The organism is Pseudarthrobacter sulfonivorans (assembly GCF_031454915.1).
Taxonomy (GTDB): domain Bacteria; phylum Actinomycetota; class Actinomycetes; order Actinomycetales; family Micrococcaceae; genus Arthrobacter; species Arthrobacter sulfonivorans_C.
This window is the reverse complement of sequence record NZ_JAVDRS010000007.1, coordinates 223,788-279,616: the sequence shown is the minus strand read 5'-3', so window position 1 is coordinate 279,616 and position 55,829 is coordinate 223,788. Positions and strand designations below refer to the sequence as shown.

General features: G+C 65.0%; 44 protein-coding genes, 1 rRNA gene and 1 pseudogene (1 of these 46 only partly in view). 24 read left to right on the top strand and 22 right to left on the bottom strand.

Features of this window, described 5'->3' with window-relative positions; translation table 11 throughout:
- Nucleotides 1-312: 312 nt before the first annotated feature.
- The 5 genes from rrf to J2808_RS16585 all read left to right on the top strand — a co-directional run bounded on the left by rrf (nucleotide 313) and on the right by J2808_RS16585 (nucleotide 6,498).
- Nucleotides 313-429, top strand: a 5S ribosomal RNA gene (rrf, locus tag J2808_RS16605).
- Between the two features lie 446 nt (nucleotides 430-875).
- On the top strand, nucleotides 876-1,163 hold the full coding sequence (locus J2808_RS16600) for an HU family DNA-binding protein (protein ID WP_056341443.1): 288 nt from the start codon (nucleotides 876-878) through the stop codon (nucleotides 1,161-1,163).
- Nucleotides 1,164-1,272: 109 nt separating this feature from the next.
- A complete protein-coding gene (locus J2808_RS16595) occupies nucleotides 1,273-3,423 on the top strand; it encodes a bifunctional copper resistance protein CopD/cytochrome c oxidase assembly protein (RefSeq protein WP_309818780.1) in 2,151 nt (716 codons plus the stop codon).
- Nucleotides 3,423-5,441 carry an NHL domain-containing thioredoxin family protein gene (locus J2808_RS16590; protein ID WP_309818779.1) on the top strand — a complete coding sequence of 673 codons (2,019 nt, stop codon included), beginning with the start codon at nucleotides 3,423-3,425 and terminating at the stop codon, nucleotides 5,439-5,441. The genes J2808_RS16595 and J2808_RS16590 overlap by 1 nt, the downstream gene beginning before the upstream one ends.
- A gap of 817 nt (nucleotides 5,442-6,258) precedes the next feature.
- Nucleotides 6,259-6,498 (top strand): DUF559 domain-containing protein, encoded by a 240-nt coding sequence (locus tag J2808_RS16585; RefSeq protein WP_309818778.1) that lies wholly within the window; start codon nucleotides 6,259-6,261, stop codon nucleotides 6,496-6,498.
- A gap of 61 nt (nucleotides 6,499-6,559) precedes the next feature.
- On the opposite strand, the gene J2808_RS16580 is transcribed toward J2808_RS16585, so the two are convergent.
- The 4 genes from J2808_RS16580 to J2808_RS16565 form a co-directional block, all read right to left on the bottom strand.
- Nucleotides 6,560-7,552: a hypothetical protein gene (locus J2808_RS16580; RefSeq protein WP_309818777.1), complete on the bottom strand. Its 993-nt coding sequence runs from the start codon at nucleotides 7,550-7,552 to the stop codon at nucleotides 6,560-6,562.
- A gap of 129 nt (nucleotides 7,553-7,681) precedes the next feature.
- Nucleotides 7,682-9,412, bottom strand: a complete 1,731-nt coding sequence (locus J2808_RS16575; protein ID WP_309818776.1) for a helicase HerA-like domain-containing protein — start codon at nucleotides 9,410-9,412, stop codon at nucleotides 7,682-7,684.
- Nucleotides 9,413-9,416: 4 nt separating this feature from the next.
- Nucleotides 9,417-9,887 (bottom strand): GNAT family N-acetyltransferase, encoded by a 471-nt coding sequence (locus J2808_RS16570; RefSeq protein WP_309818796.1) that lies wholly within the window; start codon nucleotides 9,885-9,887, stop codon nucleotides 9,417-9,419.
- Between the two features lie 108 nt (nucleotides 9,888-9,995).
- Nucleotides 9,996-12,026: an FAD/NAD(P)-binding protein gene (locus J2808_RS16565; RefSeq protein WP_309818775.1), complete on the bottom strand. Its 2,031-nt coding sequence runs from the start codon at nucleotides 12,024-12,026 to the stop codon at nucleotides 9,996-9,998.
- Between the two features lie 293 nt (nucleotides 12,027-12,319).
- Between J2808_RS16565 and J2808_RS16560 the strand changes: the two genes are divergently transcribed.
- Genes J2808_RS16560 through J2808_RS16525 form a run of 8 tightly spaced genes read left to right on the top strand, consistent with a single transcriptional unit; the run spans nucleotide 12,320 to nucleotide 19,904 of the window.
- The gene (locus tag J2808_RS16560) at nucleotides 12,320-13,417 is read left to right on the top strand and encodes an amino acid ABC transporter permease (protein WP_309818774.1); all 1,098 of its coding nucleotides are present in this window, start codon (nucleotides 12,320-12,322) and stop codon (nucleotides 13,415-13,417) included.
- The gene (locus J2808_RS16555) at nucleotides 13,414-14,268 is read left to right on the top strand and encodes an amino acid ABC transporter ATP-binding protein (protein WP_309818773.1); all 855 of its coding nucleotides are present in this window, start codon (nucleotides 13,414-13,416) and stop codon (nucleotides 14,266-14,268) included. Before J2808_RS16560 ends, J2808_RS16555 begins: the two co-directional genes overlap by 4 nt.
- 11 nt (nucleotides 14,269-14,279) lie before the next feature.
- Nucleotides 14,280-15,314 carry a transporter substrate-binding domain-containing protein gene (locus J2808_RS16550; RefSeq protein WP_309818772.1) on the top strand — a complete coding sequence of 345 codons (1,035 nt, stop codon included), beginning with the start codon at nucleotides 14,280-14,282 and terminating at the stop codon, nucleotides 15,312-15,314.
- On the top strand, nucleotides 15,311-16,444 hold the full coding sequence (locus J2808_RS16545; protein ID WP_309818770.1) for an LLM class flavin-dependent oxidoreductase: 1,134 nt from the start codon (nucleotides 15,311-15,313) through the stop codon (nucleotides 16,442-16,444). Before J2808_RS16550 ends, J2808_RS16545 begins: the two co-directional genes overlap by 4 nt.
- Complete coding sequence (locus J2808_RS16540) at nucleotides 16,428-17,261, top strand: DUF1684 domain-containing protein (protein WP_309818769.1); 834 nt, start codon at nucleotides 16,428-16,430, stop codon at nucleotides 17,259-17,261. The genes J2808_RS16545 and J2808_RS16540 overlap by 17 nt, the downstream gene beginning before the upstream one ends.
- On the top strand, nucleotides 17,258-18,349 hold the full coding sequence (locus tag J2808_RS16535) for an LLM class flavin-dependent oxidoreductase (protein WP_309818768.1): 1,092 nt from the start codon (nucleotides 17,258-17,260) through the stop codon (nucleotides 18,347-18,349). Before J2808_RS16540 ends, J2808_RS16535 begins: the two co-directional genes overlap by 4 nt.
- 11 nt (nucleotides 18,350-18,360) lie before the next feature.
- On the top strand, nucleotides 18,361-19,737 hold the full coding sequence (locus J2808_RS16530; RefSeq protein WP_309818767.1) for an NtaA/DmoA family FMN-dependent monooxygenase: 1,377 nt from the start codon (nucleotides 18,361-18,363) through the stop codon (nucleotides 19,735-19,737).
- Complete coding sequence (locus tag J2808_RS16525) at nucleotides 19,734-19,904, top strand: hypothetical protein (RefSeq protein WP_309818765.1); 171 nt, start codon at nucleotides 19,734-19,736, stop codon at nucleotides 19,902-19,904. Before J2808_RS16530 ends, J2808_RS16525 begins: the two co-directional genes overlap by 4 nt.
- Nucleotides 19,905-20,173: 269 nt before the next feature.
- Here the strand turns inward: J2808_RS16525 and J2808_RS16520 are convergent, their stop codons facing one another.
- The 3 genes from J2808_RS16520 to J2808_RS16510 form a co-directional block, all read right to left on the bottom strand.
- On the bottom strand, nucleotides 20,174-22,792 hold the full coding sequence (locus J2808_RS16520; protein ID WP_309818763.1) for a GH32 C-terminal domain-containing protein: 2,619 nt from the start codon (nucleotides 22,790-22,792) through the stop codon (nucleotides 20,174-20,176).
- 257 nt (nucleotides 22,793-23,049) lie between these two features.
- A complete protein-coding gene (locus J2808_RS16515) occupies nucleotides 23,050-23,343 on the bottom strand; it encodes a putative quinol monooxygenase (RefSeq protein WP_309818761.1) in 294 nt (97 codons plus the stop codon).
- A 42-nt stretch (nucleotides 23,344-23,385) separates the two neighbouring features.
- Nucleotides 23,386-24,384: a LacI family DNA-binding transcriptional regulator gene (locus tag J2808_RS16510; RefSeq protein ID WP_309818794.1), complete on the bottom strand. Its 999-nt coding sequence runs from the start codon at nucleotides 24,382-24,384 to the stop codon at nucleotides 23,386-23,388.
- Nucleotides 24,385-24,548: 164 nt separating this feature from the next.
- Between J2808_RS16510 and J2808_RS16505 the strand changes: the two genes are divergently transcribed.
- From J2808_RS16505 to J2808_RS16490, 4 genes are all read left to right on the top strand, one after another.
- A complete protein-coding gene (locus J2808_RS16505; protein ID WP_309818759.1) occupies nucleotides 24,549-25,667 on the top strand; it encodes a substrate-binding domain-containing protein in 1,119 nt (372 codons plus the stop codon).
- Between the two features lie 105 nt (nucleotides 25,668-25,772).
- Complete coding sequence (locus J2808_RS16500) at nucleotides 25,773-26,819, top strand: ABC transporter permease (protein ID WP_306916361.1); 1,047 nt, start codon at nucleotides 25,773-25,775, stop codon at nucleotides 26,817-26,819.
- Nucleotides 26,816-27,610: an ATP-binding cassette domain-containing protein gene (locus J2808_RS16495; RefSeq protein ID WP_309818755.1), complete on the top strand. Its 795-nt coding sequence runs from the start codon at nucleotides 26,816-26,818 to the stop codon at nucleotides 27,608-27,610. The genes J2808_RS16500 and J2808_RS16495 overlap by 4 nt, the downstream gene beginning before the upstream one ends.
- A 108-nt stretch (nucleotides 27,611-27,718) precedes the next feature.
- Complete coding sequence (locus J2808_RS16490; protein WP_309818754.1) at nucleotides 27,719-28,678, top strand: carbohydrate kinase family protein; 960 nt, start codon at nucleotides 27,719-27,721, stop codon at nucleotides 28,676-28,678.
- Nucleotides 28,679-28,757: 79 nt separating this feature from the next.
- Here the strand turns inward: J2808_RS16490 and J2808_RS16485 are convergent.
- The 4 genes and pseudogenes from J2808_RS16485 to J2808_RS16470 all read right to left on the bottom strand — a co-directional run.
- Nucleotides 28,758-29,037 (bottom strand): annotated as a pseudogene (locus J2808_RS16485) (recombinase family protein); the annotation flags it as partial.
- A gap of 114 nt (nucleotides 29,038-29,151) precedes the next feature.
- Nucleotides 29,152-30,252: a threonine aldolase family protein gene (locus tag J2808_RS16480; protein ID WP_309818752.1), complete on the bottom strand. Its 1,101-nt coding sequence runs from the start codon at nucleotides 30,250-30,252 to the stop codon at nucleotides 29,152-29,154.
- On the bottom strand, nucleotides 30,249-31,007 hold the full coding sequence (locus J2808_RS16475; protein WP_309818750.1) for an SDR family NAD(P)-dependent oxidoreductase: 759 nt from the start codon (nucleotides 31,005-31,007) through the stop codon (nucleotides 30,249-30,251). Before J2808_RS16475 ends, J2808_RS16480 begins: the two co-directional genes overlap by 4 nt.
- Complete coding sequence (locus J2808_RS16470; protein WP_309818748.1) at nucleotides 31,004-32,407, bottom strand: DUF6421 family protein; 1,404 nt, start codon at nucleotides 32,405-32,407, stop codon at nucleotides 31,004-31,006. Before J2808_RS16470 ends, J2808_RS16475 begins: the two co-directional genes overlap by 4 nt.
- A gap of 658 nt (nucleotides 32,408-33,065) precedes the next feature.
- Between J2808_RS16470 and J2808_RS16465 the strand changes: the two genes are divergently transcribed.
- The gene (locus J2808_RS16465; RefSeq protein ID WP_309818745.1) at nucleotides 33,066-34,628 is read left to right on the top strand and encodes an amino acid permease; all 1,563 of its coding nucleotides are present in this window, start codon (nucleotides 33,066-33,068) and stop codon (nucleotides 34,626-34,628) included.
- Between the two features lie 351 nt (nucleotides 34,629-34,979).
- Nucleotides 34,980-35,282 (top strand): DUF4193 domain-containing protein, encoded by a 303-nt coding sequence (locus J2808_RS16460; protein ID WP_123255587.1) that lies wholly within the window; start codon nucleotides 34,980-34,982, stop codon nucleotides 35,280-35,282.
- A gap of 179 nt (nucleotides 35,283-35,461) precedes the next feature.
- On the opposite strand, the gene J2808_RS16455 is transcribed toward J2808_RS16460, so the two are convergent.
- The gene (locus J2808_RS16455) at nucleotides 35,462-35,632 is read right to left on the bottom strand and encodes a hypothetical protein (RefSeq protein WP_309818739.1); all 171 of its coding nucleotides are present in this window, start codon (nucleotides 35,630-35,632) and stop codon (nucleotides 35,462-35,464) included.
- A 177-nt stretch (nucleotides 35,633-35,809) separates the two neighbouring features.
- On the opposite strand from J2808_RS16455, the gene J2808_RS16450 reads away from it, so the two are divergent.
- A complete protein-coding gene (locus tag J2808_RS16450; protein ID WP_309818792.1) occupies nucleotides 35,810-36,643 on the top strand; it encodes a YsnF/AvaK domain-containing protein in 834 nt (277 codons plus the stop codon).
- 250 nt (nucleotides 36,644-36,893) lie between these two features.
- On the opposite strand, the gene J2808_RS16445 is transcribed toward J2808_RS16450, so the two are convergent.
- The 5 genes from J2808_RS16445 to J2808_RS16425 all read right to left on the bottom strand — a co-directional run bounded on the left by J2808_RS16445 (nucleotide 36,894) and on the right by J2808_RS16425 (nucleotide 43,648).
- Nucleotides 36,894-38,489: an APC family permease gene (locus tag J2808_RS16445; RefSeq protein WP_309818736.1), complete on the bottom strand. Its 1,596-nt coding sequence runs from the start codon at nucleotides 38,487-38,489 to the stop codon at nucleotides 36,894-36,896.
- A gap of 122 nt (nucleotides 38,490-38,611) precedes the next feature.
- Complete coding sequence (locus J2808_RS16440; RefSeq protein WP_309818735.1) at nucleotides 38,612-40,252, bottom strand: GMC family oxidoreductase; 1,641 nt, start codon at nucleotides 40,250-40,252, stop codon at nucleotides 38,612-38,614.
- Nucleotides 40,253-41,767 (bottom strand): aldehyde dehydrogenase family protein, encoded by a 1,515-nt coding sequence (locus tag J2808_RS16435; protein ID WP_309818733.1) that lies wholly within the window; start codon nucleotides 41,765-41,767, stop codon nucleotides 40,253-40,255.
- Nucleotides 41,768-41,890: 123 nt separating this feature from the next.
- Nucleotides 41,891-42,502 (bottom strand): TetR/AcrR family transcriptional regulator, encoded by a 612-nt coding sequence (locus tag J2808_RS16430; protein WP_309818731.1) that lies wholly within the window; start codon nucleotides 42,500-42,502, stop codon nucleotides 41,891-41,893.
- Between the two features lie 162 nt (nucleotides 42,503-42,664).
- Entirely contained in the window at nucleotides 42,665-43,648 is a 984-nt protein-coding gene (locus J2808_RS16425) for an ABC transporter substrate-binding protein (protein WP_309818730.1), read from the bottom strand.
- Between the two features lie 364 nt (nucleotides 43,649-44,012).
- Here J2808_RS16425 and J2808_RS16420 point away from each other — a divergent pair, with 364 nt between their 5' ends.
- Both J2808_RS16420 and J2808_RS16415 read left to right on the top strand, forming a co-directional pair.
- Nucleotides 44,013-46,352, top strand: a complete 2,340-nt coding sequence (locus tag J2808_RS16420; RefSeq protein ID WP_309818728.1) for a coiled-coil domain-containing protein — start codon at nucleotides 44,013-44,015, stop codon at nucleotides 46,350-46,352.
- Between the two features lie 237 nt (nucleotides 46,353-46,589).
- The gene (locus tag J2808_RS16415) at nucleotides 46,590-47,579 is read left to right on the top strand and encodes an LLM class flavin-dependent oxidoreductase (RefSeq protein ID WP_309818727.1); all 990 of its coding nucleotides are present in this window, start codon (nucleotides 46,590-46,592) and stop codon (nucleotides 47,577-47,579) included.
- 149 nt (nucleotides 47,580-47,728) lie between these two features.
- Here J2808_RS16415 and J2808_RS16410 read toward each other — a convergent pair whose 3' ends face one another.
- Nucleotides 47,729-48,754 (bottom strand): DUF808 domain-containing protein, encoded by a 1,026-nt coding sequence (locus tag J2808_RS16410; protein ID WP_309818725.1) that lies wholly within the window; start codon nucleotides 48,752-48,754, stop codon nucleotides 47,729-47,731.
- A gap of 328 nt (nucleotides 48,755-49,082) precedes the next feature.
- On the opposite strand from J2808_RS16410, the gene J2808_RS16405 reads away from it, so the two are divergent.
- Complete coding sequence (locus J2808_RS16405; RefSeq protein ID WP_309818723.1) at nucleotides 49,083-51,722, top strand: trehalase-like domain-containing protein; 2,640 nt, start codon at nucleotides 49,083-49,085, stop codon at nucleotides 51,720-51,722.
- A gap of 44 nt (nucleotides 51,723-51,766) precedes the next feature.
- Here J2808_RS16405 and J2808_RS16400 read toward each other — a convergent pair whose 3' ends face one another.
- From J2808_RS16400 to J2808_RS16385, 4 genes are read right to left on the bottom strand one after another with little or no spacing between them, the layout of a single operon-like run.
- Nucleotides 51,767-52,930, bottom strand: coding sequence for an FAD-dependent oxidoreductase (locus tag J2808_RS16400; RefSeq protein WP_309818721.1), 1,164 nt, complete (start codon nucleotides 52,928-52,930; stop codon nucleotides 51,767-51,769).
- Between the two features lie 19 nt (nucleotides 52,931-52,949).
- Nucleotides 52,950-53,876, bottom strand: coding sequence for an AEC family transporter (locus tag J2808_RS16395; RefSeq protein WP_309818719.1), 927 nt, complete (start codon nucleotides 53,874-53,876; stop codon nucleotides 52,950-52,952).
- Nucleotides 53,877-53,927: 51 nt separating this feature from the next.
- Nucleotides 53,928-54,353, bottom strand: a complete 426-nt coding sequence (gene panD, locus J2808_RS16390) for an aspartate 1-decarboxylase (RefSeq protein ID WP_309818717.1) — start codon at nucleotides 54,351-54,353, stop codon at nucleotides 53,928-53,930.
- Between the two features lie 52 nt (nucleotides 54,354-54,405).
- Nucleotides 54,406-55,347: a LysR substrate-binding domain-containing protein gene (locus J2808_RS16385; protein WP_309818715.1), complete on the bottom strand. Its 942-nt coding sequence runs from the start codon at nucleotides 55,345-55,347 to the stop codon at nucleotides 54,406-54,408.
- A gap of 156 nt (nucleotides 55,348-55,503) precedes the next feature.
- Here J2808_RS16385 and J2808_RS16380 point away from each other — a divergent pair, with 156 nt between their 5' ends.
- A protein-coding gene (locus J2808_RS16380) for an amino acid permease (protein WP_309818713.1) crosses the window boundary here: on the top strand, nucleotides 55,504-55,829 show its 5' end (the start). It continues 1,138 nt past the right edge of the window; only the first 326 of its 1,464 coding nucleotides appear in the window; the start codon lies at nucleotides 55,504-55,506; its stop codon lies beyond the right edge, outside the window.

Genomic DNA, 55,829 nt, shown 5'->3' with positions numbered 1-55,829 from the left:
AGACCACTGGGTTGATAGGCCGGATGTGGAAGCGAGGACTAACGACTCGTGAAGCTGACCGGTACTAATAGGCCGATAACTTACACCACACACCACTGCGTGAACGGATTTCAAAAGACGTTCACACCAAGCACTGGTAAAAAGAAAACAAGACTGCTTGCGTCCACTATGTGGTTCCCAAACAACAAACCAATTGTTGCAGGGAACAAAAAACACAACAACATAACAACACCACACCTGCCCTAACCGGCAGGAGCATGTTGTAACCACAAGATTTCCCACACACCCCCCGGGTGTGACGGGTAACAGGGTTACGGCGGTCATAGCGTGGGGGAAACGCCCGGTCCCATTCCGAACCCGGAAGCTAAGACCCACAGCGCCGATGGTACTGCACCCGGGAGGGTGTGGGAGAGTAGGTCACCGCCGGAACATCATTAAGGTCGAGACCCCCCAACACACACGTGTTGGGGGGTCTCCCACTTTAACCACCCAACCCCCAAGACCCCGCCAGGACCCACCCGCAGACCCGGCACCCACGGACCCGGCACCCGCGGACCCGGCACCCCACGGCCCGCGACCGCGGACCCGGAACCCACAGCCCGCACCGCCGCCGAACCCGGCACACCGCGGCGGGCCCCCGAACCCCACAGCAACTGCGAGAGGGTTTCCCGAAATCCCGCATCAACTGCGAGAGCGTCCGCTGTGGGCGCAATTCCCCCGCAAATGCCCGGAAATCCGGTGATTTTAGTCAAAAAGTCGCGGAAACACGCGGAATTTGCGGACCTCGGCGGCCCAAGCTGGTAAGTTTTCGAACAGTGGCTTGCACGCATGCCGCGTTCAGGCTCCAGAAATCGTGACCGTCCAGGAGGACATCAATGGCTAAGAACCGTAGTGAACTTGTTTCAGAGGTAGCAGGCAAGGCCGGCACCAGCCAGGCAGCCGTCAACTCCGTCCTCGATGCACTGTTCGAGGTTTTCGAGACGTCTGTCGCCGCCGGCGAGAAGATCACCATCCCGGGCTGGCTTGCAGTCGAGCGCACCGACCGTGCAGCTCGCACCGGCCGTAACCCGCAGACCGGCGAGACCATCCAGATCGCAGCAGGCCACAGCGTCAAGCTGACCGCCGGCTCCAAGCTGAAGGCTGCCGTCGCCAAGAAGAAGTAGTCTTCTTCAGCACCAGCCAAGGAGCGGCAACCTCAGGGTTGCCGCTCCTTTGCGTTCGGCGGCGCGGACCCGATTCGCCGCCTCGGCACGCTTAGCGGACAATGGATAGGTGCCTTCTGCAGCAAAGTCCCGTCCCACAGCACCCCAACCGGCCTCCGGCGGGGGCGCTGCAGCGCGGGATGCCGGCGCCGTGGGGATTTCGCGGGCCTTGCAGCTTCTGGGTCTCGCAGCCCTGTTCCTGGGGCTGGCCGCAGCACTGCTGTTCTCCGGTGCCGCCGCAGCCCGGGACGTCTCCGACCCCGGAGCCCTCGTCCGGTGGGGACTCCCCATCAGCAAAGCAATCCACAATGTGTCCCTGGCAACGGTCATCGGCGGCCTGATCTTTGCGGTCGGCATTCTGCCCAGGAGTTCCGGTCCGCGGTCCCGGACCCATGATGGCGACGCCCCCGAGCATCCGGCCTTTGCCCGCGCACTGGCCATAGCGGGCGCTGCCGGTGCCGCCTGGACACTGTCAGCCATTGCCGTGCTGGTGCTCACCTACTCGGACGTCGCGGGCCAGGGCCTCGCCGGGGACGCGGAGTACACCCGTGCCCTGGTGTACTTCATGACCGACATCGACACCGGCCGCGCCTGGCTGGCCGTAACGATCATCGGGGCCGTGGTGACCACTGCCCTGTTCGGCGTCAGGTCCCTTGGCGGTCTCGCGCTCACCCTGGTCCTGGCCCTTGGCGGGCTGGTGCCGGCCGCCCTGATCGGCCACTCGTCGAGCTCGTCGGACCACTCCGGGGCCGTCAACTCCCTGGGCCTGCACCTGGTTGGCGTCAGCGTCTGGGTGGGCGGCATCATCCTGCTGGCGCTGCTGTCCGGCATCCTGACGGGCTCGAAGCCCGGTGCCGTTGCCGACATCACTGATCAGACGCTGCGGCGTTTCTCATCCCTGGCCGGCTTTGCCTTTGTGCTGGTATTTGCCTCCGGTGTCATCAACGCCAGCATCCGCGTCACCAACTGGGCGGACCTTTTTGGATCCCCTTACGGCCAGCTGATCCTCGCGAAGTCCGCGGCCACCCTGGTCCTGGGCGGAATCGGCTTGATGCACCGGCAGTGGGTCATCCCGCAGCTGAACCGGAAGGGCCGGGCTTTGTCCTCCCGCCGCGTGCTGTGGCAGCTGGTACTCGCAGAACTCCTGATCATGGGCGCCACGTCGGGTCTCGCGGTCGCCCTGAGCCGTTCCGCACCGCCAGAGCCCACGACGTTTGCGCCGGACGCAACCCCGGCCTTCATCCTCTCCGGCTACGAGCTGCCGCCCGAACTGACTTCGGAGCGATGGCTGACCGAGTGGCGCATTGACTGGCTCTGGGTAGCGGCGGTGATCTTCTTACTGGTGGCCTACTTCCTCGGAGTGGCCAAGGTCCGCCGGCGCGGTGACAAATGGCAGTGGTTCCGCTCGGTGAACTGGGTGATCGGCCTCTTGGTGCTGACGTACATCACGTCAGGGCCGCCAACGGTTTACGGTATGGTGCTGTTCTCCGCCCACATGGTTGGCCACATGGCGCTGACCATGGTGGCGCCGATCTTCCTGGTGCTGGGCGCTCCGGTGACGCTGGCGTTGAGGGCCCTGCCTGCCCGTGCGGACGGTTCCCGGGGACTGCGTGAGTGGATTTTGGTTTTTGTGCACTCCAAGTTCTCCCAGGTAGTGACCCACCCGCTGTTCGCCGCCGCCAACTTCGCCGGCTCCATTGTCCTGTTCTACTTCTCGGACGCCTTCGGCTTCGCCATGCGGGAGCATGTGGGACACGAGCTGATGAACCTGCATTTCCTGCTCACGGGGTACATCTTCGTGCTGAGCATGATCGGCACGGACCCGTTGCCGCGCCGTGCACCGTATCCCTTGCGGTTGCTCCTCCTGCTGGCCACCATGGCTTTCCACGCCTTCTTCGGCGTCACGATCATGGGCGGGACCAGCTTGTTGGCCGCGGATTACTTCGGCAACCTCGGCCGGACGTGGGGACCGTCAGCTCTCCTGGACCAGCAAGTGGGCGGCGCGGTGACCTGGGGCATCGGCGAAGTACCCACCCTGCTGGTGGCTATCGGCGTCGCAATCATGTGGTCCCGTTCCGATCAACGGGAGACCAAGCGCGTGGACCGCGCGGCGGACAGGAATAACGACGCCGATCTCACTGCTTACAACGATATGTTTGCCAAATTGGCCGAACGCGATGCCAGATTGGCTGAACGCAACTCAAAGCTGGAAGGACGCTGATGAGCGAAACCGTACGCACCAAACTCCGGGTCCGCGCCTCCGAACTGGTGGGCCGCAACTGGCTCAACACCGGTGGGAAGTCGCTTGACCTCGAAGCGCTGCGCGGCAAGATCGTGCTGCTCGACTTCTGGACGTTCTGCTGCATCAACTGCCTGCACGTCCTCGATGAGTTGCGCCCGCTCGAGGAGAAATTCTCCGATGTCCTGGTCACCGTGGGTGTGCACTCGCCCAAGTTCGAGCACGAGGCAGATCCCGTAGCGCTGGCCGCTGCCGTGGAGCGCTACGAAATCCACCACCCGGTCCTGGATGATCCCGAGCTGGATACCTGGAAGGCCTACACGGCGCGCGCCTGGCCCACCCTGGTGGTCATCGACCCCGAGGGTTACATCGTTGCCCACCTCTCCGGTGAAGGCCACGCCGACGGCCTGGCCGTACTTATCCCCGAGCTGATCGCCGAGCATGAGGCCAAGGGCACGCTGCACCGCGGCTCCGGCCCCTACGTGGCACCGGAACCCACCTCGGGCACGCTGCGCTTCCCGGGCAAGGCACTCTTCCTCCCTGCCGGACGCGGCTCTTCCGCCGAAAGCACTTCCGACGCCGGAACGCCCGACGCCGGAACGCCCGACGCCGGCACCTGGCTCGTCACGGATACCGGCCACCACCGTCTCGTGGAGCTGGGCACGGACTTCCAGACGGTGCTTCGTACCTACGGTTCAGGCACCAGGGGCTTCGCCGACGGTCCCGCAGCGGACGTCGACTCAGTCTCGCCGACTGCCCAGTTCAACGAGCCGCAAGGCCTCGTGCTGCTTCCGGAGGACGTGGCAGCGAAGGCAGGCTACGACGTCGTCATTGCCGACTCCGTCAACCACCGCCTGCGCGGAGTGTCGCTGACGGACGGGACAGCCACGACGATTGTGGGCAACGGCGTTCAACGGCTCCTGGAAACGGGCCCCGCGCGTGTGGACGAGGATGCCGCCGGGTTTACCGGCCAGCTCAGTGAACACCCGCTGGAGGTTTCGCTCAGCTCCCCCTGGGACGTTGTCTGGTCCACCAAGCTCAACGCCGTGATCATCGCCATGGCCGGCACGCACCAGATCTTCAGCTTCGACCCGCTCACCGGTTCCGTGGCAATCATTGCCGGCAACGGACTGGAAGGCCTCCTGAACGGCCCCGCCCACGAGGCCTGGTTCGCGCAGCCCTCCGGCCTGGCCGAGGACGCCGATGGCAACATCTGGGTGGCGGACTCCGAAACGTCCGCCCTCCGCAAGCTGGCAATTGACGACGCCGGCACGGTCACCGTGGAAACCGCCGCGGGCAAGGGGCTCTTCGACTTCGGCTTCCGTGACGGGGACGCGGCCGATGCCCGTCTGCAGCACCCGCTGGGCGTCACCGTCCTGCCTGACGGCTCGGTGGCCATCGCCGACACCTACAACGGTGCCGTGCGCCGCTACGACCCCGTGACAGGCAAGGTCTCCACGCTGGCGAGGGGACTCTCCGAACCTTCCGACGTGATTGTGGACCACACACATTCGGTGGGCTCCGAGCCGTTCCTGGTGGTGGTGGAGGCCAACAAGCACCAGTTGGTCTACGTGCCCATCCCCAAGGAAGCCCAGCAGGTGGACGAGGGCGCATCGCAGACCCACCGGCCCAAGAGCCCCGTGGCCCCCGGCCTCCTGGAGCTGACCGTCCGATTCACGGCGCCCACAGGCCAGAAACTCGACGACCGGTGGGGCGATCCCACACAGCTGAAGATCTCCTCCACCCCGCCGGAACTTATCGTGGCCGGCGGCGGCACCTCCGTGGGCCTGCTCCGGACGCTGGAACTGGCGTCGGGCATTTCGGAGGGCGTCCTGCACATCACCGCCCGTGCCGCGGCCTGCGACGGTCCCGACAACGAGGACGGCGAGATCCCGGACCACGCCGCGTGCCACCTGTACCAACAGGACTGGGGCATTCCTGTCCTGCTGACGGACGACGGTGACACGGAGCTGGTCCTGGACCTGCGCGGCATGGACTGATCACCGCCGTTCCGACTTCTGCCAGGTGCTGAACTGGCCCGGTTTTCGACCCTTGGTGGCCGGGAGCCGGGCCAGTTCTGTCACTACTGGCGTCGGGCCAGTCCGTGTCCCGTTGTTGTCCACATAGCCTGCTTCGGGCCTGTCCGCACGTTCGGGCGGCCGACATCGTGGCTTTATGGACGCAACGGAGATCCTCCGGTCGGCTGGGGGAGTGCTGCTGACGCGGGATGTACTGGCCCGCGGGTGCAACAGAAACGGGCCTCCGCAGGGGGGTGCGGAGCGGCGATGTCATCCGCCTGGAGCGAGGCCTGGTGGCTGTAGCAGGTGCTGATCCGGAATTGCTGGCCGCAGGACTCGCCCGCGGGCTGATCACATGCGTGTCGGCCGCCCCGATGTTCGGGCTCTGGCAGCCTCGTCCCCCGGTGCAGCCTCACTACTGGCAGAGCAACGGCCGGAACGCCGCCCGGTGCGTCAGCGATCGTCTCGCGCTGACGCAGCCACGCCAACATGGGACTCTTGCAGCACTTCCGGATGTATTGCTGCATGCCCTGCTGTGCCTGCCGGAACTGGAATCCTTGGTAATGGTGGAGTGTGCGTACACCCGGGGTGACATCGACCCCGCTTATCTACTCGGCCACCTGCCCGGTAACCGTTCGGGCAAGGCGCGGAATGTACTGGCCAAGGTTGATCGGAGTGCGGATTCACTCCTCGAGACCTTGGCGAGAGTGCTGTTCAGAGATGCGGGCATTTCCACCGAGGCCCAAGTCTGGATCGATGACATTGGGCGAGTGGACTTCTGTTGGAGGGGTTCCTCATCGTGGAAATTGACGGGATCGCCTTCCACGTCGAACCACGGCAGTTCAAGAAGGACCGCCGCAGGGATAACTCCGCAACACTCAAGGGACTGCCGGTGCTCAGGTTCTTCTACGATGACGTAGTCCATGCACCCGGGTCTGTTCTGGCGCAGGTCCGGGAAGTGCTGGCCCGGGGGTCGCTGCGCTGGCCCCAACCGAACCAGCCCAGCTATCAGGGCCACCGTGGTCAGGACGGCTGGTGATACACCAAACGAGCTGCCAAGGTGGGCCAGCGCGGCAGTGGGCCAGTGCGGCAGGCCGGCCCTAGTAGCTCAGGAGCGGGGTGACCTTGATGGTGTCGCCGTCGACGTCCAGGCGGGTGGTGAAGCTGAAGTCCACCTCTTCGTCGAGCGGGAACCACGCACCTGTGAAGGCGCTCTGCTGGACAGCCTCCACCCGGGCCTTGCCATCCAGGGGAGCAACCACCCACCGGCCGTCAAAGGGCTCGATGGAAATCTCCGGGTACTCCGTGATCGTCCACTTGATCGTGCCGTCGTCCACGTTATTGGTGCTGGCGAAGTAGAAGGGGCAGTCCGGCTGCAGCCTTTGCTGTTTTACGGCTTCGGCTGCGCAGCCGTCCAGGAACTCCTTCACGCTCTGGCCCACGTCCTCCCGAAGACGCTCGGTGGCCTCGGTCAACAGGTTCAGCGGAGCCGCCGGAGCATCGCGGGACGTGATGGTGGCGCGGGTGGAGGGGGCAGCGAAGTATTCACCGTTGAGGGATGCTTCATATTCGCCGGGATAGAACACGGCGAAGGAATTCTGGCCCGCGGGCATGTTCACCGGGACGCCGTTGAGGTTCGCTTCGCTGGCGTTGACCACGGTGACGCCCACCGTGGGCAGCCGCGACGGAACAAACGCCCAGGTGTTGAAGAACAGCCACTCCGTCCCGGTCCGCTGCAGCAGGAAGTCGGTGCGCAGCCTGCTGCCGTCGATCGTGTACTGCACCGGCACCAGGACCTGGCTGTCCGAGCGTTCCTCGGGATCGCCGATGGTGATGTTCGCCAGGCGCGAGGCAGCCGTCTGCAGCGCCGTCCCATCAAGCATGGCGGCGTTGCTGGGCGGCACCGTGGCGCGGAGCAGACCCAGGGCCCTGCCGCCGTCGCCATCGCGCAGGGCGTCCAGGTATTCGCGGACCGGCTGCTGCGGACTTGCCACGGTATTGTTCACCACGTTGACGCCTACAATGGCAGCGGCCACGGCAAGCATGAGGCCCAGCAGCCACCCTGCTGCTTTCCTCACCAACGCTTGACTCATCTGCACGCCCCTTACGTTACCTGTAAGGCTGCTGAACACTGGTGTAGGGGCCACCCCTCCTGATGGGGAGCGGCGGCTTCCTGACGCCCGACGGCGGGGGTACGGAACGGGGCATCGTCCGGTTTTTGCCTAACGGCGGCGCCGGGACGAGGTGCCGAAGACGCCGCGGAGCAGCTCGCGGCCGAGTTGGGTGCCCATGGACCGGACCATGCTCTTGAGTCCGCCGCCCAGCGCGCCGCCCAGGACGCCGGCGAGGTCGCCCGCGATCCCGCCACCTGCCGGGGCTGCCGGTTCGGGTGCACGCGGTGCCCGGGCCCGCTCAGGAGCGGACCCGCGGTCCGGGGCCGGTGCAGGTCGGCTGCTCGGCCGGCCGAGGATTTCCTCTTCGATCCGGCGGGCCTCGGCGTCGACGTCGGCCTGGCTGCCACCTGCTTGCCCGGCATCGCCTCGTCCGGCGCTGCTGGGGACCGGGGGCTGGCCGGGGGCAGCGTCGCCGGTGGGGGCTGCGGCTTTGCCCGTGAGTTTCTCGTAGGCGGAGATGTTGTCCACGGCCGTCCCGTACTTGGAAAGCAGCGCGGAACCCGCAACAGTGTTCTGGATGAGCTCATCCGTGCTGGGGCCCATGACCGATTCCGGGGCCCGCAGACGGGTGAGGGCAACCGGCGTCGGCGCACCCTTCTCGTTCATCACGGTGATGACAGCCTCGCCGATCCCCGCGGACGTGAGGGTTTCCTCGAGGTCGTAGTCACTGACCGGGAAGGTGGAGACCGTGGCTTTCAGGGCCTTGGCATCCTCCGGTGTGAACGCGCGGAGGGCATGCTGGATGCGGTTGGCCAGCTGGCCAAGGACGTCGGCGGGGACATCCTTGGGGGTCTGGGTGACGAAAAAGATACCCACACCCTTGGAACGGATCAGCCGGACGGTGGTGGTGATGGCGTTCAGGAAGGCCTTGGACGCGCCGTTGAAGAGCAGGTGGGCCTCGTCAAGGAAGAACACGAGCTTGGGCTTGTCCAGGTCGCCGGCCTCGGGCAGGTCCTCGAAAAGGTCTGCCAGCAGCCACATCAGGAAGGTCGAGAAAAGCATCGGCTTGGTCTGCAGCGTGGGGAGCTCCAGGCAGGTCACTACACCGCGGCCGTCCGGGGCGGTCCGGAGCAGCTCGGCGGTATCGAACTCCGGCTCGCCGAAGAACTTCTCCAGGCCCTGCGCCTCCAGGTTCACCAGTTCGCGCAGGATGACGCCGGCGGTGGCTTTGGACAGGCCGCCCAGTTCCTCCAGCTCGTCCTTGCCTTCGTCCGAGGTGAGGAACTGGATCACGGCGCGGAGGTCCTTGAGGTCGATCAGCTCAAGGTTGTTCTTGTCCGCAAAGTGGAAGACCAGCTGCAGGCTGGATTCCTGGGTGTCGTTGAGCTCCATCACGCGGGAGAGCAGGATGGGGCCAAACGAGGTGATGGTGGCCCGGACCGGAATGCCGTTGCCGTCGCCGCCCAGGGCAAGGAACTCCACCGGGTAGGTCTTGCCGGCCCAGGCCTGGCCGATGCTGTCCGTGCGGGCCTTCAGCTTCTCGCTGCCGGCCGCGGCCGTCGCCAGGCCGGAAAGATCGCCTTTAATGTCCGCCAGGAACACGGGGACGCCGGCCGCGGACAGCTGCTCCGCCATCATGTGCAGCGTGACGGTCTTGCCGGTGCCGGTGGCGCCGGCCACCAGGCCGTGCCTGTTCATCATGGACAGCGGCAGCCGGATCTGGGCTTCCTTGTGAAGTTCGCCGTCGACAATGGCGGCACCCAGCTCGATGGTGGCACCGTCCAGGGTGTAGCCCTTCTGGATGGTGGCAAGCTTCTCTGCAGTGGTTTTCTTGGCCATGCCGCTAGCTTAGCGGGGGCACCGGCAGATTCTTGGTGAATGCGAGCGACCCAATTAACTCCGGATCCTGGTTGACGTCGAACTGCGCCACATATCCCGTGGTGAGGTACAGGTGCTTCGCTTCGGGCTGGCGCGGCCCGGTGGTGAGATAGACGCGCCGGTAGCCACGCTGGGCGGCCAGCGCCTCCAGCTCCGCCAGCACCACCCGGGCCAGCCCGCGGCGCCGGTGCGCGGAGTGGGTCCAGATCCTCTTGAACTCCGCGGTGTCCGCGTCATACCGGCGGAAGGCACCGCCGGCCACGGACTCGCCGTTCTCCTGGACCACCAGCAGGGCACCGCCCGTTCCTTCGAATTCCGACGCCGGGTAGCGGTTGAGCTCCTCGGCGGCGGCGCCGCGGCCAAAACGATCGCCGTAACGGGAGTCGTACTCCACGGCCAGCTCGTCCAGGAGCGGGCGGACCCGGGGATCGTGCATGGTCAGGAGCAAGACTGCCAGCGCCGCCGGGTCCAGCCGTGGCCGGCTGAGCGCATCAGGGTTCCGCGCGCCCGGTCCAGCAGGAGAGCCGGTCTTCACATTCATCCTTCAGGGCCTTCCGACGGCGGCGGGTTCGGCAGGTGTGTCCTGTCCGGTTGGGCGGGTGGAAGTTGGGTGGGCGGAAACAATCCCCGCTGCGACGCCCAGGACAGTCCTTGCCAGGGCATCGTTTTCGCGGAACGGGGCGGCGTTGGTGTTGGGCCTGGCAAAGGCGCCGGCTCCCCAGCCCGACGTTCCCGGGCCAACGCCGAAGAGCCGGCCGCCCGTCCGGCCCTGCCCGTCCAAGAGTTCATGGCGGTCTGAGACGAGCAGCTTTCCGGTCGAGTGGGTGCCGTCCGCGGTGAGCAACTGCTGTTCGCTGCCCAGCCCGGCGGAGTGCAGCGAGGCCAGCAGCGGATTCAGTGAGCGGACCACGGACGTTGCCGGCAGCCGCGCCTCGATGAACGCCTTGGCCCGGACACTGAAGCCGGTCTGCGCCGAAGCGGCCACAAACTCGCCGGTAGACTCATCCGCCTCCACGCTCAGGCCCGGCCCCAGGAAACGAAGCAGTCCTGCCTGGTGCAGGGCCAGCATCTCGCGCAGTCGGCGTGGTGGCGGCCCGGAGTCCACGAAGCTGAAGAATCCGTGCCACCAGCCGTGGACGGTCTGCTGGGACCTGGCGTTGAGGCGCTCGGCCGGGACCAGCCGGCCAAGGTCCATGTACACCTTCAGGAGCGCCACAAAGAGAGCCATCGTCTCGGGATGGTCCGGACTGTCCCGGAGCGCGAGATCCTGTTCGATGTAGCGGGCCACCGCCTCCTGGACGTCGGCGGAACCACCCAACGATTTTCCCGCGAAGGGCCGGTCCAGGGCTTCGAGGTCCAGCCGCAGGGCAGGGTCCGGAACGGCGGCTGCCACCAGGGCCTCCCGTGCGGTGCTGTACCAGTCCAGTTCGGCGAAGCGGGCGGAAAACCCCGCCCAGCCAGTACTGACCCGCCCGGGGCTGCCGGTGAACAACTCCCGGTAATACCCGTACCCGGCCTCCTTGGCGATGAGCGGCCACAGGTGCGCGTGGAAATCCAGTTCGGCATGCTGCTCCAGCAGCGCGTCCACCGCGCCGGCCGTGAAGAAGCGGAGGTTACCGGCGGCCTCGCCGGGCAGGGACGCGGAAATCTTGGAGTGGTAGGGCACCCCGCGCCGCGATCCCGCCCACAGCCGGGGCTCCCGGCCGGACGGCCGGTACCGCAGGCCGCCGCCGGCCGTTTCCTCGAACCGGCCGCCGCGCCCTTCCATCAGCAGCACCAGCAGGTCCACAAACGCCAGCCCCATCCCGGCCACAATGACATCCTGGCCGGGTGCGAGGGCTGAGTAGTCGACGTCGGTGGTGTAGCTGGGTGCCGCGTGGAAGCCGGCATGCCGTGCGGCAAAGCCCGACCAGGCAGCGGAATCGGCGTCCGGCTGCGAGTCCGTGTGGCCTAGCGCGGTGACCACAACGTCGGCACGCAGCGTCCCGCCGTTGGCCAGCCGCACGAGGTGGGTGCCGGCGCCGTACGCGGAGCCGTTGCGCCCCGTGCCGTTGGACCCCGTGCCGTTGGACGCAGCGGATGCGGGACCGCCGGCGGGCTCTACAGCGACGGCGGTGGTGCGGTGGACCGTGACGTCCCCGCCGAGTGCCGCGCCGGCGCGGCGGAAGAACCACTCGAGGTACTGGCTCTGGAGCTGCCGCGTGGGAAATGTGGCCCCGGTGAGGTTTCGGAGCTGTTCCCGGAGGGCCGCGGGGAAGTCCGGGACGTCGGTGATGGAGCCGTCCAGCACACCGGCGGCCCACTGGGCGAGGCCCGGCCCGTCGGCGGCGGGGCCACTGCAGGCCACCGAGGCGTCCGTGAACATGGTGACGTCCGCGGCGGCCGAGTTCAGCATCAGGCCGGGGTGCTGGTCGTACCGCCAGATCCGGCCCGAGCCGGGCTCATAGGGCTCCACCACGTGAATATCCAGCGGTCCCTGGAACAGTCCGGCCCGGTTTGCGGCAATCCGTTCCAGCACGCCTGCCGTCCGCGGACCGCCGCCGATGAAGACAACGGAAGGTGCGTGCGCTGGCATGGCGACTCCTGACGGGACGGCGGTTGAGTGCCCATGCTAGGCAGCGCAAATGGCGGTGGTCGAGGACCTGGTCACGCCCGTTAACTCCGCGTCACCGCACGTCAAACGGCGAAAGAAACGGACTCATGACGCTGTGCGAAGCCCGGTGAAGTAATGCAACCTGGCGCCTTGCTGGCCCTTTCCCGGCGGCCCTAGATTTGCAGCCAGCAACCCGGAGCTTCCCGCCCCGGCACCAGGATCCCGGCGCAGCAGTCCGGGATGCCCCAACACCGACAGACGAAATGAGGTGGCGCATGAGTTCAGCAGTAACCAAAGCGGCCCAGCCGGCCCAGTCAGCAGAAGCACAGCCGGAGCAAGCACAGTCAGCCCAAGCACAGTCAGCCCAAGCACAGCTGGCTGCCGGACCGGCGCCCACCGGGGCCGGACCATCCGGCCCGTCCGGCACCAACCCAGGATCCAGGGCACCAGCCACGGACTATTCCGGCTACCCGCTGGTGGCTTCGAAGCATCCCTGGCGATGGGTGGGAACGGCCGCAGTGGCACTGGGCGTCGTTGCCATCGCGTGGTCCCTGGCCACCAACCCGCGATGGGAGTGGGGTGTGGTGGCGCAGTGGTTCACCGCCCAGTCCGTGGTCAACGGGCTCCTGGAAACCCTGAAGCTGACGGCCATTTCCGGCCTGCTGGGGTTTGTGCTGGGCTTCATCCTGGCGCTGATGCGGCTGTCCGCCTCGCCGCTGCTGGTCTCCGTCTCCTGGACCTTCTCCTGGATCTTCCGCTCCACGCCGCTCCTGGTCCAGATGCTCCTTTGGTACAACCTGGGCTACCTGTACGAGAAGATCAGCCTGGGCATCCCGTTCACCGACGTCCGTTTCTTCGAGGTCCAGACCACCACACTGATCAGCCAGTTTGCGGCAGCGGTGCTCGGCCTGACCCTCAACCAGGCGGCCTACTCGGCGGAGATCATCCGCGGCGGCATCCTCTCCGTGGACCAGGGGCAGCTGGAAGCGGCGGCCGCACTGGGCATCCCGGCCTGGCGCCGGTCCACCCGGATTGTCCTGCCGCAGGCCATGCGGGCCATCCTGCCCACAGCGTTCAACGAGATCATCGGCCTGGTCAAGGGCACCTCGATCGTCTATGTCCTGGCCTATTCGGAGCTGTTCTACACCGTGCAGGTCATCTACAACCGGACCCAGCAGGTGCTGCCGCTGCTGCTTGTGGCCACGCTCTGGTACGTGGTGATCACGTCTGTCCTGAGCGTCTTCCAGTACTACATCGAGCGGCACTACTCCAAGGGCGCCCTGCGGAACCTGCCGCTGACACCGCTGCAGAGAGCCCGGAAATTCTTTGCCACCCACGCAGTGGCACCCAGCCGAGCAAGGAGCCCCCGATGAGCACCGCCGTCGTCCGCACCCCCGCAGAAACTGAACGCGCCGGCGTTCCCACTGGATCCGCCCTGGAACCCACGCGGGGCCTGGTGGAAATCACCAAGGTCCGGAAATCCTTCGGTGCCACCGAAGTGCTCAAGGGCATCACCCTGACGGTCGAGCCCGGGGGAGTGGCCGTGATCGTCGGTCCGTCCGGCTCCGGCAAGTCCACCCTGCTGCGCACCATCAACCACCTGGAAAAGGTCGACGGCGGCCACATCGCCATCGACGGAAAACTGGTGGGTTACGAGGTCCGTGGCAAGCGCCTGCACGAGTTGCGCGAGAAGACGATCCTGAAGCAGCGCACCGAAATCGGCATGGTGTTCCAGAACTTCAATCTCTTCCCGCATCTCACCGCACTGGAGAACGTGAGTGAAGCTCCCGTGGTGGCCCAGGGCCGGTCCAAGGAGGAAGCGCGCCGCCGCGCCCTGGAACTCCTGGACCGGGTGGGTCTCAAGGACAGGGCCGGGGCCTACCCCCGGCAGCTGTCGGGCGGCCAGCAGCAGCGCGTCGCGATTGCCCGGGCGCTGGCACTGGACCCGAAAATCCTGCTGTTCGATGAGCCCACGTCCGCGCTGGACCCCGAGCTGGTCAACGAGGTGCTGGATGTGATCCGCGAACTCGCGAAGTCCGGCACCACCCTGATCATCGTGACGCACGAGATGGGTTTCGCCCGGGACGTGGCGGACACGGTGGTGTTTATGGACCAGGGCCAAATCGTGGAACAGGGCAGCCCGGAGCAGATTTTCACCAACCCGCAGGAACCCCGTACCCGGAGCTTCTTCTCCAAGGTGCTCGAACCGGCTTTCAACATCTAAAGGAACTTCCCATGGCTTTTTTCACAGACCTTAACCGCCGCGGAGGCCGCGCACGCACTTTGGCGGCCCTGCCCGCCGTCGTACTTCTTGGAACTGCGGCACTGTCCGCCTGCTCGGACCCGGGAGCGGCTGCCTCCGGCGCCGCGTCCGAAGGAAGGTCCACGACGGCGGCACGCAACGGCGTTGTCTACAACACCTCCCCGGACCAGCAGCGGATCCGGGGAGAGAAGGACGCGGCGCTCGCCGCCAAGGTCCCGGATGTCGTCGGCAAGGATGGCAAGCTCACCGTGGCCACAACGGCAGGGTCCATCCCGCTGTCCTCCCATGCCACGGATGACAAAACGCCGATCGGTGTGGAACTGGACCTCGCCCAGCTGGTGGCGGACAAGCTGGGACTGGAACTGGACGTCCAGGTCACGTCCTGGGAGAACTGGCCGCTGAAGACCCAGTCCGGCGACTTCGAAGCAGTGTTTTCCAATGTTGGCATCAACGCGGAGCGCGTGAAGCTCTTCGATTTCGCCACGTACAGGGCCGCGTACATGGGCTTCGAAGCCAAGAAATCCGCCAACTACGACATCAAGGGCGCGGACGACATCTCCGGCCTGAAGGTCTCCGTGGGCTCCGGCACCAACCAGGAGAAGATCCTGCTGGCTTGGAACAAGGAGCTGGAGGGCAAGGGCAAGGTCCCCGCCACGCTGCAGTACTACTCCTCTGACGCAGACACCATCCTGGCGCTCTCCTCCGGCCGTACTGACCTCAACATCGCCCCGTACCCGTCCACGGTGTACCGGGAAAACACCCGCGATGACCTGAAAGTAGTGGGCAAGGTCAACGCGGGCTGGCCCGCCGAAACCGTCGTGGCCGCAACCACTCTTCGCGGCAATGGCCTCGCCCCCGCGGTCACTGACGCACTGAACTCGGCCATCAAGGATGGCTCCTACGCCAAGGTCCTGGAGCGTTGGGGTCTCTCCGAGGAGGCGCTGGCGGAATCCAAAACCGTCACGGAGGAAACCTTCGCGGCCAGCCAGGCCGGGGCGGCAAAGTGAAGTTCCAGGTCCTGGACATCATCCCGCACCTGGAGAATCCGGTTACGGGAGAGATCGTTTCCACCGCGGACCGGCTCAACCAGGTGGTGGAAACGGCGCGCCGGGCCGAAGAGCTCGGCTTTGACAGCTTCTCCGTGGGGGAGCGCCATGCGGGCGAATTCATTTCATCCTCGCCCACCACCGTCCTGGCTGCCATCGCCGCTGTCACGGACCGGATCAGGCTGCAGAGCGGCGTCACCGTGCTGTCCGTCCTGGACCCCGTCCTGGACCCCGTCCGGGTGGCCGAGGACTACGCCACCATCGACCAGCTGAGCCGCGGCCGGCTGGAACTGGTGATTGGGAAAGGCAACGAAGTCCTGCAGTACCCACTTTTTGGCCTGGACCTGGATGACCAATGGGACCTGCTGGCCGAAAAGTACGGACTGCTGCGACGCCTCTGGCGCGAGGATGGCGTCACCTGGTCCGGCCGCTTCCGCGCCCCGCTTACCGAGCCGACCACCACGACGCCACGGCCGTTCGCCGGCCCGCCCCGGATTTGGCACGGGTCTGCTACGACCCTCACCTCGGCCGCGCTTGCTGCGGAATGGGGCGACCCGCTGTTCACCGCGAACGCCATCCAACCGCGGGAAAACTACAAGCTCCTGATCGATCATTACCGGGAAGAGTATGAGCGTCACGGCCACGATCCCAGCCTGCGGTTCCTGGGTTCGGGCAGCGGTGCCGGCGGGGTGTTCATTGCCGACACCACACAGGAAGCCATCCGCCAGTACGGCCCCGTCTACGAGGCCCTGACGGCCAACCGCAACGTCCCCGGGAACAATTCGCCGTTCCGCGACATCCAGCACGCCGTCGCCGAGGGCCCCGCCCTCGTGGGCAGCCCGGAACAGGTCATCGACAAGATCCTCAGCTACCACGAGCTCTACGGCCACGACCTGCAATCCATTTCCCTGCCCACCACGCTGCCCTTCGAACAGCAGCTCGACATCCTGGGCCGGTTCGCGCTGGAGGTCATCCCCGCCGTCCGGGCCGCCGCCCCCACCACCTTGTGGGAGGCCGGGGACCCTTACGGAAGCCGGCCGGAATCCGTAGCCCTCAACACCAACAGGAGCGCCCATGCCTACGCACACTGAAACCGCCCTCGAATCCTTCGACGCCGACTGGCAGGACTGGCACGCCGCCCACGAGCGCAACCGCGCACACCCGCACGGCTTCCTGGCCGTCACCCACCTGCACTGGCTGGGCGGCGAAGCCACCCGGCTGGAAGGTGCGCCCGGCACGTGGCGTGCGGACGCCGACGTCGTCCGCGTAGTTCTCGAGGCGGGCGAAAGCCTGCAGCGGGACGGGCAGGAGCTGAACTCCGAAGGGGGCGCCACCGTCACTTTCGGCCCTATCGAGGAGCGCGGCGGCATCAACCTGGTGGCCGGCGACACGGTCATTGAGGTGGCCAAACGCGGCGGCGAGTACATTGTGCGGCCCCGGAACCCTGAGAACGGGCTGCTGCGCAGCTACCAGGGCACGCCGGCCTACTCGCCGGATGCGGCGTACGCCGTTCGTGGAACCTTTGTGCCGTTCGAGGCGCCGCGGCCCACGACGGTGGGTGCCGCCGTCGAAGGCATCCAGCATGTCTACGAGGCGCCGGGCGAGATCCGCTTCAAGCTCTCCGGCCAGGAGCTGGCGCTGACCGCGTTCAACGGCCACACCCCGGGCTCGTTGTCGGTGCTGTTCACGGACCAGACCTCGGGCAGGACCACTTATGCGGCCAACCGCTCGCTGCAGGTGGTTCCTACCGCGGACGGGTCGGTGCTGCTGGACTTCAACAGGGCCGTGAACCTGCCCTGCGCCTACACCGACCTTGCCACCTGCCCGCTGCCGCCCGCCGAAAACCGGCTGCCGGTGCCCATCGAGGCCGGCGAGAAGATTCCCTACGAACGGCAGGACCAGCTGTGAGCACTCCAGAAGACCACAACGCGAAGACGGGCAACGCAGGCTTCCTGGCGATCGAGCTCGATGGTGCGGGCTGGGGTGGCGGGGACTTTGCCAGCCTTGCCGAAGCCGTCCTTGCCGCCGAATCCGCAGGGTTCCACGTGGCCACCTTCGCGGACGAGCCCATTCCGGGCCGCACCAACGCCCTGCAGCGCGCCGCCTATGCCGGTCCGGTAACCCGGACCATCGCGCTGGTTCCCGAGGTGGACACCGTTTACACCGAGCCCTTCCACGTCTCCACCCAGCTCGCAAGCCTCGACTATGTTTCCGGCGGCCGTGCCGGGTGGATCGCAACCGCGGCGGAGCGGCCCGAGGCTGCCGCCGCCGTCGGGCGCTCCTCTGTGGGTGGCGTCGCCTTGGTACAGGAAGCCGCCGCCTCCATTGAGGTGTCCCGCCGGCTGTGGGACTCGTGGGAGGACGGCGCGGTGATCCGTGACGTCGCCACCGGCCGGTACATCGATGTGGACAAGCTGCACTATGCGGACTTCGAAACCCCGGCCGATTTTGCCGGGGCCGCCTACTCTGTGAAGGGACCGTCCATCATTCCCAGGCCGCTGCAGGGACAGTTGCCCGTGCTGGCGGCTGCGTCACTGGTCGGCGAGGGGCAGGTTGCGGCGGATGCCGTCGACGCCGTACTTGTCACCGCGCCCACGCCAGAACTGCTGGCCGCGGAGGCGCGGGACGTGCGCGCCCGCTTCGGTGCGTCGGTGGCCGTGGTGGCCGAGCTCGACGTCGTCCTGGACTCGCGCGGGCAGGCTGCGGCTGAGCGGGCGGCCGGCGTCGAAAGCAGCCGCGCGCGTTACGCCGGCACCGCAGCCGGCCTCGCGGACCTCCTTGAGTCCCTCCTGGTGGAGACCGACGGCGTCCGCCTCCACCCGGCGTCGCTCGCCCTGGAACTGGACGAACTTTCCCGGCTGGTCCTGCCCGAACTAAGGCGCCGCGGCGCATTGCGTGCCCCGGTCCCTGACGGCACTTTCCGCGAACTGCTGGGACTCAAGCGCCCACCCAGCCGCTACGCAGACACAGCCGCGGCCACTGCCGCCGGAAACTAAGGGGAAAGACCATGACACAGCACAGCCGTGCTAAATCCGATGTTTCTGTACCGTCGGGCAAACTGCAGTTCGGGATCTTTTTCCAGGGCGTCAACTCCGGAACCATCTGGAAGGCAGCCGAATCCGGTTCGCAGACCGACTTCGAATCATTCCGCCGCCTTGTGCAGACGGCCGAGCGGGGGCTGTTCGCCGCGTTTTTCCTGGGCGAAGGCCTCCGCCTGCGGGAACACCTCGGCAGGCCCCACGCGCTGGACGTCGTGGGCCGGCCGGACGCGCAGACCATGCTTGCCGCGCTGGCTTCCGTAACCAGGAACATCGGCCTGGTGGCCACCCAGAACACCACGTACAACGACCCCGCCGACCTGGCACACAGGCTCTCGTCCCTTGACCTGATTTCCGGTGGCCGTGCCGCGTGGAACATCGTGACCACGGACAACGCCTGGACCGGTGCCAACTTCCGGCGCGGGGGATACCTGGACCACGCCGACCGTTACAGGCACGCCGAAGCGTTCGTCGAAACGGCGAAGCGCATCTGGGACTCCTGGGAAACTGAGGAAGGTCCGGCCCGCCGCGTGCTCCATGAAGGCCAGCACTACACAGTGGACGTGACGCCCCGGCTCCCTCGAAGCGCGCAGTACCGGCCCGTGCTCTTCCAGGCCGGCGACTCCCCGGAAGGCCGTGACTTTGCCGCCCGCCAGGCGGACGTCATCTTCTCGGCCCATCCGAAGTTCGATGCCGCCGTCGAGTTCCGCAAGGACCTCGTGGCACGCTCGCTGAACGCGGGCCGCGGAGCCAATGCCGTGCAGATCATGCCAGCCAGCGAATTCATCCTGGCAGCCACGGCTGAAGAGGCTGCGGCGAAGAAGGAATGGGTGCGCAGCCTGCAAATCGGTCCGCAGCAGGCCGTGGCGTACCTGGAGCAGTTCTGGGGCCGCGAGCTCTCCGAATACGATCCGGACGGGCCGCTTCCGGAGATTGACCCTGTAGTGGAGGAAACCTCGGAGACCCGCGGCAGCGGCTTCCACGGCGCCAAAGCCCGCCAGCTGGCGGACCAGTGGCGGGCAGAGGCCAAGGACAAGGGCCTCTCCATCCGCCAGTTCGTCACGTCCCGCACAGCCCGCGTGGACGCCACCTTCACAGGTTCGTACTCGGCGGTGGCTGACCAGCTGGCCGAGTATGCACGGGTTGGCGCGGTGGACGGCTTTAACATCTCGCCGTGGCTGATCCCCACCGGCCTGGATGACATCGTGAACCACCTGGTGCCGGAATTGCAGGAACGCGGCGTCTACCCGACGGAGTACCGGGGGAGCACCCTGCGTGAAAACCTCGGCCTGGAAACTCCGGTGCGCACAGCGGACGAAGCTGCCCAGGCGGTCCGCGCCTCATGAGCGCGGACCGCACCGGAGGTGCGTGGCAGCGCCTGTTGGGGACGGTGTGCTGCCGCTACCTTGGGGTGTTCGGCGGTGTGCCCGACGGCGGCGCGGGGGACGCTGCCGCCGTCCCCGGCGGCGACGCAGTCAGGCTGCAGCTCACGGTCTGGGAGCAGCGGCTGTAAGAGCTTGTTGCGTGGATTCCAGCGGGAGCGCCAGGTGAAGGCGTGGCACTTGTCCCGGGGTCAGAGCCGCCGAAAGGTGCCAGTTTGAAATCTGGGCTCGGCGCAACGGCATGTTCAAAACACGCGGAGCGCTGTCAAGTTCCTCCTGCTCCTGCCGAGACTTCGGAACGCGGCGGAGGGAAAAGCTGAAGGGACTGAGCCCGGTGTTGTACCGAACTCAGTCCCTTCAGGTGCAGCTCTCAGGTGAGCTAGTCAGAGGGTGGTAGGGGTTACTTCTTTTCGGGGAGGAACATTGCCTTTTCCAGCGGTGTCACGGTGAGTGATTTGAGCTGCGCGGTCCCGCCTTCGGCGAAGAGGGCCATCTTGTCTGCTCCCGGGTTGGGGAACACCTGGTCGGTGATGGTCCGCAGGCCGTTCTGGGCGAATACCTCCACGGAGGAGCGGTCGAGGTAGATCCGCAGGGTGATGTTGCCGTTCTTGTCCAAGGTGACGGGGGCGTCCTCGATGGAAGCGAAGGCCGGGTGGAACGTGGTGTTCCCGGAGTTTCTGCGGTCAACGAACATCTTCCCGGTTGTGGCGTCATAGCCGATGACCGTGGATGATTTTTCGTCACCGAGGACGGTGAGCCCGGACTTTGTTGCTGTACCGGGGGTGAAGGTGATGTCCACCTGCTGTATCTGGCCTGCCGACTGTGCGGGTAGCGGGTGCGTGCCTGCGGAAATCGGGCCGCCCTTCTTGTCGTTATAGGAGACTTTCCCTCCCAGTTTTTCTACTTGCTTAACGGCGCTTTGGGTGAGGCGGGGGCCGTCGGGGGTTTGGGTGAGTTTAACTTCGCGGGGCAGGGCCATGGCGCTGCGCCACGGGCTGGTGGGGATGTCGTTGGCGTAGTCCCAGTTGCTCATCCAGCCCAGCATGATCCTCTTGTCGTCGGGCATATTGCCGAAGGATACGGCGGCGTAGTAGTCCCGGCCGTAGTCCAGCCAGTCATAGGTCTCCAGTGCCGACACTGCGGGTTTGGCTGAGAGCATGAATTCGTCTGCGAGGATGTGGCCCCATCCGCCCCGGTTGTTATCGATGATGCTGATGTTCGCTTGCTGCCCGGCGAACTCCTTGACGTTCCAGGACGCGAGGTCCAGTGCTTCACTGTTGGATCCGGTGGCGGTGCGGACCACCTGTCCACCGACTTCCAGGTTTACTGTTGTCTCGTCCGAGCGGGGCACGGCCGGAGCGTCTGTCTGCATGACGTGGTCCAGGGTGAGGTGGCCCCACCCGCCCGTTGCTTGGTCCACGACTCGGATCTGTGCCTGCTGGCCCCGGAATTCGGCAACGTCCCAGGCCTTCCAGTTCAGTGCGCCGGCGTTTTCACCGGCGACGGAACGCTTAATTTCGCCGTTGACGAGCAACTGCACGGCCAGGGTCTGGTTCGGGTCGTTGCTGCGGTTTCCACCTCCGACCAGCATGCTGAGGTTGTTTTTGGTGATGGTGAACGCGGGGGAGATCAGGGTGCCCTGTTTTTCGTCGCCGCCGCCGTTGGATTCGAAGGTGTTGATCACGTGGGTTCCGATGGCATGGTCGCCTCCGCCTGCGAACGGCTGGTACTGGGGTGCGATGTCCCCGGTGCCGGTCCAGCCGAAGTCTGCCAGCGTTGTTCCGGCAGGCACTTCAAAGCCGTCAAAGAGGAGTTCTCCCTGGGGCGGCGTGTTGTCCAGCCTGTCCGAGGTCCGAGGGTGGTTTCCGCCGCCTACCAGGAAATTCAGATAGTCCTGGGAGACGGTAAAGGCAGGGGATTTCATCGTGCCGACGGGCCAGTCGCCGTCGTTGAAGGAGTTGACGAGCCCTGTGCCGCCGAATCCTGTCACTGGGCTCTGGCCGGGCAGGGAACCGGCCGCTGGAGCGTCACCGAAGGGGCCATTCTTCCAGTTGCCCGGTTCGTTGTTCACCGTCCAGCCGTTGTAGGTTCCGTCGTTGAACCCGGCCAGAACAGTGCCGGCTGGAAGGGTTGCGGCGGGCTTGGTGGTTTCGGAGGTGAACGTGGTGCCGTCGAAGTTGCCCACGAAGTACTGGCCGGCCGAGCCTCCGGCGACGCCTCCGGGGTTGATGCTGACTATCATGACCCATTTGACGTTGTTCGGGTCGCCGTCAACGGCCAAGGGGAACAGGTCAGGGCATTCCCACTGTCCGCCGGTGGCATTGGCGGGCCCGAATTCGCTCAGGGCCGTCCAGTCCTTGAGGTTGTCGGACTTGTAGAGGACAACCTTGTGCTCCTGCGCTTCCACTGCGGTCATGACCCAGTAGCTTCCGCCGGCCGGGTTGTCGTACCAGAACACCTTGGGGTCGCGGAAGTTGGCTGAATTCCGGCTCAGCACAGGATTGCCGTCGTACTTGGTCCAGGTTTGGCCGTCGTCCAGGCTGTAGGCCAGAGATTGGGCCTGCAGGCCGCGGTGCGTGGACGCTTCCTTGTAGGCGCTGGTGTAGATCGCAATCAGGGGTGGGTTCTCCGCGGTGCCGAGTCCTGACGTGTTGTTTTTGTCCACGACGATGCTGCCGGAGAAGACATCTTCCTGTGCATCAGTGGAGATGGCCAGTGGCTGCTCTTCCCAGTGGACGAGGTCCTTGGACGTGGCGTGGCCCCAGGACATGTTCCCCCAGGTGTTACCGGAGGGGTTGTGCTGGTAGTACATGTGGTAGACGCCCTTGTGGAAGACGAGCCCGTTGGGGTCGTTCATCCAGTTCTTCTCCGGGGAGTAATGGATGGCCGGCCGGTGTTGCTCATCCCCGAGCTCGGCGGCGGAGGCGGGCATGGAACCAGCCAGTGCTGCGGCGAGCGAGAGGCTGGCCAGTGTCAGTGCAGAGACGCTACGCGTCCTCCGCATTGTGGATTGTTTCATGTTGCTTGTGTCGCCCTTCATTGCGCGTGTCTAGCCAGTAGACAACGTTGTCAGTCAGTGCGTTGGACTCTAAAAGATGTCTATCGGACAAGTCAACGGGCGATTTTGCCGACATCGGTTCGGTAAACCTGGGTCCGTTGGGCGCTGGCACGACGATTGGCCCCGCGTCCATAGGGCGGGGGCTGCGGTCTTTTGCTGGGTGGCCCTTGAGGGGAATCCGGGTGGCGCCTACCCTAAGGGCCGCTGTTGGGGCTGCGCTATTGGACCGGAGTGAGCCAGGTCAGCTCCGAGGCGTCGCCTTCGATGTGGCGGGTTAGTTCCTCGTTGAACCTGGCTCCGTAGTCGGCGTTGATGTGTTCCTGGAACGCGGCTTCATCCCGGTAGACCTCGAAGACGAAGTACTCCCGGGGATTTTCTTCGCGGGTGTAGGGAAGAAACAGTTCGTTGCCTGGTTCGTTGCGGACGTGCTGGGTCAATTCGGCCATCATCTCCGCGACGCGGGCTTCGCTGCCGGCTTTGACGGTGAACTCGGCATAAAGGGTCTTGGTCATTTGTCGCTCTCTTCAGACTTGGTGGCGGACTCGAATGAGGCGTTATGCCGGCGGGCGGATTTCGCCGGAGCCTCTGGGAATGAGTTCGGATGGGACAACGTAGGTCCGCGGAGCTTGATCGTCGCCGTCGATCCTGGCGAGGATCCGTTCGGCCGACAGGACGCCGATCCGCTCCGGGTGTTGGGCGATGACGGTTACTCCTGGCTCCATCATGTCGGCGAGCGTGAAGTCGTCAAACCCGACCAGCGCCACACGCTTGTGGACGCCCAGTTCCTTCAGGGCGCGCATTGTGCCGAAGGTGACCAGGTTCTGGCTGGAGAAGATGGCCGTTGGCGGATCCTCAGAACTGAGCAGTTCAAGGGCTGCCCGCCTCGCTGAATCCTCATCGTGAAGATTTTCGATGACAGGCAGCGTAGAGGTGGGTATTCCTGCCTTGCCGATCTCCTCGAGGAAGCCCCGCCGGCGCTCCCGTGCGGTCTGGATGTCTGTGCGGTCACCCAGGTAGGCCAATTTGGTGTGGCCGTTTGCCAGCAGATGTGCAGCGGCTTTCGCGGCTCCCACTGAATTGTCAGTGACCACAGCATCCGCCTCCACTCCTACAGGTTCACGGTCAATGAAAACCATGGGCAGGTTTCTGGAGTGCTCCGGGATCATATACGCCTGGTTTTTTGCGATGGGCGTGAGGACGAGCCCGTCGACGCGCCTGCCCAGGAAGGCGGCGATGATGGCCTTTTCCCGTTGTGGGTCATCGTCGAGACTGGCGGCGAAAACGGCTATGCCCCTGGCGCCAAGGGCATCTTCCATGGCCCGGTGTATCTCACCGCTGAACGGGTTGGAGACACTGGGCAGCAGGAGGCCGACCGAAAGGGTCCTTCTGCCCGCACGGCGGAGGCTGCCGGCTGTGACGTCCAGGTGGTAGTTGAGCTGCCCGATGGCATCGAGCACCTTCTGGCGAGTGGCCTCGGACACCCCGGCCTCGTCGTTGATCACCCGTGACACGGTCTTGATTCCGACACCCGCAAGCGCCGCCACGTGACGCATCGTGGGCCGGGCAGGGGACAGAGGTGGCTGGTAACGATCGGACATCGTTGTCAAGAAAACCGCTCCTTCTCATTCATTTCCTATTGACTCTAGCGTGTGATCCTGCTTACCTCGTTATGACATCGTTGTCGAGGCCATGGCGGCCTCAAACACCAGGAGATTCAATGTTGAGTTCCAAATCCCACCTTGCAACGGCCACCCGCTTCCTTGCCGCGGGAGCGGCCCTTACCCTAGGAACGCTCAGCCTTTCCGCTTGCGGAGGAAGTTCCACCACGCCGGGTGCCAGCGAAGGCACCTCTGACGAAAAGGTCGGAGTTTCCCTGATCGTCAAGACCACCACAAACCCGTTCTTTGTTTCGATGCAGGACGGTGCGAAGAAAGCTGCTGAGGCCGAGAACGTGGACCTGAAGCTCGCCGCCGGCAAGGCCGACGGCGATGAGGACACCCAGATCCAGGCAATCGAAAACGCCATTTCCAAGGGCGATAAGGGCATACTCATCACCCCGAACGGCCCCTCCGTGGTGGATGCCCTGAAGAAGGCCAGGGATGCCGGGCTCTTCGTCATCGCCCTGGATACCCCACCGGACCCCGCCGATGCAGTGGACATCACGTTCGCCACGGATAACTTCGCCGCCGGCGAGCTGATCGGCAAATGGACCGCAGCCCAGCTGGACGGGAAAAAGGCCACGATCGCGCTCGTGGACCTTTTTGACGACAAGATCGTCTCGGTTGATTACAACCGGGACCAGGGTTTCCTGACCGGCCTGGGCATCGACACTGCGGACAAGAAGAAGAACGGCGACGAGGCCAAAACCGGAAAGTACACGGGCGGCAAGGGCGGCGAATACGAGATCGTTGGCAACCAGGCCTCGCAGGGCGCCGAAGATGGCGGCCGCACGGCCATGGAAACCCTCCTATCGAGCAATCCCGACATCAACGTTGTCTACACCATCAACGAGCCTGCCGCGGCAGGCGCCTTCGAGGCGCTGAAGTCCGCCGGCAAGGACAAGGACGTGCTGGTCGTCTCCGTTGACGGCGGCTGCACGGGTGTGAACAACGTCAAGTCCGGTGTCATCGGCGCCACCGCTCAGCAGTACCCGGTCAAGATGGCCGAACTGGGAGTGAAGGCAATCGTGGAACTGGCTAAGACCGGGAATAAGCCGGCCAACTCCGAGGGTCTGGACTTCTTCAACACCGGCGTCGAACTCGTCACCGACAAGCCGGCCGACGGCCTCAAGAGCATCACCACCACCGAAGCTACCGACATCTGCTGGGGAAAGTAACCACCCAGCTTCACGCGGGGAGACCGGAGCCGCTATCGGCCTCCCCGCGATTGTCTACCGAGCTAGCTCCGCTATAGCTACCATCACCAAAGATCAGGACCTATCGTGACCCAGCAACAGACCGCCGGCCCGCCCAGCGCCGGGCATGCCGACCTGGCCGAGGAATTCCTTGACCGCCAGACACCGCTCAGTCGGATACGCAATATCCTCCACCGTTACCCCGCCGTCAGCCCCGCCCTCGTCCTCCTCATCGCGGTGGTCGTGTTCGGCCTGCTCAATGACAGGTTCCTGCGGGTTGAAAACCTCTCGCTGATTACCCAGCAGGTCTCCGTCGTCGGCACTCTGGCCATCGCCCAGACTCTGATCATCCTTACGGCCGGCATCGACCTTTCCGTCGGGGCCGTCATGATCCTCTCCTCCATGGTCGTGGCCCAGCTCGCCGTCAACAATGGCCTGCCGGCGCCCGTTGCACTGCTGGCGGGCCTGATCGTCGGACTCGCCGCGGGAGCCCTGAACGGATTCCTGGTCACGAGGTTCCGGCTCCCACCATTCATCGTTACCCTGGGCACACTGAACATCTTCATCGCCCTGACACTGCTCTACTCCAACGGAGCGACAGTACGCGGCTCGGCCATGCCGGACCTGCTCACCTGGACCGGAACCACCTTCCCTGTAGGCCCGGTGCGCATTTCCACAGGCGTCGTCGTGATGCTCCTGCTCTACGTGGCCATCGCGTTCATCCTCGGCAAAACCGCCTGGGGCCGTCATGTCTACGCCGTGGGCGATGACAAGGAAGCTGCCCGCCTCGCCGGTATCGCCGTGAACAAAGTCCTCATGAGCGTCTACCTCGCCGCCGGCGCTGTCCTGGCGATCGGCGCCTGGATCCAGATCGGCCGCACCAACGCAGCCAGCCCCAACGCAGGGATGGACCTGAACCTGGACTCCATCACCGCCGTGGTCATCGGCGGAACCAGCCTCTTCGGCGGCCGTGGTTCCGTCTGGGGAACCCTCCTGGGCGCCCTGATCGTCGGCGTCTTCCGCAACGGACTCTCCCTCGCAGGCCTCGATGTGCTCTACCAGACCCTCGCCGTGGGCGTCCTCATCATCCTCGCTGTGTCCATCGACCAGTGGATCCGAAAGGTCAAGTCATGACCATGACAGAATCTGCAGCCCCCAACGTGGCCACCCGCGAGCCCATCCTGACGGCCAGAAACCTTGTCAAGACCTTCGGCCGCGTCGTGGGCCTGGACGGAGTCAGCCTCGACCTGTACCCGGGCGAAGTCCTGGCGATCATCGGCGACAACGGCGCCGGGAAATCAACCCTGATCAAGTGCCTCACCGGGGCAGAAGTACCGGACTCCGGCGAACTCACTGTCTCAGGACAGCCGGTGCACTTCAAACGCCCCCAGGATGCCAGGGTCCACGGCATCGAAACCGTGTACCAGAACCTGGCGGTCTCGCCGGCCCTGGATGTCGCCTCCAACCTGTTCCTGGGCCGAGAGGAAAGGCGTGCGGGAATTCTCGGGAGCGTGTTCCGTATGCTTGACACCAAAGGCATGCGCCTGAAGGCCAAGCAGGAGCTGACCCGGCTGGGCATCTCCACCCTCCAGGACGTGACAGTGCCCGTGGAGAACCTCTCCGGCGGCCAGCGCCAAGCCGTCGCCGTGGCCCGCGCCGCAGCGTTCGGTTCAAAGGTTGTCGTGCTTGATGAGCCCACAGCGGCACTCGGCGTCAGGGAATCCAACCAGGTCCTGCAGCTTGTCCGCGACCTCCGGGACCGCGGCCTGCCGGTCATCCTGATCAGCCACAACATGCCCCACGTCTTTGACGTGGCGGACCGGATCCACATCCAGCGCCTCGGCAAGTGCGCGGCCACGATCACACCGCAATCACACAACATGACCGATGCGGTTGCGATCATGACCGGTGCAGCCACCGCCTGAACAACTGCCGTCTTCACGTCAGTCCGCAGACCGGCTACCGGTCCGCGGACTGACGTGGCTTGGACAGCCCCCCGCCCCGCAACAACAGCTCCCCACGAGAGACAGACCATGGATTACCTCACAACAGCCCGGCATGGGGCCCACCAGACCCTGGACGTCATGGTCGTAGGCGAAGCGCTGATCGACGTGGTCACAGCTTCACACGACCGAGTGGAACACCCGGGCGGCTCGCCGGCCAACGTCGCGTACGGACTTGGCCGCCTCGGCGTAACCACAGGTCTGCTCACGGCAATCGCTCCGGACGCCCGCGGAAACGCCATCGAAAACCATCTCCACAGCGCAGGAGTCATACTTCTGCCCGGCTCAAAATCCCTCACCCGGACGGCATCGGCAACAGCAACCCTTGCACCGGACGGTTCCGCAATGTACGACTTCGACATCTCCTGGGACCTTGCCCCAACAGCCCCGGCCTACTTCCCGAAAATACTGCACACCGGATCCATCGCCACGTTCCTTAGCCCCGGTGCCAGTGCCGTGAAAGCTCTGCTCGAACAGGCCCACAGACAATGCATGATCACGTATGACCCGAACATCAGGCCAGCCCTGCTCGGCAGCCATGCCGAAGCGAAAGCCATCTTTGAAGAGCTCGTGGCCTTAACCGACGTCGTCAAACTCAGCGACGAGGACGCCCGGTGGTTGTACCCCCTAAAAAGCCTGGACGAAACAGCAGCCCACATCCTCGGACTAGGCACCGGACTCACCATTATCACCAAGGGTGCCGAAGGCTCACACTTCACCACCGCCGCGGCCAACATCAGCATCCCTGCCGTGAAATCCAAAGTTGCAGACACCATCGGCGCCGGGGACTCCTACATGTCCGCCCTCATTTTGGGCTTTCTCACCCGGGGAACCGAAGGCTTCGCGCCGGCCGTCTTGGAGCAGCTAGGACACACCGCAGCTGCAGCCGCGGCCATCACAGTACAGCGCCCTGGCGCGAACCCTCCCACCCTGGAAGAACTCAAAGTGGCAATCGAAGCACATGCCACCGCCCACTACGCGGGAGCCTAAAGCACACCACCAGCAAGCCCCTCCCCACGAGGGGTACCTGGTCGCGACGGGATGGGTTGATCCTGCGCTGGGGCAGGAGAATACCGTTGCCGGCGCGCTGGACCAGCTCGGCTACGTGTTCCGGTGTAAGGGTCTTTTTCGCCCTTTGTAGGCGCCGCGCTGCTTGGCCAGGGCGATGCCTGCCCTCTGGCGCCTCATGAGGGAGCATTTGAACTCAGCGAAGGCAGTCATGACGGAGAGCATGAGGTTGGCCGTGGGGGAGTCCTCCCCTGTGAAGGCGAGGCTCTCTTTGACGAACTCCACCAGCACCCCTTTCGGGTCAGGCCCTGGTCGAAAGCAGGCAGGTAATCGAGGTTGCGCGTTCGTCCTTTTGTTGTTCCCTGATGTTGGTGCGGGAGCGGCTTCGTGCGACCGCTCCCGCTACGGGTCCCGCCATTGGTGGCGGTACGTTTCCTTGATTATTCGTTTCTTTGTTAAGTCGGGGAGTCTACGGCTTCCCTAACGGCGGCCAGAAGAGCTTGGACATCGGTTTCGGTGGTGTCCCAGGAGCACATCCACCGGACTTCCCCGCGTGCTTGGTCCCAGTCATAGAAGCGAAAGGATTCCCGGACTTTCGCGGCTGCCTGGGGTGGGAGGACGGCAAAGACGCCATTCGATTGTGTGGCTTGCGTCAGGGAAACACCGTCAAGGTCGGAGATCCCTTCGCTGAGACGTTTCGCCATCTCGTTGGCGTGGCTGGCGGAGCGCAGCCACAACCCATCTGTTAACAGGGCTATGAGTTGCGCAGAGACGAACCGCATTTTTGACGCAAGCTGCATGTTCATCTTGCGCAGGTAGCTCATGCCCGGGTCGGACTGTGGGTTGAGCCAGATGACCGCTTCGCCGAACAGAAGCCCGTTTTTGGTGCCGCCGAAGGACAGGACGTCGACACCGACGTCGGTGGTGAATGCCCGCAGAGGAAGGCCGAGATGTGCTGCAGCGTTGGCCAGTCTTGCACCGTCCATGTGCAGTTTCATGCCCTTGGCATGGACGTGTTCAGCGATCCGTTGGATTTCGCCTGGCGTGTAGCAGGTCCCGAGCTCCGTGGTCTGGGTTATCGATACCACCAGCGGCTGCGCCCGATGCTCGTCTCCCCATCCCCAGGCCTCCGCGTCGATCAATGCTGGGGTGAGTTTGCCATCGGGTGTGGGGACCGGGAGGAGCTTTATTCCGCCGATGCGTTCCGGGGCGCCGTTTTCGTCGGTGTTGATATGGGCTGTCGCCGCGCAGATGACAGCGCCCCAGCGCGGGAGCAGGGCTTGCAGGGCAAGAACGTTGGCACCGGTGCCATTGAAGACCGGGTATGCGGTGGCAGCTGTCCCGAAGTGGGACTGGACGAGCTCTTGAAGCGCGGCTGTGTAGACATCTTCGCCGTATGCGGTGACGTGGCCTTCGTTGGCCGCCTGAACTGCTTCGATGATTTCGGGGTGAGCCCCGGCGTAGTTGTCCGAGGCGAAGCCCCGGTAGGTCGGGTCGTGCAGGCGCGCCGACAGTAGCTGCCGGATGCCTGCTTTGGAATCAACGCTGACGCTCATGCCGGTAGACCCACGAGCTGGCCGGCAGTGAGGGGCAAGCGTTGCCCGTTGATCTTTTCTGCCTCCATGCCGAAGATCTGCTGAACAGCGTCGGCAAGGACACTGACATCGGTGAAACCAGGGAATTTCCGTTCCGGCTGGGCTGCTCGCATCCGATCATCGACCAGAGCCTTTACGACGAAGATCAGGGCGGCCGAGTGTTGGGTGGAGGAAGGGCTTTCCTTTCCGCCCTGCAGCTGCCGGAAGCCGTCAGCCACGGCCAGGGTCCATGCCTCCGCCGCTGATTTGACGGCGGCGTAAGCGGCGCCGTCCGCTGTCGGGGAGGAAGCGGACTGTGCGGAAACGATGGCCAGGCGGCCCACAGGGGAGGCAGCCAGGTCATCGTAGAAAGCGCGGCTGGTGTTCCTCAGGGTGGTGAGGACGCTGGTGTGCAGGAAGCCCCAGTCTTCATCCGCCTGGCCAGTGATGCCGGCACCGCCTCGCCACCCTCCCACAAGGTGGATAAGGCCGTCCACGGGACCCAGATCGTTCCGGACCGAGGTTGCCAAGTCCTCAACGGCCTGCAGGTCCGCGAGGTTGCAGACATAGCCCGCGACGTTCGCGTACGTACCAGAGAGCTCCTGCACCCGGTCCTCAAGAATGTCCACTGCGGCTACGCGTGCCCCTGCCTGCGATAGAGCGCGGACTACTGCGACGCCGGCAGCGCTTGTTGAACCGGCGACGACAAGCGTACGCCCCGAGAGATCCTGGCTCATGCGCCCGCCTCGCCCTCAGTCTTCACGGGGCTCTTACCGGTGATTCCAGCAGATGAATCAATAACAGGGCGCATCTTCTTCTCGAGTGCCTCGTAGAACATCGACAGGGGGAATTCGTCATCGAGGATCTGATCCGTCAGACCCCGGGGCGGGCCGTCCAGCGGAAGTGCCTCCGGTCCCTTGGCCCATACGGAGGCCGGGTGGGGGGTAAGGGTTTCCGAGACGAGCTCATAGGCTGCGAGCCAGTGTGCCGTCTTCGGCCGGTCGATCGAACGCCAGTAGAGTTCTTCGATGCGCCGGCCCAGCTCGACGACCACGTCGGCGACGTCCTTCCAGTCGATGCTCAACTTTCCGTCGGTCCAGTGCAGGACCCGGTGCTGGTGCATCCAGGCGAACAGCAACTGGCCACCCACGGCGTCGTAGTTACGGACCCGGTTCCCGGTAATGGCGAAGCGGAAAATGCGGTCGAAGATCACGGCGTACTGGACCAGTTTGGCGTGCTTGCGGGCATCCTCGGAAGCCGTTTCGTCCCGCTCGACGAGGACTGATTCGCGGAAAGCGGTCAGGTCACAGCGGAGCTCCTCAAGGGAGTACAGGAAGTACGGCATGCGCTGCTTGATCATGAACGGGTCAAAGGGCAGGTCACCGCGCATGTGGGTCCGATCATGAATCAGATCCCACATCACGAAGGTCTTCTCCGTGAGGTGCTGGTCTTCGATCAATTCCGCGGCGTCAGCGGGCAGGTCCAAGGAAGTAATGTCGGCAGCAGCTTTCAGGACGCGGCGGAACCGGGCAGCTTCACGGTCCGCAAAAATGCCTCCCCAGGTGAACGAGGGGGTGCTCCGGACCGCTACGCTCTCGGGGAAGAGTACTGCGGAGTTCGTGTCATAGCCAGGCGTGAAATCGATGAAGCTGATGGGGACGAACAGCTTATTCGAGTAGTTTCCTGCCTCCAGTTCAGCGACGAAAGAAGGCCAGATTACCTCGATGATGACGGCCTCAAAGTAGCGGTTGGTGCTGCCGTTTTGCGTGTACATGGGGAACACAACCAGGTGCGGCAGCCCATCGATGCGCCAATGCTCGGGGTGGAAGGCTACCAATGAGTCGAGGAAGTCAGGTCCGGCGAAGCCCTCGGACGCCCACCTCTGGAAGTCCTGCACGAGCAGTTCCAGGTATTCCCTGTCGTGGGGAAGGTGAGCGCGCAGGTCGTTGATGGAGTCAGTGATGATGCTGACATACTGGCGCGCCTGGTCATGGTCAGCTGGTTCCGGAACGGAACCGTCCTGGACCTGAACCTGCTGCAGCCCAATGACGGCGGCCTTCAGAGCCTGCCATGCCGGGAGCGCCCTAAGGTCTTCTGCCTGGGTGGCTGTCACTTCCAGGTTTGCAATTACAGACATGCTCGTTCCTTCCGTTCGGGGATTCCTGAAGAACGTAGCAATGCATAAGCAGGGGTGAAAGCTGACACCGCCATGCGTAAGGGATTCTGTTGCTCTGAGTGGTTCATTCGCCGCTGTGGATGAGATGGGCCTTACGGTCGCACATCTCAAGACCTTCCAGAGCGGTCGGCTGCTCGACGACGACCGCCTGCCCTAGCAGCCCATCAGCGCTGCTTACTCACTGTGCGGGCAAAGTCAGCAAGTCTTACGCTCAGCGCGGGTAATGCCAGCCTTTTCGTAAGGACTTGACGCGTTCGACGTGCAACATTCGCCTCGCCAAAGGCCGCCTCCTTCTCATGTGTTAGCTTGATCACCTTCCTTCCCGGCCCGGGGCGCCGGAAAGCTTTCTCAACCGCAGCTACCTTTTCGGAGGCATCATGGGACTTGGCTCCCACACGCAAACAATTGATCGGGCCTTTGCTCCCGGCACCCCTGGAACCGGTCTGTGTTCCCGTTCAGGGCTGTACCTGAGCGCGGGGCCCACCGCGCAGGCAGGACCACGAGCGAACGGTTCGGCCTTCCCGCTCGGCACGGCAAGCGAAGATGCCTGCACTGACCGATCCGCTGGCAGTACGGGGAACCTGAGCCGCAGCGCGCTGATGCCCTTCGGGGGTGTTGCATGACGCTAACGAACGGAACGTCCGCAGATATCAAGCCAGATAAAGTGGCACAACACGGTTCTTACCTTGCAACAGGGGAAGATCGTAGCTCCGGCGAAACAGCCAACGAGCTCAAGCGCGGATTAAGCAGCCGCCACCTGCAGATGATTGCCATTGGCGGTGCAATCGGTACCGGGCTGTTTGTTGCCTCGGGCGGCACCATTTCACAGGCGGGTCCCGGCGGTGCGTTAGCCGCCTACGCGCTGGTCGGGCTGATGGTATTCCTGCTGATGCAGTCACTGGGCGAAATGTCGGCCAAAATCCCGGTCGCCGGTTCCTTCCAGTCCTTTGGCACCCGTTTCGTCTCCCCGTCCTTTGGGTTCGCGATCGGCTGGAACTATTGGTTCAACTGGGCCATCACCGTGGCCGCCGAGCTGGTCGCGGCCGGAATCATCATGGATTTCTGGTTCCCGGGGGTCCCCGGCTGGGTATGGGCCGGGATCTTCCTGCTGGTGTTGACCGGGCTCAACGCCCTCTCAGCGAAAGCCTTCGGTGAGTCGGAGTTCTGGCTTTCCCTGATCAAGGTCAGCGCAGTGGTGATCTTCCTGATCGCCGGCGTGCTGATGATTTTCGGCATCCTCGGCAATTCCTCCCCAGGACTAAGCAACTGGGAAAACCGCGAAGACGTATTCCACGGGGGGTGGGTCTCGATCATCTCGGTCTTTATGATTGCCGGGTTCTCGTTCCAAGGCACCGAGCTAGTGGGTGTTGCAGCAGGCGAAGCCAAGAACCCACGACGCGAAGTGCCAAAGGCTATCCGCACTGTCTTCTGGCGCATCATGCTTTTCTACATTGGCGCCATCTTCATCATCGGCTGCCTGATCCCCTTCACCGATCCGAGCCTGCTGGCATCCGGCGAAGCCGATATCGCAACATCCCCGTTCACCCTGGTCTTCTCACGCGCAGGGATCGCCTTCGCAGCGGCCCTGATGAACGCGGTGATCCTGACCGCCATCCTGTCCGCAGGCAACTCAGGACTATATGCCTCCACCCGGATGCTTTACGCCATGGCCCACGACGGCATGGCCCCGAAAATCTTCGGCCGAACCAATACGCGAGGCGTGCCGATCCCGGCCCTGCTGGCCACCGCGTCCGTGGGACTCTTCGGATTCCTCTCCGCGATCATCGGCCAGGGCGCGGCCTACTCGTGGCTGCTGAACATGTCAGGCCTGTGCGGCTTCATCGTCTGGGCGGGAATCGCAATCTCCCATTACCGTTTCAGGCGGGGCTTCCTCGCGCAGGGAAATAATGTCAGCGACCTGCCATACAAAGCATCGCTGTTCCCCATCGGCCCACTGCTGGCGTTCGCCTTGCTAATCCTGGTAATCGCAGGACAGAACTACGAGGCAGTGCTTGCCGGACGGGCTCTGGAGGTACTTTCGTCCTACATTGGACTGCCGATCTTTATCGCCCTATGGCTGACTCACCGCTTCATCACCAAATCAAAAGTCGTGCCGCTGCTCGAGATGGATCTCACAGGACCAAAGGACCTCGAGGACGGACCTCGGGGCGGCACCCAATAACCATGCTGCTGCACGGCCACCTCTTAGAACGCAAGGGCCCCGCGGAAACCCAGGGTAATAGGGACTAAGGGCGGGATTAGGCGAACAACAGGAAAGCCGGGTGAATACACCACCCGGCTTTTCCGTCTGCATGCGCAGGTCAACATGGACCGTTTCGGACTAGCCTCAGGCGACTCTCCAAGCTTGACATTAGGATCCTCATACTGCTGGTTGGAATGTTTCGGGGCGGTCCGCGTAGTAGCGCGCTTGACGTTTCCGGTCCTTGACATGGGAACAACGGCGGATTGGTATACGTTGCAGTCTCGTCAGAAGGAACAATGTAGAAAACGTCAGAAATGAGAATGACCTAAAGTGGCTACCGATTACGACGAAGTCCGTTCCGACGTCAAGGAATCCCAGGACCGTTCCCTGGAGGCATTGCAGTCTGCGAATGCCCCGGATGCCCGCAGCGTCGTCAACGAACTGGACGAAGCCGACGCGCTCGATGAGGGCCTGACCCCAGGGGGAGAGATCGTCGCCGAGGAGCTCATCGTTCAGGTCATTCCCCAGGCAGCGGACGAATTCACCTGCTATTCCTGTTTCCTCGTCCGGCACCGGTCTCAACTCGCACGCGAAAGCAACGGCCACTCGTACTGCATCGAGTGCGAAGGTTAGGCCACCTTCCTCATGATGCAGTATCCGGCAGCAGGCCGTCAGCGTGACGTGGTCCCCCACTAGCGGGGCGTGAATCCCCAGGAAAGCGCGGGGGGAGGGGCCAACTGGAGCCGTTTCGGCGAACCGGGCGGCCATTTTTCGGTGGCTTCTACGCTGATGTGGGGAGATTGCTGTTGGGGTCAGGCTGCCTGTGGAGCCATTGCCGCCAGCGGCTCGGCGTTGTCAGGGGCGAGGATGCTCAGCCTGTAGTCGGGCTGGAGCGGATCGACGCCGGCAGGCAGGTGGTGGGACCTCGAGCAGGCCCGGAGTTCTTCCAACGCGTCGGGCTCGATCCGGGCCCGGGTCCCCACGCACTCGATAATACTAAGTAGCCTTGCTTTCAATGCTAAGTATGCTTATCGTATTTACGCAGTTGCAGCGGAACCTCAAGCAGATGGGGGATGCCACCTGCCGAGGCTGATGAATCGCCGTCGGACGGGTGGATCTACCGCAAGCTCGGTGCGAAGACACCATCCAAGGGAGAACTCATGCTCACGAGGGAAGACATCGAAAGCCTGCTCAACAAGGGCGGAAACATCATTGGAGCCGACGGCGAGAAAATCGGCTCGGCTGGCCAGTTCTACGCCGACGACGACACAGGCGAGCCCACTTGGGTCACCGTCAAGACTGGACTGTTTGGCGCGTCCCAGTCCTTCGTTCCGGTTGAGGGTGCCCGGTCCGAAGGTGATGACCTGGTGGTCCCGTATACAAAGGACCATGTCAAGGACGCCCCGCGCGTGGAGACGGACGGTCATCTGGAGCCGGAGGAGGAGGACCGTCTTTACGCCCACTACGAACGGGGCGCAAGCATTTACTCCGAAGAACGCTCCGACGCTGACATGGATGTTGATGCTAGCAGGGACGTCCGCTATGCCGGCGAGGCCGATCTGAACGCAGGCACGCGGAACGAAGGCGGGGTCGGTCACGACACGTCGGGTCCCACTACGGATGACGCCATGACCCGGTCCGAAGAACGCCTGAATGTGGGCACGGAACGCCAAGCCACGGGCCGGGTCCGGCTCCGCAAGTACGTCGTCACGGAAAACGTGACGCAAACCGTCCCTGTGAAGCGGGAGGAAGTCCGCCTGGAGCGCGAGCCCATTACGGATGCCAACCGCGGGGCCGCACTGTCGGGCCCGGATATCAGCGAGGAGGAGCACGAGGTGACGCTGCACGAGGAGCGTCCCGTGGTTGACAAGGAGGCGGTGCCGGTCGAGCGTGTCCGGCTGAACAAGGAAACCGTCACGGACGACGTCACCATCGATGAGGAAGTCCGCAAGGAACGCATTGAAACCGACGGCGTGGACGAAACCCGCCGCTAGGCGGGCATTAAGGCCCCGCGGCTATGCCGCGGCACAAACAATGCGAACGACGCCGGGAGCCGCCTGGAGCGGCCCCGGACTGTCGAACAAATATGATCCAGGCGACACCTGCCGGGGTCGATTTCATGCCGCCGCCCGCGCCGTGGAGGCGGGTCGGTTTAACGAGAGAGGGTCGACGGCGGCAAGGTGAGTGCCGTCGTCGACCCTTCCTGGGAACTTCCCGGCTTGCAGCTGACGGGGAGTAACGGCCCTAAGTGACTTCGGTGTCCACCATCCGGTCATCAGCGGGAGTGGCCTGCAGGGCGGAGCCCGACGACGGATGTGCCGCGACGGCCGCGGCGTGCTCGGCCAGCACGCCCGTTTGATGGCGGATCTTCAGCCGGTACAGCAGGGCCCCACCTGCCGTGACGGCGGCAACGAACAGCACCCCGCCCCACTGCAGGTACCAGTGGAAAGGCGGCACCGAGTTGTAGATCTCCGGGCGCGGCCAGACGAGGTTGACCGTCATGGCGCCGCCCCACAGGACCGCGATGATGTTCACCGGAAGCCCCCATTTGCCCATGCTGAATCCGGCGTCTGAATGTTCACCGGGCCACTTCCCCAGGAGCCGGTTGCGCAGCATGGGCACGGTGACCAGGAGGTAGGACAGGTAAATCAGCACGATGCTGATGCTGGACAAAATCGTGAAAATCGCCGGCTGCATGACGTTGATGAGCAGGGGCATGACGGCCAGGACGCCGATGACGATGGCCGCAACAGCCGGGGTCCTGCGGACCGGATCCACTCTGCTGAGCTGTCGGCTGAACGGCAGGTTGTTGTCCCGGGCCATGGCGAACATCATCCGGATGGCGGCCGCGTGGACGGAGAGGGTGCAGACCACCACGGCCACCACGATGCACACGAGGAAGGCCTTGCCGAAGGGTCCGCCCAGTACGGAAAGCACGATGTGCTGCAGGCCGCCGTCTGCCGAGCCAACTTTGGGATCGGTGAGGTCGGGTGCGGCCAGGATGCCAAAAAGCAGGATCAGGCCACCAAGCAGGAACGAGGCTGTGACGGCTCGCAGAATGGCCTTGGGTGCCGTGCGTTTGGGGTCCTTTGTTTCCTCCCCGAGGGAGCTGGCCGTGTCAAAGCCGTACATGACATAGCCGGAAGCCATGGCGCCGATCAGGAAGACGCCGAAGAAGCCCAGGTCATGGCCTTCCCCGAAACCGGCGGTGTCGAAGAAGACCTCAGGCCCGCGCACCACATGCCAGCCCAGTGCCAGGATCAGCAGGACGGCTGCGACCAGCTCCACGAAAACGCCGACGCTGTTGATCCTGGTCATGAGCTTCACGCCAAAGGCGTTAATGAGGGTGGAGATGGTGATCATGATGGTGGCCAGCACAACGCCGTTCATGGCGAAGTCGAACGGGCCGGTGCCGTCACCGATGAACTGGAAACCGGACCAGAGCTGCGGCAAGGTGAGCTGCAGCGCCAGTGCCACGGACCCCAGCGCCATGATGGAGGACAGCAGCAGCAGCCAGCCGGCCAGCCACGCCGAGGTTCCGGTTGCAAGCCGTTTTGCCCAGTTGTAGACCGACCCCGCAACGGGGTAGCGGCCAGCCAGCTCGGCAAAACACAGCGCCACCATCAGCTGGCCGGCGAAGACAATGGGCCAGGACCAGGCATACGCCGGGCCGGCCATGGAAAAACCAAAATAGAACAGTTGAAAAACACCGGTGAGGATGGAGATGTAACTGACGCCTGCGGCGAAACTGGCAAACTTGCCGATGCTCCGGTCCAGGGTCTGGGTATAGCCGAACTCGTCCATGCCGCTTGAATCAATACTCTTGCTGGGTTCCAACATTTGGACTCCTCAATCAGAAAAGCACGATAGTGATGACCTGTCGCCCTGTGGCAGGGAAGGTCAATGGCCTGGCACCACCCCGGGGGTGGCTGGCCGTTCCGCCCGTAACTGTGCGCAGGCACTCAGGCGAAGGATGCGCTGAGCTGCACCTCTTCGGACGCCATGCTGCCGGACCGGCCGCCGCGGATCAGGTCCGCGCAGCGTTCGCCGATCATCATGATGGTGATGTTCGGGTTGACGGTGACGTGTTCCGGCAGAACAGAGGCATCGGCAACCCGGAGTCCGGTGACACCCTTGACCCGCAGCTCAGGATCGAGCGGCGACATGTCGTCGCCGGCCGGGCCCATGCGGACGGTGCCGACGGGGTGGTAGACGGTGTTGTGCGTCTTGCGGATGTAGTCCCGCAGTTCCTCATCCGTCTGGGCCCCCACGCCCGGCGAAAGCTCGCGGCCGGTCCATTCGGCCATGGCGGGCTGGGCGGCGATTTCGCGGGCTTTGCGGATGCCGGCCACCATGACCCGCATGTCGTGGCCGTCCGGATCCGTGAAGTAGCGAGGGTCCACCATGGGCTTGTCGCGGAAGTCCCGGCTGCGCAGCCGGACGGTGCCGCGGGACCGGGCGTGCGTGACATTCGGGGTGAGGCTGAAGCCGTTCTCCGTGGTGGGGTAGCCGTGCCGCAGGGTGTTCATGTCGAACGGGACGGAGCCGTAGTGCATCATCAGGTCCGGGCGGTCCAGGCCCTCCTCGGTGGGGGTGAAGATGCCGATTTCCCACCACTGCGTCGACGCCTGGACCATCGGCTGTTTGGCTTCAAACTGGACCACACCCTCGGGGTGGTCCTGCAGGTGCTTGCCCACGCCGGGGGAGTCCGCCAGGACCTCGATGCCATGCGCGGCGAGGTGCGCTGCCGGGCCGATGCCGGACAGCATGAGCAGCTTGGGCGTGTCGATGGCGCCGGTGGACAGGATGACCTCACGGCGGGCGGAGAGCCGGTGTGTCCGGCCAAACGCCGAGTCCACCACATCTACGCCCGTGCAGCGTTTGTCCGGATCGAACACCAATTGGCGGGCGCGGAGGCCGGTCAGCAGTGTGAAGTTTCCGCGCTCCATGATGGGGTGGATGTAGGAGACCGAACTGGAGGACCGGGTACCGTCCGCGCGGCGGTTGATTTGGAAGAAGTTGGCGCCGTTGACCACGGTGGTGCCGGTGTTGAACTTCGCGCGGGGGATACCGGCCTGTTCGCAGGCGTCCAGGAGCGCGACGCCGGCCGGATCCACTGGAGGCACGTTCATCAGGTGCACGGGGCCTGAGTCACCGTGGTGCGGCGCGTCCGGGCCGGCGTCCTCGTTGGTCTCGAGCCGCTGGTAGAGCGGCCAGGCGGTTTCAGCGTTCCAGCCGGTGGCGCCATATTTGGACTCCCACTCGTCCAGGTCTTCGCGGGGGGCCCAGAACGCGATGCAGGAGTTGTGGCTGGAGCAGCCGCCCATGACCTTGGCCCGGGCGTGGCGCATGAATGAGTTGCCGTTCTCCTGCGGTTCCACGGGATAGTCCCAGTCATAGCCGGATTCCAGCAGCTCCATCCAGCGGTCCAGCTGTAGGATCTCGGGGAGGTTCCGGTCATCCGGGCCGGCCTCCACCAAGGCAACGGATACGTCCGGATCCTCGCTGAGCCGCGCGGCGACTGCGGCCCCCGCAGATCCGCCGCCGACGACGATGTAGTCGAACCCGCGCTCATTGAGGTTTTCGATGTTGTCGGTATGCATCTAGTTCTCCTTCCTGTGGTCAGCGAACCAGCCGGTCACCTGGGGGCTGGTGTTCTGGTAGATGTGCTTGGCTTCCTGGTATTCGGCCAGGCCGGTCGGCCCGAGTTCGCGGCCCACGCCGGACTGGCCGAAGCCGCCCCATTCGGCCTGGGGCAGGTAGGGGTGGTAGTCATTGATCCAGACTGTGCCGTGCCGCAGCCGGGATGCCACGCGCTGTGCCTTGCCGGCGTCCTGGGTCCAGACCGCGCCGGCCAGCCCGTAGATAGTGTCGTTGGCGGTGGCTACGGCCTCGTCCTCGGTGCGGAAGGTCTCGACGGTCACCACCGGGCCGAAGGCTTCGTCCACCACGACGGACATCCCCCGCTGGACGCGGTCCAGGATGGTCGGCTGGTAGTAGAAGCCGTCGTCGTACTTTTCCCCAGCAGGCGCCGCGCCGCCGCACCGCAACCGCGCGCCCTCCTGGATGCCGCGCTGGACGTAGGCGTGGACCTTGTCCCGGTGGGCCGCCGAAATCAGCGGCCCGGTTTCGGCGGCGTCGTCAAACGGGCCCCCGAGGCGGATGTCCTGCGCACGGCGGACCAGCTCATCGACGAAGCGCTCGGCGATTGGTTCCTCCACCAGCAGCCGTGCCCCGGCGGAGCAGACCTGCCCGGAGTGGACGAAGGCCCCGTTCAGGGCGTTGTCGACGGCGGCGTCGAAGTCCGCGTCGGCGAACACCACGTTGGGGTTCTTGCCGCCCAGTTCCAGCGCCACCTTTTTTACGGTGCCGGCGGCGGCTGCGGCGATGCGCTTGCCGGTTTCCAGCCCGCCGGTGAAGGAGACGAGATCGACGGCGGGGTGTTCGGAGAGCGGTGCGCCCGCCTCCGCGCCGGGTCCGGTCACGAGGTTGGCGACGCCGGCCGGCAGGCCGAGGTCCTGCAGGAGCTGCATGGCCAGGATGGCGGTGGACGGCGTCAGCTCGGAGGGCTTAAGAACGAAGCTGCAGCCGGCGGCCAACGCGGGTGCGATCTTCCAGGCGGCCTGGAGCAGGGGGTAGTTCCACGGCGTGATGAGGCCGCAGACACCCACGGGCTCGTAAATGATTTTGCTGACGACGGCGGGGTCCCCGGCGTCGACCATACGGCCCGCCTGCTGCCCGGCCAGCCGTCCAAAGTATTCGAAGCAGGCGGCGATGTCGTCCATGTCGATGCGGCTTTCAGCTATCCGCTTTCCGGTGTCCAAGGACTCGGCACGGGCGAACTTTTCCCGCCGTTCGCGCAGTTCAGCGGCGACCCTGAGCAGGAAAGTGCCGCGCTCGGGTGCAGGTACCGAAGCCCAGACGCCGGAGTCGAAAGCCACCCGGGCTGCAGCGATGGCACGCTCGGCATCCTCGCGGCCGGCTTCAGATACTGTGGCGGCGAGCTCGCCGTCAGCGGGATTGCGGATCTGGCGCACGGCGCCGGACGCGGCCGGCTCCCACGAGCCGTTAATGAAAAGGGTGGATGCTTCGTCATGGGGTGGTGTGGCGTAAGTCATACCAAGGAGAATAGTGCACATTGAACGACTGTTCAATGCATTTTTGAACACTCGTTCAAAGTTGCGGGTGCTGCTGCTGCCCGGTGGTGTGTGCTTTAGTGCGCCTGAAGACCGACGTCCTGGCTATTGTTGCGCTGTTACCGCTGGGGGGGCGGGGGCGAAGGCGATTTCCTCCGTGCGGGCGATACTGCGCTGGATGGAGGCGTTGTCCACGCCAAGAAGGGACGTCAGCCACATGCCGTTCTGGATAACCACAATGTCGGCTGCCCGTTCCCGGCACTCCTCCCAGGAGAGCTCGGTTTTGGCGTTGGACACGAGTGCGGCGACCCCGTCGAGATACCGGTCGAAGGCAGCAGCATTGATCTCGGCATAGCCTTCGTCGGCCTGGGCGAGGGCCCACAAGTGCAGGCGCAGGGACAGGTACCGCGTAGTCAGCAGGTCCGCGCCCGCGACCCGCCGCAGGGCCTTGCGGAGCTGTTCGTCCGGGGCCAGCGATGAGTCTTGGGCCACCAGTTGGAGGTCGTGCTCGTCCACCCGGTGCAGGGCTGCCCGGATCAGGCTCGTCTTGTCGTCGTAGTAGTAATTCACCAGGCCCAGGGCGACGCCGGCTTCGCGAGCCACGGCGCGCATGCTCACGCCTGAAATACCGTGCCGGGACAGCAATTCCAGTGCCGCTTCGAGAATGCGGGACTGCCTGTCGATCTGTTCGCCGGAGTTCACGGTATTTGTCCCCATCTGGCCAGACTATTGCCAAACCCGCCGTGAGTGCACTTTCAAGAACACGCGGACGAAGGCCGCGGCCTGGACGCTCAACGACTCGTTGTCTACTGGCTGGGAAATACGAATGAATCCCCGTCTCGTTGAAGCTAGGCGGGGATTCGTTCGTCGGCAGGTCCCCTACGTCTTGGGAAGGCCCGGCGGGTTCAGTTCGGACTTCTGGATTGCCTCCGATGTCAGGCCCCAGCGGTCCAGGATTTCGGCGTAGCTGCCGTCCTCGATGATCGTGTTCAGCGCTGCCTGGGCTGCCACTGCGAGGCCGTTGCCTTTCTGGGTGGTGAAGGCGATTTCGGCCGTCAGCGGCCAGCCGCCGTTCAGGGTGCCCACTTCCTTGGTCTTGCCGTCCTTGGCGGCCTTGTACGCTGCGCCGGCGTTGGGGCCGAACGTCAGGTCCGCACGGCCGGACTGGAGCGCCAGCGTGGAGGCGGAGTCGTCGTCGTAATACTGGAACTCAACCGGAGCGAGGCCTTTGGCCTTGTTCTCTTCGTCCCAGCGCACCAGGATCGCTTCCTGGTTGGTGCCCGAGCCGACGATGATGCGTTTGCCGGCGACGTCCTTGGCTTCCTTGATCTCGCCAATGGATGAGTCTGTCTTGGCATAGAAGCCCAGGAGGTCGTTGCGGTACGTGGCGAAATCGAATTTCTCCTTGCGGGCCTCCGTGACGGTGACATTGGACAGGACGGCCTCGTACTTGCCGGACTCGACGCCCAGCGGCCAGTCCGCCCATGCAACGGGGAGGACCTCGACCTTCAGCCCCAAGGTTTCTCCCACCGCGTAGGCGATGTCCACTTCGCTGCCGATGAGCGTCTTATTGTCCGTGGCGAACAGGCTCAGCGGTGCGGTACCGCCGGTAGTGACCACGGTGAGCTTGCCGTCTGCCTTAATGGCAGCGGGGACCAGCGCGGCAGCCTCGGCATCCACGGTCACTTTGACGCGGTCCTGCTCCGGAGCCAGGTTGAACGTCTTGCCGTTCGCGTCGGCGGTGGAGGCCGACGACGGTGCTGCCGCCGCCGTCGCGCCCGGGTCCGAGCAGGCTGCCAGCGCCAGCAGTGACGTGAGTGCGAGGGCTGCCCCTGCAGCCTGTTTTGCCTTGATCCCGACCATGATTGCTCCTCGGATGTTGATAACGATGCAGCGGAATTTACGCTTGTGGCTGCAACTATCCGGGAGCCCGGGCATGCGATCAAAGCCCGCCGAAACGGTGCGATACGAAGGGTAACGGCAGTTAACCGGGAGTCCCCGGCGGTAACAAACAGCAGCCCTGTGACGGGCGCAGCGGGTACTCACCCGGTGCGTCCGCGGCCCTGCCCGCGGAAAGCAGGTAGTGGCCGGTAAGCGCTGCGGATTGCGAGTACCCGGCCCTGAAAGACAGGTGTGGATTACGCGTGTGCCCGGAGAATGTCCGCTCTACGGTGGGACTACGTTGCGTCCAGCGCCGGCCGCACCCCAGGTCACACTAGGAGTTAGTATGCCGACTGCCCCGTCGAAGTCCGTCCTTGCCCGTCGCCTTGCCGCTGCGGTGGTCCTGCCCGGCCTGCTGACCAGCACGCTTGTTTTTGCCATGCCGGCCACCGCCGCTCCGGGGTCCGTCAGCGGTGTCTGCAGCGGCGTGGTCAACCAACAGGCGCACCGGGGCTTCGTCCAGGAGAACCTGCTGAAGGCTGCGGCAAAGAAGAACGCTGACGCCATCGCTGTCCTGCGGGCCCAGCGCACTGCGCTCGAGGGGTCTGCAGAGACTCTGAAAGCGCAGGTTTCCGAGGCAGACAGGATGCTGGCCGAGTTGGCGGCCGAGGAGCAGAAGGTGATCCTGGCCGCGGAGGCCGCGCAGGAGGAGTTCGATGCAGTCACACTGCAACTGACGGCGGCTAAATCGGCTGTTGAAGAAGTGCGGTCAGAGCTCACCCAACTGCAGGCTGACAGGTCCAGCGCCGAAGACAAGTTGACGCCACTTCAGGACGAATTGGCTGTTGCCGGGTCCGAGTCCGCTGACCTCCAGGCGCAGGCGGATGAACTCGACAGGCAGATTGAGGCGAATGACGAAGCCATTGCCGTCGCCCAAACCCAGCTCACCACCTTGCAGCAGGCCGCCGCCCAGGCCGCTGCAGACCTTTCCGCCAAGGAAGCCCAGATCCTGGCCGCCGAGACCCAGCTCGGAACCCTGACGGTGGAGGCGGATCAGGCGGCGGCCGCCGTCAGCACTGCAGCCGAGGCCGTGAGCGAGGCCGAGGCAGAGCTGACACTGCTGGAAGACGCGGGAACTGCCGCCGAAACCGCCTTGCAGGAGCAGCAGGCTACGGTGGCCGCGGCCCGCGCATTGCTGGTCAGTCTTCAGGAAGATGCAGCGGTTGCGGACGGTGCCGTGGCAACCAAGAAGGCGCAGATCAGCACTGCCGAGGGTCAGCTGGCCACTCTGCAGGCAACCGCAACCAGTGCCGCCACTGCCCTGAGCGAGCAGAATGCCAAAATCTCCGTGGCCCAGGGAGAACTCACCACGCTGCGGGGAACTGCCGCAACGGCTGACGCGGCTGTGAAAGCCAATGCCGCGAATATCGCGTCCGCGGAAGCTGCGGTTGGATCGCTGACAGCCCAGATCGCCGCGAAGAACACGTCAATCGCCGCCAAGCAGACCCAGCTGGCCCAGGAGCAGGCCGGGTTGACCACCTTGCTGGGCACCAAGGCGTCGCTTGCGGCCGCTATCGCCCAGTACACGATCGACATCAACAAATACCCCGAGACTTCCAACGCCAAGAAGAAGCTTGAGCTCATTGTCGATCGAAGTGAAGCGCAGGCTGAACTGGCTACCGTCAACGGGCAGATTGCAGACAAGGACAGCCTGATCGCTGGCTTGAGCGGCGACCTGACCACACTCAACGGCCAAGTCGCCACGTTGAACACACAGCTTCAGAGCAGGCAGGCCGAAAGCAGCGCGCTCCAGTTGCAGGCAGTACCGCTGCAGGCAGCGCTGGACGCGGCGAATGCCGCCGTCACGGCCAAGGAAGGGGACATTGCGGCCTTGAAAGCCCAGGTGCCGGCGCTTCAGGCGGCTGCAAAGACGGCGTATGGCGCGGTCGAGGCCAAGCAGGACGAATTGACCGAACTGCAGGGCCAGTTGACCGGTCTTGCGGACGCCGCCGCAACTGCCGCCAGTGCTGTGGCAGCACAGGAGGTGGTGGTAGCTGACCTCGCAGAAGCTCTGCCCGGCCTGGAGGATGACGTGGAAGCTGCGAACACGGCCATCGCAGGCCAGCGGGAACTCTTGGCGACGCTGAAGACCACCCTGACCGATGCCCAAGATGCACAGGCCGCTGCCGATAAGGCGGTAGTGGAGAAGCAGGCCGAGCTCGAAGGCTTGAAGGGTGAACTGCCTGGCCTTGAGGGCGCTGTGGCCTCAGCCAACGGGGCAGTTGCCACGAAGACCGCTGAAATCTCCGTCTTGAACCAGCTCTCTGACAATCTGGTAACCCAGCTCGGCACCAAGAATCAGCAGATCACGGCCAAGGAAGCCGAGGTCCTGGGCCTGCAGGGCCGGGTGGCGCCGCTCCTGTCGGAGCTTGACAGGCTCAACGGTGAGATCAGTGCCGCTGAAGCCTCGCTGGCAGCCCTGCAGCAGCAGGTGTCCACACTGGATGCGAAGGTCACGGCCGCGCAAAAAGTGCTCCGGGATCTGCAGGCCCTAAAGAAGCCGAACAAGGACGCCGTCGCTGCCCAGAAGGCGCTGGTCAGCGGCCTCGAGGCCGAGCTCAGATCAGTCCAGAACCAGATCGGGACTCTTGACGGATCGATCTTGCTGGGCGGATGCGTCGCCTGACCTGGACTCCGGGCGCGCGACGAAGGGCGTCAGGAAAGGGAGGGGCCCGGCGGGTGGATCAGTCCACCAGGCCGGGCCCCTCTCGTTCGTCCGGATGCCGCCAAACACTGACGACACGTGAGCGGGGCAACGTGCACCGCAGAAATATCCCGGGCGGCGCCGTGGTTGTCCACAGTGTGCCCGCCGCGACCCGGCGCGCCCACCCCTACGCAACGTATTTGAAAGGCCGGCACCGACGTGACGCTTCCCCTCTCCATTCTTGACCTGGCAACCATTGGCAAGGGCCAGACGGCGGCGGAGAGTTTCGCGGGCAGCGTGGCGATGGCGCAGCGGGCAGAGGAGCTCGGCTACCGGCGGATCTGGTACGCCGAGCACCACAACATGTCCGCCATCGCCTCGTCCGCCACCAGCGTGCTGATCGCCCACGTTGCCGCGCACACCAGCACCATCAGGCTCGGCGCAGGCGGGATCATGCTGCCCAACCACTCGCCGCTGACCATCGCCGAGCAGTTCGGCACGCTGGAGACGCTCCACCCGGGGCGCATCGACCTGGGCCTGGGCCGCGCGCCGGGCAGCGACCAGAACACCATGCGCGCCCTGCGCCGCGACCCGATGTCAGCAGAGAGCTTCCCACAGGACGTCCTGGAACTGCAGGGCTACCTCACCGGACCCACCCGGATCCAAGGGGTCGAGGCCACTCCCGGTAAGGGCACCAACGTGCCGCTGTACATCCTCGGGTCCTCGCTGTTCGGCGCGCGCCTCGCCGCCCAGTTGGGCCTGCCGTACGCGTTCGCCTCGCACTTTGCCCCCAACGCCCTGCAGGACGCCGTGGCACTGTACCGCCGCGAATTCAAGCCCTCCGCCCAGCTGGATGCTCCGCACGTGATCGCCGGCGTCAACGTGATCGCCGCCGACACCGCCGCTGAGGCGCAGGCAGCTTTCCGCGCGACGCTGCGCGCCCGGGTGGGGCTGTTCTTCGGCGGCGGCCGCGAGTTCACCGACGATGAAGCGGACATGGTCCTGGACTCCCCGCAAGGCCAGCACGTCTCGCAAATGATGAAGTACTCGGCCGTCGGCACTCCGGACGCGGTGATCGACTACCTTGACGGGTTCGCGAAGCACTCCGACGCCGACGAACTTATCGTGGCGCACCAGAACACCGGCACCGACGCCCGGATCCGTTCGGTTGAACTCCTGGCGGAGGTTGCCGGGCTCGCCCGGGTCTAGTACTCGCCGGGCAGCACAGCCCCCAAGCGTCACGCCACGCACCTTTTGGCAAAGCACGACGGCGGGTTCCCCGGAAACACGCGGCGGGCGCCGCCGTCGTCGTGCTTCAAAAGCGTACCCAGAGTGACGCGATTTGCGGCGGGTAGGAGCTAGGGGGAGGGGTCGACGTTATGTTTCGTCGACTGATGGTCGGCGCCTGTGGCATGGACGCCGTCCTCTTCGTGGCCGCTGTTCTTTTTGCCGAACGGCAGCACTTTCAGCAGCGGGCCCACGACGGCCATGACCGCGAGGCCCCAGGCGAGCCCCAGGACGGCCGAGCACAGGGTGTTCACGAGCCAGGCCAGGAAGCCGCCCACCACCGCGATCCCCGCGAAGGGGTGCTCGAGGACATGGACCAGGTCATAGGGCGCGTGCCAGCCGAGGTCGTGTGCACCCTGCAGCATGATGTGGCCACCCACCCAAAGCATGGCGATTGTCCCCACAAAAGTGATGGCGGCCAGCACGGCGGGCATGCCCTTGACGAGCAGCTCGCCGATGCGCTGGGAGCCGGGGGAATCTTTAGCGGCCAGGTGCATCCCGATGTCGTCCATCTTGACGATGAGTGCGACGGCACCGTAGACGGCCACCGTGATCACCAGGGCCACGACGACCAGGATAATCGCCCGGGACAACAAAGAATCCTGGGCCACCTCGTTCATGGAGATGACCATGATCTCGCAGGAAAGGATGAAGTCCGTGGTGATGGCGCCCTTGATGACCTTGGCCTCGGCCTCCGGACCGCGTTCAACGGCCGGCGCATCTTCCTCCGCGGTGTGGTGGCCGCGGAGCTTGTGCCAGACCTTCTCAGCACCCTCGTAGCAGAGGTAGGTGCCGCCCAGCATGAGGATGAACGGGATGGCCCACGGGACGAAGGCGCTGACGAGCAGCAGTGCCGGCAGGATGATCAGCAGCTTGTTGCGGAGAGAGCCCCAGAAGATCTTCTTGATCATCGGCAGTTCGCGGGACGGGTCCGCCCCGGAAACGTATTGCGGGGTGACAGCGGCGTCGTCGATCACCACACCGGCGGCCTTGACCCCCGCCTTGGCGGCACCGGCCGCGACATCGTCCACCGAGGCTGCCGCTATGCGGGCCAGGGCTGCGACGTCGTCCAGCAGGGCGACGAGACCGCCGCTCACAGTTCGGCCCCGTGCTGCTTGAGGGCGGACGGCTGGGTGTGGATACCTGGGTCAAGACGCGAGATTGGCATGCTCCGAGTCTATGGCGGCGGGCGGCCTGTCGAGAATGCTAAGACCCGATTGTGGCGCCGGAGTGGACCAGTGCCGGTGAACGATCCCGACGACGAGATCTCCGGAATTGTGCCGAACGTGGCCAGCGATTGGGGCGGGCACCGCCGCCGGACTTTACGCAACCGCAATATAAGGGACTTTTGGGGGAAACCGCGGCACCGGAAAATGAAGGGAGCGGTTGAGTGCCGGGCCGTTTTCTGCTCGAAGGGTTATGCAAATGCCTACTCCGTTCAACCAGAGCGTGGCGGATTCAGCGCTCCTGACCAAGTCGCTCCCCCTGGGCCTGCTGCGTGCGTTCGTCCAGTCCGATGCCGCAGACGAAGGGTTCACTCCCACGCTGCTGGCGGAACTCAAGGTCCTGGCCCGGGTTCCCGGGCTGGTGGTGGCCTGCAATTACGGCGGAACCCTGTGCGACGCCGAAGGAGTCTCCACAGAAACCTTGCCGCTGGGCAGCGCGGCGATCGCACTCCGTGCCTTGGCCGCCCTCCCCAACACTCATGCGGCCGTTATCTCCGGGCGCTCGCTGCGCGACCTGGCCGCAGTGTCCCGCCTTCCCGCCGAGGTGCATCTGATCGGCTCGCACGGCGCCGAACTGGACATGGGTTTCGCCCACATGCAGTCCCTGGCCACTGAAGCCACACTCCAGAAAGTCAGCACGGCGCTGTCCGAGGCCGTGGGATTCCAGCAGGGCATCTGGATTGAGCGCAAGCCCGTAGCGGTGTCGGTGCATACCCGGCCGGCCACGCCGGAAGTCGCAGTGGCCGTGACTGAAACGGCGCGGGAGATAGCCCGCGCCCACGGCCTGTTCTTCATTGTTGACGGGTCCGTGCTGGACCTCTCCGTAGTGGAACCGTCCAAGGCTGAGGCCCTGGAGAGCCTGCGGTCGAGGCTGGGCGCCAGTGCTGCCCTGTACGCAGGGGACGCCTACAGCGATGAACTGGCCATCGCCACGCTCCGCGGCCCGGATCTCGGCTTGCACGTGGGGCCGGGGGACACTGGCGCCGCACACCGGCTGCGGGACCCGGAATCGTTCGCACGGGTGCTCGCCATCCTCTTCGAACTCCGGCGGGCCTGGCTCTTCGGCGAGGACGCCGTGGGACTCGAGCGGCATTCGATGATCGGCAACGGAAGCTCCACCGCGCTGGTCACCCCGGATGCCAAGATCTGCTGGATGAGCCACCCGCTGCCGGATTCCGGCTCGCTGTTCGCCCACATCCTCGGCGGGGACGCCGCCGGGCACTTCTCCGTGGAACCGGTCAAGCCCTCGCAGGTCCTGGGCCAGCGCTACGTGGACAGCACCATGATTGTGGAGACGCGGTGGGCGGACGTGACCGTGACGGACTACCTGGAGCCGGCCCCAGAAGGCATCACCAGCCTGGTCCGGGTGCTCTCCGGCACCGGCGCCGCCAGGGTCGTCTTTGCGCCCCGGCCGGACTACGCCAACGCCCCGTTCAGCATGGAGGCCCGCGGCGACGAACTGCATGTGGTGGGCACGTCCGATCCCATCATCCTGTTCGCCCCGGGCGCCAGCTTCCACATCACCTCGGACGGCCGCCATGCGACGGCCACCGCCGCCGTCAACCTGCAGGACGGTCCGGTGGTCCTCAATCTTCGCTGCGGCGACACCGAACCGCAGGCGGCGGACCCCGGCGGGGAGACCGACAGGCGGGCGGGAGTGGCCCATCACTCCCGCCGCTGGGTGCAGGAACTGGAGCTGCCGTCCGTGAAGCCGTCACTGGTCCGCCGGTCCGCCCTGGTGCTCCGTGCCCTGGTGCATGAGCCAACGGGCGCTGTGCTGGCGGCCCCCACCACCTCCCTGCCCGAAGGGATCGGCGGGACAAGGAACTGGGACTACCGGTACTGCTGGCTGCGGGACGGCTCCATGACGGTGAACGCGCTGGTGGACCTCGGCTCCACGGCCGAAGCGGCCGGGTTCCTTAGTTGGCTGGGACGGATCCTGGAGCATGCACCGGGCCCGGAGTGGCTGCACCCGCTGTACTCCGTCACGGGGGCCCAGCTGTCCACCGAAGCCATCATCGACAGCCTTCCCGGTTATGCCGGCTCCCGCCCGGTCCGGATCGGAAACGCCGCTGACCACCAGGTCCAATTGGACGTCTTCGGTCCCGTCGCCGAACTTATCGACGCCCTCAGCGAACGGCACGGCACGCTGGCCGATGATCACTGGGACCTGATGGTGAAGATGGCTTCCGCCGTGCTGGCCCGCTGGCATGAGGCCGACCACGGCATCTGGGAAGCCCGGCGCGCGCCCCGGCACCATGTGTACAGCAAAGTGATGTGCTGGGTGACGCTGGACCGGGCGCTCCGGACTGCCGCCCGGCACGGCAAGGCGCCCGAGCCCGCCTGGGAACCCACGGCCCACATCATCCGGGAGGAGGTCCTGCGCGAGGGCTGGGACGACACGGCGCGCTCCTACACCGTTGCCTACGACAGCCCCGATCTGGACGCCGCCGTCCTGCACATCGGGCTGTCCGGCCTGCTGGACGTCAACGATCAGCGCTTCCTGGACACCGTTACGGCCGTGGAACGTGAGCTCCGCGTGGGACCAACAGTGTTCCGGTACAGGTACGACGACGGCCTGCCGGGTTTAGAGGGCGGCTTCCACATCTGCACCACCTGGCTTATTGAGGCGTACGTTGCGGTGGGCAGGATCGAGGAGGCCTGGGACCTGTTCGACCAGCTGGTGAACCTGTTTGGGCCCACCGGGCTGCTGCCGGAGGAGTACGATCCCAGCACCGAAACCCACCTCGGAAACCACCCGCAGGCCTACTCCCACCTGGGCTTCATCAGGTGCGCCCGGATCCTGGACCGGCACAGGCCGGAGGCGCGGGCGTCGTAGCCGCCGGGCTGTGGCCAGCGGCTCTGTAGCCCGCGGGTCGGCGGCTAGCGGGTGGCTGAGAAGATCTGCGGCGCGGGCCTGGTCCCGGTGGCCAGGTCCGCGAGGATCCGCCCCACCACCGGGGTGAACTTGAAGCCATGCCCCGAGAAGCCGGCACCGATGACCACCGGACCGATCCGGTCAAGGATGAAGTCCTCGTCCGGTGTGGTGGTGTACGTGCAGCTGATGGCCTCGAACGAATCGGCGTCCACACCCGGCAGCCAAGTCCGGGCGTAGTCCTGCAGCGCCGCGAGCTGGACCGGTTCCGGGAGGAAGGACCGCTTGTCCGGGTCCACTTCCGGGCCGACGCCGTGCCAGCCGGCCTTGATGCCTTCGCCGGGCGTCTGCATCCCGTAGACCGGTGAATACCAGTCCTTGTAGGCCGGGCCGGTGCCCGGCATGTGGTTGAAGCCGGGCCACACAGCGCCCTGGTCTGCTACGCGGAAATGCGCCGGCTGTTCCTGCGTGACCCTGAGCCGGGGAATCCTCAGCATCCCGCTTCTGGCCGCTCCGGACAGGAGTTTCTCCGTCCAGCCGCCGGCCGTCACTACTGCCTGTGCTGCGGTGACCACCTCTGTCCTGCCCGTTCCGCCGGCGCCGCCGGCCTCCGCGCCGCCTGACTCTAACGTGAGCCGGACGCCGTCGTCCATGATTTCCAGGTCCACCACTTTGGTGTGGTGCCGGATCTCGGCGCCGCGGGCAGCGGCGAGCCGCTGGAAGGCGGGGAGTGCGGCCTCCGGATTCAGCTGGCCGCCGTCGGGCATGTAGAGCACCTGCTGGTCGAACCGGATGCCGCTCCACCGTTCGGCCGCCTCGTCCGGGCGCAGGAACTCTGCCCGGATGCCTGCCTCGGTCAGCGCGGCCTGAACCAGCTTGAACCTCGGATCAGGACCGTGGTTGACGATCCCAGTGCGGGTGAGCAGCCGTTCGCCGCTGTCCTGCTCGAGTTCCTCCCAGAGGGCGAGCCCCTCGGCCAGCATGGCCACGTACTCCGGCCGGTCGTAGCCCGGATTCAGGTTCCTGGTGCTGCCGTGTGAAGCACCGATGCGGTGGCCCGGCCCGAACTGTTCCAGCAGAGTGACCTGCCGGCCGCGGCGGGCCAAGGCCCAGGCGGCGGCGGAGCCCATTGCTCCGCCGCCGATCACAACAGTGTCCAGGATTGATTTCATGTGGCTCCTCAGGTCTCGGTCAGTTCAGCAGCAGTGCCACGCCGATCATGGCGGGTACGGCCACCACAGTGGTAATCAGCACGGTGTCCTTGGCAACGGTGAGGCCCGTGGAGTAGCGGCTGGCGGCAACAAATACGTTCTGCGCCGTGGGGAGGGACGAAACCACCACCACCGCGAACAGGGCCTGGCCTTCCATGCCCAGCGCAAAACGGGCGAAAAGGTACGCAATGGCCGGCTGGATAACAAGTTTGAAGGCACTGGCCAAGAGGGTGTCCAACCGTCTCGCGGTGGCGGCCTGCAGCGGCCTGCTGCCATTGAGGCTCATGCCGAACGCGATCAGCATGGCCGGGATGGCCGCGCCGCCGATCAGGTGGATGGGCTCCAGGACCAGCTCCGGCACCTGCCAGTCCAGTCCGGCCACCAGCAGGCCCAGCGCGGATCCCACAATCATCGGGTTCCGGAGAATCATGAGGACAAATCGCACGGGGGTAGTGCGGTGCGTACTGGTGCTCGCGTCCAGGATCATCAGGAAGAGCGGGGAGAAGAACGCCAGCTGGAAAATGAGCAGCGGGGCCACGTAGCTGGCATCGCCCAGGACATAGACCGCGATGGGGATGCCCAGGTTGGCGGAGTTCGCCAGGGACGCGGCCATTGAGGACATCAGCGCCTCCGGCAAGGCACGCTTGAGGACGAACTTTACGATGCTGAAGAACATCAGGGCGCTGGCGATGGCCGCCACCGCGGTGACCAGGAGGGGTTCGGCGAAGACTTCCCGCAGCTCTGCCTTGCTCAGGGTCTCGAACAGGAGGGCCGGGCTGGCGACGAAGAAGGTGAGGGCGCTGAGGACCTGGCGGGCGTTCTCGCCCAGGATCTTTTGCCGGCCCACAAACCAGCCCACCATGATGATGGCCCAGACCACGAAAAAGCCCTGCAGCACGCCTACCACTGACAGCCTCCGAGGGTGCGCAGGCGGGGTGCGCCGGGACTCACGCTCCGGCTACAGGACGGCGTTATTGAGTGCGAACGGCGGGCGCATCAGGCCCGGTGTGTGGCCCTCCGCCGGGTCGTTTCCGATCTGGACGATCTTGTTGTCCCTGTCCACGTGGACAACCTTCGGATCGTAGGCCGCAGCCTCTTCCGTGGTCATCTGGGCATACGTGATCAGGATGACGATGTCATTCTCGTGCATCAGGTGCGCAGCCGCCCCATTGATGCCGATCACGCCCGAGCCGCGCTCGCCCGCGATGGTGTAGGTTTCCAGGCGCGCGCCGTTGGTCACGTCCACGATGGCAACGAGCTCGCCGGGAAGGATGTCGGCAGCATCGAGGAGGTCCAGGTCGACGGTGACCGAACCTACGTAGTGGAGGTCGGCGTGCGTGACGGTGGCCCGGTGGATTTTGGACTTGAACATTGTTCGATTCATAACGTGCCCAGTCTAGCGTCGGCCCCCGGTTTGCGCTGTGATGCACTGAACACTACGACGGCGGCCGGCCGGGGCCGCCGGCCCCTGGCGCGTCGCTTGTTACGGACGCGGCTGTGGCGGCGAGCGTCTCGCGGGCAGCCAGGATGGCGGGCCGCTGGGCGCTGGAGCGGCGCACCGACGTGAATACCGTGCGGTGCGGGTTCCCGGGCAGGTCCAGCAGCTGGGCGGTGGTCCCGCGGCCGGTCCAGACGAGGTCGGGCATCAGCGCCACGGCATTACCGGACTCGATCAGCCGGATCTGGGCCTGGAGATCGGCTGTTTCGAAGCGCACATCGGGCTCGAATCCCGCACTGCGGCAGGCCTGTTCCGCCCAGTGCCGGGAGGCCGCACCCCGCGGCTCCATGACCCACGGGAGCATCGCAGTGTTTTCGAGCGAACGGATGGCGGGCCCGCCGTCGGACGCTGGCGGAACGGCGAGCCGGATGGCGTCGGTGGTCAGTTTGATGCGGTCCAGTTCCGGGTATCGCGGGGCGGCGTGGCCCGGATACTGCTCGGCAATCACCAGGTCGAAGTCGCGGGCCCACGTTTCGTGGAGGGCTGTCTCCGGTTCGCGCTGGGTCATCTCGATCCGCACCTCGGGGTAGGCGTTTCTCATGCGCGTGAGCGTGTCCGGCATGAGGGCAAGCGCTGCGGACTGGAAGACGGCGATCCGCACGGTTCCTGTGACTGTGGTCAGCGACGCCGCCAGATCCGCTTCAGCCTGTTCCATGGTTTCGAGCAGTTGCGCGGTGTGTGCCACCAGAACCTCGGCCTGCGGTGTCAGCTGCACCCGTCGCCCGGTTTTCCGGAGGAGCTCCACGCCCACCTCTTTTTCGAGCAGGGCGAGTTGCTGCGATACCGAGGACGGACTGTACTGCAGCGCCTCCGCCACCTCCGCCAGTGTGCCCCGGATTTTCAGTTCACGGAGCAGCCTGAGGCGCCGGACATCGAGCATGGCCACATTCCTTGATGAATCTAATGAATATTGGTTAGAAGTAGTCACTTTATCTAATGCAACCACGCTTGCATACTGGTGTACCTGAGTTATCCCCGTCACAACCCCTTGAGTGGGGGCGCCGCGATGGGGCCGCATCCCACGCAGGAGTTCCTCATGACCACTAGAGACATGACCCAGTCGATAATGCGGCGCAAGCCCATCGATGACATCGAAGAAGAAAACAAGCACAGCGGGCTGTTCAAATCCCTCGGACTCTGGCAGTTGACGGCCATCGGCGTCGGCGGCATTATCGGCGTCGGCATCTTCTCCCTCGCCGGGCTGGTGGCAGCAGGCAGCGAAGACACACCGGGTGTGGGGCCCGCGGTGCTGATTTCGTTCCTGGTGGCCGGCCTGGCGTCGGCCGCGGCTGCGCTTTCCTATGCTGAGTTTGCGGGCATGATTCCGCGCGCAGGCTCGGCCTACACCTATGGCTACGTGGC

Excerpts from the sequence above, each read along its gene's own strand:
- J2808_RS16600 (WP_056341443.1), top strand. The coding sequence starts at position 876 with ATGGCTAAGAACCGTAGTGAACTTGTTTCAGAGGTAGCAGGCAAGGCC.
- J2808_RS16590 (WP_309818779.1), top strand. The coding sequence starts at position 3,423 with ATGAGCGAAACCGTACGCACCAAACTCCGGGTCCGCGCCTCCGAACTG.
- J2808_RS16580 (WP_309818777.1), bottom strand. The coding sequence starts at position 7,552 with ATGAGTCAAGCGTTGGTGAGGAAAGCAGCAGGGTGGCTGCTGGGCCTC.
- J2808_RS16575 (WP_309818776.1), bottom strand. The coding sequence starts at position 9,412 with ATGGCCAAGAAAACCACTGCAGAGAAGCTTGCCACCATCCAGAAGGGC.
- J2808_RS16570 (WP_309818796.1), bottom strand. The coding sequence starts at position 9,887 with ATGCACGATCCCCGGGTCCGCCCGCTCCTGGACGAGCTGGCCGTGGAG.
- J2808_RS16565 (WP_309818775.1), bottom strand. The coding sequence starts at position 12,026 with ATGCCAGCGCACGCACCTTCCGTTGTCTTCATCGGCGGCGGTCCGCGG.
- J2808_RS16560 (WP_309818774.1), top strand. The coding sequence starts at position 12,320 with ATGAGTTCAGCAGTAACCAAAGCGGCCCAGCCGGCCCAGTCAGCAGAA.
- J2808_RS16555 (WP_309818773.1), top strand. The coding sequence starts at position 13,414 with ATGAGCACCGCCGTCGTCCGCACCCCCGCAGAAACTGAACGCGCCGGC.
- J2808_RS16550 (WP_309818772.1), top strand. The coding sequence starts at position 14,280 with ATGGCTTTTTTCACAGACCTTAACCGCCGCGGAGGCCGCGCACGCACT.
- J2808_RS16540 (WP_309818769.1), top strand. The coding sequence starts at position 16,428 with ATGCCTACGCACACTGAAACCGCCCTCGAATCCTTCGACGCCGACTGG.
- J2808_RS16530 (WP_309818767.1), top strand. The coding sequence starts at position 18,361 with ATGACACAGCACAGCCGTGCTAAATCCGATGTTTCTGTACCGTCGGGC.
- J2808_RS16525 (WP_309818765.1), top strand. The coding sequence starts at position 19,734 with ATGAGCGCGGACCGCACCGGAGGTGCGTGGCAGCGCCTGTTGGGGACG.
- J2808_RS16520 (WP_309818763.1), bottom strand. The coding sequence starts at position 22,792 with ATGAAACAATCCACAATGCGGAGGACGCGTAGCGTCTCTGCACTGACA.
- J2808_RS16515 (WP_309818761.1), bottom strand. The coding sequence starts at position 23,343 with ATGACCAAGACCCTTTATGCCGAGTTCACCGTCAAAGCCGGCAGCGAA.
- J2808_RS16510 (WP_309818794.1), bottom strand. The coding sequence starts at position 24,384 with ATGCGTCACGTGGCGGCGCTTGCGGGTGTCGGAATCAAGACCGTGTCA.
- J2808_RS16505 (WP_309818759.1), top strand. The coding sequence starts at position 24,549 with ATGTTGAGTTCCAAATCCCACCTTGCAACGGCCACCCGCTTCCTTGCC.
- J2808_RS16495 (WP_309818755.1), top strand. The coding sequence starts at position 26,816 with ATGACCATGACAGAATCTGCAGCCCCCAACGTGGCCACCCGCGAGCCC.
- J2808_RS16490 (WP_309818754.1), top strand. The coding sequence starts at position 27,719 with ATGGATTACCTCACAACAGCCCGGCATGGGGCCCACCAGACCCTGGAC.
- J2808_RS16480 (WP_309818752.1), bottom strand. The coding sequence starts at position 30,252 with ATGAGCGTCAGCGTTGATTCCAAAGCAGGCATCCGGCAGCTACTGTCG.
- J2808_RS16475 (WP_309818750.1), bottom strand. The coding sequence starts at position 31,007 with ATGAGCCAGGATCTCTCGGGGCGTACGCTTGTCGTCGCCGGTTCAACA.
- J2808_RS16470 (WP_309818748.1), bottom strand. The coding sequence starts at position 32,407 with ATGTCTGTAATTGCAAACCTGGAAGTGACAGCCACCCAGGCAGAAGAC.
- J2808_RS16465 (WP_309818745.1), top strand. The coding sequence starts at position 33,066 with ATGACGCTAACGAACGGAACGTCCGCAGATATCAAGCCAGATAAAGTG.
- J2808_RS16450 (WP_309818792.1), top strand. The coding sequence starts at position 35,810 with ATGCTCACGAGGGAAGACATCGAAAGCCTGCTCAACAAGGGCGGAAAC.
- J2808_RS16445 (WP_309818736.1), bottom strand. The coding sequence starts at position 38,489 with ATGTTGGAACCCAGCAAGAGTATTGATTCAAGCGGCATGGACGAGTTC.
- J2808_RS16440 (WP_309818735.1), bottom strand. The coding sequence starts at position 40,252 with ATGCATACCGACAACATCGAAAACCTCAATGAGCGCGGGTTCGACTAC.
- J2808_RS16435 (WP_309818733.1), bottom strand. The coding sequence starts at position 41,767 with ATGACTTACGCCACACCACCCCATGACGAAGCATCCACCCTTTTCATT.
- J2808_RS16430 (WP_309818731.1), bottom strand. The coding sequence starts at position 42,502 with ATGGGGACAAATACCGTGAACTCCGGCGAACAGATCGACAGGCAGTCC.
- J2808_RS16425 (WP_309818730.1), bottom strand. The coding sequence starts at position 43,648 with ATGGTCGGGATCAAGGCAAAACAGGCTGCAGGGGCAGCCCTCGCACTC.
- J2808_RS16420 (WP_309818728.1), top strand. The coding sequence starts at position 44,013 with ATGCCGACTGCCCCGTCGAAGTCCGTCCTTGCCCGTCGCCTTGCCGCT.
- J2808_RS16405 (WP_309818723.1), top strand. The coding sequence starts at position 49,083 with ATGCCTACTCCGTTCAACCAGAGCGTGGCGGATTCAGCGCTCCTGACC.
- J2808_RS16400 (WP_309818721.1), bottom strand. The coding sequence starts at position 52,930 with ATGAAATCAATCCTGGACACTGTTGTGATCGGCGGCGGAGCAATGGGC.
- panD (WP_309818717.1), bottom strand. The coding sequence starts at position 54,353 with ATGAATCGAACAATGTTCAAGTCCAAAATCCACCGGGCCACCGTCACG.
- J2808_RS16385 (WP_309818715.1), bottom strand. The coding sequence starts at position 55,347 with ATGCTCGATGTCCGGCGCCTCAGGCTGCTCCGTGAACTGAAAATCCGG.